General features: G+C 72.8%; 39 protein-coding genes. 19 read left to right on the top strand and 20 right to left on the bottom strand.

The window, feature by feature from the left end; translation table 11 throughout:
* Nucleotides 1-246 precede the first annotated feature (246 nt).
* Nucleotides 247-1,272, top strand: a complete 1,026-nt coding sequence (locus ACZ4VK_RS35610) for a LacI family DNA-binding transcriptional regulator (RefSeq protein WP_468361802.1) — start codon at nt 247-249, stop codon at nt 1,270-1,272.
* A gap of 72 nt (nt 1,273-1,344) precedes the next feature.
* On the opposite strand, the gene ACZ4VK_RS35605 is transcribed toward ACZ4VK_RS35610, so the two are convergent.
* Nucleotides 1,345-4,128, bottom strand: a complete 2,784-nt coding sequence (locus ACZ4VK_RS35605; RefSeq protein ID WP_468361799.1) for a glycosyl hydrolase — start codon at nt 4,126-4,128, stop codon at nt 1,345-1,347.
* A 285-nt stretch (nt 4,129-4,413) separates the two neighbouring features.
* Between ACZ4VK_RS35605 and ACZ4VK_RS35600 the strand changes: the two genes are divergently transcribed.
* From ACZ4VK_RS35600 to ACZ4VK_RS35585, 4 genes are all read left to right on the top strand, one after another.
* Nucleotides 4,414-5,718 carry an ABC transporter substrate-binding protein gene (locus tag ACZ4VK_RS35600; protein ID WP_468361796.1) on the top strand — a complete coding sequence of 435 codons (1,305 nt, stop codon included), beginning with the start codon at nt 4,414-4,416 and terminating at the stop codon, nt 5,716-5,718.
* Between the two features lie 83 nt (nt 5,719-5,801).
* Nucleotides 5,802-6,767 (top strand): carbohydrate ABC transporter permease, encoded by a 966-nt coding sequence (locus ACZ4VK_RS35595; RefSeq protein ID WP_468361793.1) that lies wholly within the window; start codon nt 5,802-5,804, stop codon nt 6,765-6,767.
* The gene (locus tag ACZ4VK_RS35590; protein ID WP_468361790.1) at nt 6,764-7,702 is read left to right on the top strand and encodes a carbohydrate ABC transporter permease; all 939 of its coding nucleotides are present in this window, start codon (nt 6,764-6,766) and stop codon (nt 7,700-7,702) included. The genes ACZ4VK_RS35595 and ACZ4VK_RS35590 overlap by 4 nt, the downstream gene beginning before the upstream one ends.
* A 58-nt stretch (nt 7,703-7,760) precedes the next feature.
* A complete protein-coding gene (locus tag ACZ4VK_RS35585) occupies nt 7,761-9,164 on the top strand; it encodes a GH1 family beta-glucosidase (protein ID WP_468361787.1) in 1,404 nt (467 codons plus the stop codon).
* Between the two features lie 47 nt (nt 9,165-9,211).
* Here ACZ4VK_RS35585 and ACZ4VK_RS35580 read toward each other — a convergent pair whose 3' ends face one another.
* The 3 genes from ACZ4VK_RS35580 to ACZ4VK_RS35570 all read right to left on the bottom strand — a co-directional run bounded on the left by ACZ4VK_RS35580 (nt 9,212) and on the right by ACZ4VK_RS35570 (nt 12,608).
* On the bottom strand, nt 9,212-9,946 hold the full coding sequence (locus ACZ4VK_RS35580; RefSeq protein WP_468361784.1) for a hypothetical protein: 735 nt from the start codon (nt 9,944-9,946) through the stop codon (nt 9,212-9,214).
* 141 nt (nt 9,947-10,087) lie between these two features.
* Nucleotides 10,088-11,458 carry a carbohydrate-binding protein gene (locus ACZ4VK_RS35575; protein ID WP_468361781.1) on the bottom strand — a complete coding sequence of 457 codons (1,371 nt, stop codon included), beginning with the start codon at nt 11,456-11,458 and terminating at the stop codon, nt 10,088-10,090.
* A gap of 205 nt (nt 11,459-11,663) precedes the next feature.
* The gene (locus ACZ4VK_RS35570; protein WP_468361778.1) at nt 11,664-12,608 is read right to left on the bottom strand and encodes a LysR family transcriptional regulator; all 945 of its coding nucleotides are present in this window, start codon (nt 12,606-12,608) and stop codon (nt 11,664-11,666) included.
* Between the two features lie 212 nt (nt 12,609-12,820).
* Here ACZ4VK_RS35570 and ACZ4VK_RS35565 point away from each other — a divergent pair, with 212 nt between their 5' ends.
* Both ACZ4VK_RS35565 and ACZ4VK_RS35560 read left to right on the top strand, forming a co-directional pair.
* Nucleotides 12,821-13,486, top strand: coding sequence for a GOLPH3/VPS74 family protein (locus ACZ4VK_RS35565; RefSeq protein WP_468361775.1), 666 nt, complete (start codon nt 12,821-12,823; stop codon nt 13,484-13,486).
* A gap of 379 nt (nt 13,487-13,865) precedes the next feature.
* Complete coding sequence (locus ACZ4VK_RS35560) at nt 13,866-15,203, top strand: hypothetical protein (protein WP_468361772.1); 1,338 nt, start codon at nt 13,866-13,868, stop codon at nt 15,201-15,203.
* 28 nt (nt 15,204-15,231) lie between these two features.
* Here ACZ4VK_RS35560 and ACZ4VK_RS35555 read toward each other — a convergent pair whose 3' ends face one another.
* Together ACZ4VK_RS35555 and ACZ4VK_RS35550 are read right to left on the bottom strand one after the other, a co-directional pair.
* Nucleotides 15,232-15,954: a TetR/AcrR family transcriptional regulator gene (locus ACZ4VK_RS35555; RefSeq protein WP_468361769.1), complete on the bottom strand. Its 723-nt coding sequence runs from the start codon at nt 15,952-15,954 to the stop codon at nt 15,232-15,234.
* A gap of 108 nt (nt 15,955-16,062) precedes the next feature.
* Complete coding sequence (locus tag ACZ4VK_RS35550) at nt 16,063-17,598, bottom strand: alpha/beta fold hydrolase (RefSeq protein WP_468361766.1); 1,536 nt, start codon at nt 17,596-17,598, stop codon at nt 16,063-16,065.
* Between the two features lie 117 nt (nt 17,599-17,715).
* Here ACZ4VK_RS35550 and ACZ4VK_RS35545 point away from each other — a divergent pair, with 117 nt between their 5' ends.
* Both ACZ4VK_RS35545 and ACZ4VK_RS35540 read left to right on the top strand, forming a co-directional pair.
* The gene (locus ACZ4VK_RS35545) at nt 17,716-18,678 is read left to right on the top strand and encodes a helix-turn-helix domain-containing protein (RefSeq protein WP_468361763.1); all 963 of its coding nucleotides are present in this window, start codon (nt 17,716-17,718) and stop codon (nt 18,676-18,678) included.
* 208 nt (nt 18,679-18,886) lie between these two features.
* The gene (locus tag ACZ4VK_RS35540; protein ID WP_468361760.1) at nt 18,887-19,717 is read left to right on the top strand and encodes a VOC family protein; all 831 of its coding nucleotides are present in this window, start codon (nt 18,887-18,889) and stop codon (nt 19,715-19,717) included.
* Between the two features lie 124 nt (nt 19,718-19,841).
* On the opposite strand, the gene ACZ4VK_RS35535 is transcribed toward ACZ4VK_RS35540, so the two are convergent.
* The gene (locus ACZ4VK_RS35535; RefSeq protein ID WP_468361757.1) at nt 19,842-21,308 is read right to left on the bottom strand and encodes an MFS transporter; all 1,467 of its coding nucleotides are present in this window, start codon (nt 21,306-21,308) and stop codon (nt 19,842-19,844) included.
* Nucleotides 21,309-21,440: 132 nt separating this feature from the next.
* On the opposite strand from ACZ4VK_RS35535, the gene ACZ4VK_RS35530 reads away from it, so the two are divergent.
* The 5 genes from ACZ4VK_RS35530 to ACZ4VK_RS35510 all read left to right on the top strand — a co-directional run bounded on the left by ACZ4VK_RS35530 (nt 21,441) and on the right by ACZ4VK_RS35510 (nt 29,984).
* Nucleotides 21,441-21,908, top strand: coding sequence for a MarR family winged helix-turn-helix transcriptional regulator (locus ACZ4VK_RS35530; RefSeq protein WP_468361754.1), 468 nt, complete (start codon nt 21,441-21,443; stop codon nt 21,906-21,908).
* Nucleotides 21,909-22,177: 269 nt separating this feature from the next.
* Complete coding sequence (locus tag ACZ4VK_RS35525; RefSeq protein ID WP_468361751.1) at nt 22,178-25,156, top strand: carbohydrate binding domain-containing protein; 2,979 nt, start codon at nt 22,178-22,180, stop codon at nt 25,154-25,156.
* A 257-nt stretch (nt 25,157-25,413) separates the two neighbouring features.
* Nucleotides 25,414-27,162, top strand: coding sequence for a S8 family serine peptidase (locus tag ACZ4VK_RS35520; RefSeq protein WP_468361808.1), 1,749 nt, complete (start codon nt 25,414-25,416; stop codon nt 27,160-27,162).
* Nucleotides 27,163-27,365: 203 nt separating this feature from the next.
* Nucleotides 27,366-28,292: an AurF N-oxygenase family protein gene (locus ACZ4VK_RS35515; RefSeq protein WP_468361748.1), complete on the top strand. Its 927-nt coding sequence runs from the start codon at nt 27,366-27,368 to the stop codon at nt 28,290-28,292.
* Between the two features lie 33 nt (nt 28,293-28,325).
* The gene (locus ACZ4VK_RS35510; RefSeq protein ID WP_468361745.1) at nt 28,326-29,984 is read left to right on the top strand and encodes an FAD-dependent oxidoreductase; all 1,659 of its coding nucleotides are present in this window, start codon (nt 28,326-28,328) and stop codon (nt 29,982-29,984) included.
* Between the two features lie 48 nt (nt 29,985-30,032).
* Here the strand turns inward: ACZ4VK_RS35510 and ACZ4VK_RS35505 are convergent, their stop codons facing one another.
* Together ACZ4VK_RS35505 and ACZ4VK_RS35500 are read right to left on the bottom strand one after the other, a co-directional pair.
* The gene (locus tag ACZ4VK_RS35505; RefSeq protein ID WP_468361742.1) at nt 30,033-30,617 is read right to left on the bottom strand and encodes a Type-2Aa cytolytic delta-endotoxin; all 585 of its coding nucleotides are present in this window, start codon (nt 30,615-30,617) and stop codon (nt 30,033-30,035) included.
* Nucleotides 30,618-30,716: 99 nt separating this feature from the next.
* Nucleotides 30,717-31,514, bottom strand: a complete 798-nt coding sequence (locus tag ACZ4VK_RS35500; protein WP_468361739.1) for a LysR family substrate-binding domain-containing protein — start codon at nt 31,512-31,514, stop codon at nt 30,717-30,719.
* A gap of 115 nt (nt 31,515-31,629) precedes the next feature.
* Here ACZ4VK_RS35500 and ACZ4VK_RS35495 point away from each other — a divergent pair, with 115 nt between their 5' ends.
* The 3 genes from ACZ4VK_RS35495 to ACZ4VK_RS35485 all read left to right on the top strand — a co-directional run bounded on the left by ACZ4VK_RS35495 (nt 31,630) and on the right by ACZ4VK_RS35485 (nt 33,620).
* Nucleotides 31,630-32,028: a DUF5997 family protein gene (locus ACZ4VK_RS35495; protein WP_468361736.1), complete on the top strand. Its 399-nt coding sequence runs from the start codon at nt 31,630-31,632 to the stop codon at nt 32,026-32,028.
* Between the two features lie 93 nt (nt 32,029-32,121).
* Nucleotides 32,122-33,078 (top strand): universal stress protein, encoded by a 957-nt coding sequence (locus ACZ4VK_RS35490; protein ID WP_468361733.1) that lies wholly within the window; start codon nt 32,122-32,124, stop codon nt 33,076-33,078.
* 41 nt (nt 33,079-33,119) lie between these two features.
* Nucleotides 33,120-33,620, top strand: coding sequence for an NUDIX domain-containing protein (locus ACZ4VK_RS35485; RefSeq protein ID WP_468361730.1), 501 nt, complete (start codon nt 33,120-33,122; stop codon nt 33,618-33,620).
* A gap of 12 nt (nt 33,621-33,632) precedes the next feature.
* Here ACZ4VK_RS35485 and ACZ4VK_RS35480 read toward each other — a convergent pair whose 3' ends face one another.
* The gene (locus ACZ4VK_RS35480; RefSeq protein ID WP_468361727.1) at nt 33,633-34,310 is read right to left on the bottom strand and encodes a formylglycine-generating enzyme family protein; all 678 of its coding nucleotides are present in this window, start codon (nt 34,308-34,310) and stop codon (nt 33,633-33,635) included.
* Nucleotides 34,311-34,428: 118 nt separating this feature from the next.
* Here ACZ4VK_RS35480 and ACZ4VK_RS35475 point away from each other — a divergent pair, with 118 nt between their 5' ends.
* Entirely contained in the window at nt 34,429-35,223 is a 795-nt protein-coding gene (locus ACZ4VK_RS35475) for a VOC family protein (RefSeq protein WP_468361724.1), read from the top strand.
* A 69-nt stretch (nt 35,224-35,292) separates the two neighbouring features.
* On the opposite strand, the gene ACZ4VK_RS35470 is transcribed toward ACZ4VK_RS35475, so the two are convergent.
* The 10 genes from ACZ4VK_RS35470 to ACZ4VK_RS35425 form a co-directional block, all read right to left on the bottom strand.
* Nucleotides 35,293-35,487 (bottom strand): hypothetical protein, encoded by a 195-nt coding sequence (locus ACZ4VK_RS35470; RefSeq protein ID WP_468361721.1) that lies wholly within the window; start codon nt 35,485-35,487, stop codon nt 35,293-35,295.
* 113 nt (nt 35,488-35,600) lie between these two features.
* A complete protein-coding gene (locus ACZ4VK_RS35465; RefSeq protein ID WP_468361718.1) occupies nt 35,601-36,266 on the bottom strand; it encodes an ABC transporter ATP-binding protein in 666 nt (221 codons plus the stop codon).
* Nucleotides 36,259-37,239 (bottom strand): ABC transporter ATP-binding protein, encoded by a 981-nt coding sequence (locus ACZ4VK_RS35460; protein WP_468361805.1) that lies wholly within the window; start codon nt 37,237-37,239, stop codon nt 36,259-36,261. The genes ACZ4VK_RS35465 and ACZ4VK_RS35460 overlap by 8 nt, the downstream gene beginning before the upstream one ends.
* A gap of 26 nt (nt 37,240-37,265) precedes the next feature.
* Nucleotides 37,266-38,102 carry an ABC transporter permease gene (locus ACZ4VK_RS35455; protein WP_468361715.1) on the bottom strand — a complete coding sequence of 279 codons (837 nt, stop codon included), beginning with the start codon at nt 38,100-38,102 and terminating at the stop codon, nt 37,266-37,268.
* Nucleotides 38,095-39,087, bottom strand: a complete 993-nt coding sequence (locus ACZ4VK_RS35450; protein ID WP_468361712.1) for an ABC transporter permease — start codon at nt 39,085-39,087, stop codon at nt 38,095-38,097. Before ACZ4VK_RS35450 ends, ACZ4VK_RS35455 begins: the two co-directional genes overlap by 8 nt.
* The gene (locus ACZ4VK_RS35445) at nt 39,084-40,700 is read right to left on the bottom strand and encodes an ABC transporter substrate-binding protein (protein ID WP_468361708.1); all 1,617 of its coding nucleotides are present in this window, start codon (nt 40,698-40,700) and stop codon (nt 39,084-39,086) included. Before ACZ4VK_RS35445 ends, ACZ4VK_RS35450 begins: the two co-directional genes overlap by 4 nt.
* An 86-nt stretch (nt 40,701-40,786) precedes the next feature.
* Nucleotides 40,787-41,899 (bottom strand): acyl-CoA dehydrogenase family protein, encoded by a 1,113-nt coding sequence (locus ACZ4VK_RS35440; protein ID WP_468361705.1) that lies wholly within the window; start codon nt 41,897-41,899, stop codon nt 40,787-40,789.
* The gene (locus ACZ4VK_RS35435) at nt 41,896-43,080 is read right to left on the bottom strand and encodes an acyl-CoA dehydrogenase family protein (RefSeq protein WP_468361702.1); all 1,185 of its coding nucleotides are present in this window, start codon (nt 43,078-43,080) and stop codon (nt 41,896-41,898) included. The genes ACZ4VK_RS35440 and ACZ4VK_RS35435 overlap by 4 nt, the downstream gene beginning before the upstream one ends.
* A complete protein-coding gene (locus ACZ4VK_RS35430; protein ID WP_468361699.1) occupies nt 43,077-44,045 on the bottom strand; it encodes an NADPH:quinone oxidoreductase family protein in 969 nt (322 codons plus the stop codon). Before ACZ4VK_RS35430 ends, ACZ4VK_RS35435 begins: the two co-directional genes overlap by 4 nt.
* A 68-nt stretch (nt 44,046-44,113) precedes the next feature.
* Entirely contained in the window at nt 44,114-44,701 is a 588-nt protein-coding gene (locus tag ACZ4VK_RS35425) for a helix-turn-helix domain-containing protein (RefSeq protein ID WP_468361696.1), read from the bottom strand.
* A gap of 67 nt (nt 44,702-44,768) precedes the next feature.
* Here ACZ4VK_RS35425 and ACZ4VK_RS35420 point away from each other — a divergent pair.
* Nucleotides 44,769-45,790 (top strand): NAD(P)/FAD-dependent oxidoreductase (locus ACZ4VK_RS35420; RefSeq protein WP_468361692.1); only part of this gene is annotated, 1,022 nt, incomplete at its 3' end.

The raw sequence follows: 45,790 nt of genomic DNA, 5'->3' as shown, positions 1-45,790 counted from the left end.
GACAACGCTCCGCGTTGCCTCCCTCCTCCGCCTTGCGAGGCACGGCACCAGACGCCGCTCCCTGATCCGGCCTGATCGACAAGACACCCCCTAGCACAGAAGGCGTGCGCGAGGCTGGGGCCACCCGCTCTGGGAGCGCTCTCAGAGCTCGCGCGGCTGCGGATATCCTGATCCACACAGCCCCACAGAACCGATCAGAGCCACCCGGACCGCAGAACGTCCCGCACCAGCCGAGGAGCGCCCGCCTTGCCCGAGCAGACCACGGGGCCCCGCCCCACGCTGGAAGCCGTCGCCGCTCGCGCCGGCGTGTCCCGCGCCACGGCCTCCCGGGTCGTCAACGGGGGTGCGGGCGTGCGTCCTCCGCTGGTCGAGAAGGTGCGCAGGGCCGTCGACGAGCTCGGTTACGTGCCCAACCACGCCGCTCGGACGCTGGTCACCCGGCGGAACGGCGCGGTGGCCGTGATCATCGCGGAGCCCGAGTTCCGGATCTTCTCCGACCCGTTCTTCGAGCAGCAGGTCCGGGGCATCAGCCGGGAGCTGACCGCGCACGACGCCCAGCTGGTGCTGCTGTGGGTGGAGGGACCGGGGGACCACGAGCGGATCGCCCGCTACCTCGGCGGGGGCCATGTCGACGGCGCGCTCGCGTTCTCGCTGCACAGCGACGACGCGCTGCCCGCTGTGATCGAGGGGGCGCGGATCCCGGTGGTGCTCGGCGGGCGGCCCGCACCCGGTATCGATCCGGCCGTGCCGTTCGTCGACTGCGACAACCGCGGGGGTGCCCGCGAGGCGGTGCGGCACCTGGTCGACCGGGGGTGCCGGAGCATCGCCCACATCTCCGGTCCTGCCGACCAGACGTCGGCGATCGACCGGCTGCACGGCTACCGGGACGTCCTCATCGACGCGGACCCGGCGCTGCTGTGCCCGGGCGACTTCACGGAGGGGAGCGGCGCGCGCGCCATGGCGGAGCTCCTCGACCGGCGGCCGGACGTCGACGGGGTGTTCGTCGCCAACGACCTGATGGCGTCGGGTGCCTTGCGGACCCTGCGGGAGCGGGGCGTACGGGTGCCCGAGGACGTGGCGGTCGTGGGCTTCGACGACATGGCCTCGGTGGTCGGCGGCACCTCCCCCGCGCTGACGACCGTGCACCAGGACATCGAGGGGATGGGCCGGCTCATGGTGAAGCTGCTCATGCGGCGGCTCGACGGGACCGGGCCCGAGATCCCGGGCTCCGTGATCACCCCGACCGCGCTGGTCCGCCGCGACTCGGCCTGACCACGGGACGCGGGACGGCGGGCCCGGTGAGGAGGAACCCGGGCCCGCCGCCGTGCCCCGAAGGGCCGGCCGTCAGTCGTACGGGATGACCACCACCGACCGGTCCGTGCCCGTCTGGAGCCGTGCGTCGCCGTTCCCGATGGCGCTCCAGACCTCCAGGCGGACCGTGCCGCCGTTCAGGTTGCCGAGCGTTCCGGTGGCGGACTTCAGGCCGCGGGACTGGGCGTACTCCTCCCAGCCGGTGACCGGGTCGGTCGCGAAGTAGTGGTACGTCTCCGTCCGTTCGAAGGTGCCGTCACCGGTGAGGTCGTAGCTGATCCGGGCCTGCTGACCGAGTCCGACGGCCGTGCCGGCGTCGACCTGGAGGCGGAAGGCGGTGGAGCCGCCCGCCCTGAGCGTGCCGTTGACGCCCTTGGCCACGTAGACGAGCGGACGGTTCGGCGCCCCGTCGTAGTTGCCGCCCTGGGCCGAGGCGATGGTGTCGCTGCCCGCCGTGGCGCCGGTCGCCGTGGTGAGCGCGCCGCCGGTGCGCAGCTGGAAGGTGTTGCCGGTGCCCGGCTCCGGGTCCGGGTCCGGGTCGGGCCCGGGTCCGCCGGTTCCGGTGCCGGTCGCGGTGGAACGCGCCGGTACGGAGAGGGACTTGCCGTCCGAGAAGGTGACCGTGCGGGCGGTCGTCCCGTGGTTGTGGGCCACGTACGTCCGGGTGGTGCCCTTGGCGAAGACGGCCGAGGTGGGGACGGATCCGGTGACCGTCGCGTCCGGCGCGCCGAGCGTGTCGAGCGCGGTGAGCCAGTGGTAGGTGTGGGCCTTGGACTCGCCCGCCTCGGGGGTGTATCCGGCGTGGCCCGCGTCCCACTTGGCCTTGGCAGCGGCGGGGTCGGCGAAGGACTGGAACTCCCAGAGGATGTCACGCCATTCGACGGCGGGTCCGCCGTTCTCGCGTTCCATCTCGGCGATGTTGCGGCGGACGGCGTCCTTGTGGCCGCCGAGGTGGAGTGAACCTCCGGTCACGGGGAGGACGTTGATGCCGTGGATCTCCTCGGGGTTGGCGGTCCACCAGGTGGCGTAGGCGGCGCCGCTGCCCCAGACCATGCCGGCGGTGTCGTGCTGGAAGGCGCCCGGGAAGACCTGCTGGTCGGCGTCGAACCAGTACTGGGCGATGGCCTCGCCCTCGGTGGTCAGCAGATACGTGCCGAGGTCGCGGAGCTGGGTGTTGCCGGTGGCCGAGCCCCAGAGGACGAGGGCGGCGCTGAGGTTGGTCGACTCGGAGGACGACTCCTGGTTGTTGCCGGCGGCGAAGCCCTGGTGGCCGCTGGCCCAGCTGTGTCCGGCGTAGACGTCGAAGCCACGGAGGAAGGGGTAGGCGGCGTCGGTGCGGCTGGGGTTGGCGGTGTCACGGACCAGGGTCTTGACCATGGCGCCCCAGGCGGAGTCGGCCGCCCAGGCCGGGTCGTACTGGGCGACGATCGCGGCGGCGTACACGTAGTAGCCGTAGTGGAAGTGGTGGTCGTTGAGTTCGGTGTCGCTGCCGTAGGAGGCCGGGTATCCGGTGAGGGTCTTCCAGGCCGCGTCGTAGGAGAACTCGCTCGCTCCCCCGGCCGTGAACCAGTCCTGGAGACGGCCCTTGATCTGGCCGAGGAGCTTGTCGCGGAGCGCGGTCTCACCGATCTGCTCGGCGAGGGGGACCAGCTGGGCGAGCTTGCCGAGCGCCTTGCCGGTCCAGTAGGTGTCGACGGCTCCGGAGAAGGGGTCGGCGGAGTTCGCGACCTCGTTCAGATAGCCGCGCAGCCGGGCGGTGTCCGCGCCGGTGCCGCCCGGCAGGCCGGGCAGGGTGGCGGCGGCCTTCTGGGTGGTGGTGAAGGTCGCGGCCTCGCGGACCTTCATCGTGCCGCGCGGCGAGACGTACGTGTACGGGGTGAGCGGGTCGGTGGTGTGCAGCCACTGGTGCCGGTAGAGCGCCTGGAGGGTGCCGCGCTCGGTTCCCTCCTTGGCCTCGGTGGTGAGGGTGTAGGAGGCGCGGACGGTGCCGGCGTCGTAGCTCCAGTTCACGGTGGAGCCGGTGACGAAGCTGTAGGCGTACTTCCGGTAGGTCGCGAGCGCGCCGGTGGAGGGGAGGACGGCGACGGAGAAGTAGTCCTTGCCGCCGAGGCCCGCGGTGATCGTGGAGCCGGAGACGTTCCAGTCGGTGCCGGTGGGCGCGAAGAGGGCGTAGTGGTGTCCTGCGACGGTGATGCCGAGGACGTTGCCCTGGTCGGCGAAGACGGTGGGCGCGGTGGCGGTGGTGACGCGGGCGTCGCCGCCGGTGCCCTTGGCGTACACGAAGGGCATGCCGTGGCCGATGGTGGTCCGCAGTGTGCGGGCTCCGTCGGACCAGTAGGGGGTCACGGTCCAGTCGGACCAGGCGTCGGCCTTGGTGTCGGGGGAGTTGAGACCGGTGAGGCCGAGGGTGAGGTCCCGCTTGTGGGCGAACTCGTACTGCCGTCCGTCGCCGACGATCGCGGGGCTGGTCGGGTAGCCGAGTTCGAGGCCGCCGGCGACGGCCTGGTAGGTGAGCGGGTGGCCGTACATGGGGGTGGAGTACGGGTTGTCGCCGTACCGCTGGAAGGCGAGGGAGGACCACCAGTCGTTGGTGGGGACCGGCTTGCCCTGGGCGGCTGGGGTGACCTTGGGGGTGACCGGTGCGCCGGTGTTGGTGGTGGGGCCGGAGGTTCCGGCGGGCCGGGTGTCGGAGTAGCTTCCGGCGCCCGTGGGGACGGGGGCGGCGGCCGCGGGGGCGGCGGCGGGGCCGAGTCCCAGGGCGGCGAGGGCGGAGACCAGGACCAGCGCGGCGGCCGGCCTGGTGCGGGGGGCTGGCATGAACGGCACCTCATGTCGTCGCGACGAGTGGGGGCACGGAGGACCGTGCGGGGAGGGACGACGAGCATCGGAGAAGCCTCAGAGAGCGCTCTCAGATCGCCGGAAACGTAAAACCGCCGAAACACATGTGTCAAGAGGTTGAACACAGCGAGGAGTTGTCGCCTCCACTCGTCCGTTACGCCTTCGAGCCTTGACGGATGGACTCCTCCCCAGGCACGCTCCCCCCGCACGCTTGAGAGCGCTCTCAGCCGCTCTCGCTCGTTCCGGAGCCAAGGGAGGCTTCCCATGCCCATCGCCCGAGCCGCCAAGAGAGCCGTCGCCCGTCTGGGTGCGGTCACGCTCGCCGGGGCCCTGCTCGCCGCCTGCGGCGGATCGACGGACGACTCGTCCTCGGACAGCGCGGGAGGGAAGGTCACGGTCACCGTCGACCTCTTCGGCTCGTTCGGATACAAGGAGGCCGGGCTGTACGCCGAGTACGAGAAGCTCCACCCCGGCGTCACCATCAAGCAGACGGACACGGAGGACGAGGCCGACTACTGGAAGTCGCTCCAGACCCGGCTTGCCGGCGGCGCGGGCCTCGCCGACGTCCAGGGCATCGAGGTCGGCCGGATCGCCTCCGTCACCCAGCAGCAGGCCGAGCGGTTCGAGGACCTGCGGAAGTACGGCGCCGAGGAGCTCAAGGACCAGTTCGCCCCCGCGAAGTGGGCGGCCGCCACCGGCAAGGGCGGCGAGGTCCTCGGACTCGGCACGGACGTCGGCCCGGAGGCGATGTGCTACCGCACCGACCTGTTCAAGCAGGCCGGACTGCCCACCGACCGCGAGGAGCTCGCGAAGAAGTGGGCCACCTGGGACGGCTACCTGGCGCTCGGGAAGCAGTACAAGGCGAAGGCCCCCGGCAGGAGCGCCTGGCTCGACAGCGTCGGCAGCCTGTACTCGATCATGATCGGGCAGGAGAAGGAGCGGTACTACGACGCGTCCGGGAAGCTGATCTGGGAGGACAACCCCGCCCTGCGCACGGCCTGGGAGCACTCCGTCAAGGCGGCCCAGGACGGCCTCAGCGCCAAGCTCGACCAGTGGTCCCCGCAGTGGAACCAGGCGTTCGCGGCCGGCTCCTTCGCCACCATCCCCTGCCCCGCGTGGATGCTCGGCTACATCAAGGGCCAGGCCGGTGAGGCCGGCAAGGGCAAGTGGGACGTCGCCGAGCTGCCCGGCGGCGCGGGCAACTGGGGCGGCTCCTACCTGGCGGTGCCGAAGGCAGCGAAGCACAAGAAGGAGGCGTACGAGCTCGTCAAGTGGCTGACCGCGCCCGAGCAGCAGACCAGGCTCTTCGAGAAGCAGGGCAACTTCCCCTCCGCCACCGGCGCGATCGCGAAGGTCGCCGACGCGAAGGACCCGTTCTTCTCGAACGCCCCGATCGGCAAGATCTTCGGTGAGGCGGCGAAGGCGGCCCCGGTCCAGGTGCTGGGCGTGCACGACCAGAACATCGCGCAGCAGATCACGAACGCGCTGAGCGAGGTCGAGCGGAAGGGCACCTCGCCCGAGAAGGCCTGGTCGAACGCCAAGAAGGGCGTGGAGAACACGATCGGCTGACCGGCGCCGGACACCCCCGACGGGCGCCCACCCCCGGGCGCCCCCTCGCCCCCTCCCCCCGTTCCCCTCCGAAGGGCCGCACCGTGACCCTCACCGCATCCGAGACCCCGGCGCCGCCGAAGCCGGTCCCGCCGCCCGCGCGGCGGGGGTCCGCCCGGCGGGCCTGGCAGACGTTCTCGCCGTACGCCTACCTCGCCCCGTTCTTCACCCTGTTCGCCGCCTTCGGTCTCTTCCCGCTGATCTACACGGCCTTCGTCTCGCTCTACCGGGTGGAGCTCCAGACGCCCGGCGACATGGAGTGGCGCGGACTCGGCAACTACACCGCGCTCTTCGGCGACGAGTACTTCTGGCTGTCGCTGCGCAACACCTTCACCATCGGTGTGCTCTCCACGGTGCCCCAGCTGGTCATGGCCCTCGGGCTCGCGCACCTCCTGAACTACCGGATGCGCGGCCGCACCTTCCTGCGGACCGCCGTCCTGCTGCCGTACGCGACCTCCGTGGCCGCCGCCACCCTCGTCTTCGCCCAGCTCTTCGGCCGCGACTTCGGCCTGATCAACTACGCGCTCGGGCTCGTCGGCATCGACCCCGTCGACTGGCAGAACGGCACGGTCGCCTCCCAGATCGCCGTGTCCACGGTCGTCGTCTGGCGCTGGACCGGATACAACGCGCTGATCTACCTGGCCGGCATGCAGTCCATCCCGAACGAGCTGTACGAGGCGGCCGCGATGGACGGCGCCTCGCGGTGGCGCCAGTTCTTCCACGTCACGCTGCCGGGCCTGCGGCCCACGATCCTGTTCACCGTCATCGTGTCGACGATCGGCGCGACCCAGCTGTTCGGCGAGCCGCTGCTGCTCGAAGGGTCCATCTCGGGCGGCATCTCGCACCAGTACCAGACGCTCGGCCTGTACATGTACGAGCAGGGCTGGGGCTTCTTCCACCTGGGCAGGGCCGCCGCCATCGCCTGGGTGATGTTCCTGCTCATCGTGGTGCTCGTCGGGGCCAACGCCCTGATCGCGCGCCGCCGTTCCCGCAAGGAGGCCGGCCGATGACCGCGCCGATCGCCCCGGCCCCGGTCCCCGCTCCGCGGGGCCCCGCCAAGCCGCCGACCGCTCCCCCGGCCGCCGTACGCGCGCGTGGGCCCCGGCGCGGGGCCTCCCGGGCGGGCCGGACCCTGCACGCCGGTCCGCTGGCCTACGCGATCCTGATCGTCGCCGTGCTCTTCTCCGCCTTCCCGTTCTACTGGACGATCGTCGCCGCGAGCCGCTCCAACGCCGATCTGGCGAAGGTCCCGCCGGCCCTGCTGCCCGGGCCGAACCTGATCCGCAACTTCGAGGCGGTCCTGGAGGAGGCGGACATCGGCAAGGCCCTCCTCAACTCCTTCATCGTCTCCGGCTCGATCACCCTCGGCACCGTGCTGTGCTGCACGCTCGCCGGGTTCGCCTTCGCCAAGCTCCGGTTCCGGGGCCGGGGCGCGCTCCTCGCGGTCACCGTCGGCACCATGATGATCCCGCCGCAGCTGGGCGTGATCCCGCTGTTCATGCTGATCGCCGAGCTGGGCTGGGTGAACCAGCTCCACGCGGTGATCCTGCCGGGCCTGGTGTCCGCCTTCGGGGTGTTCTTCATGCGCCAGTACCTGGTGCAGGCGCTGCCCGACGGGCTGATCGAGGCCGCCCGGGTCGACGGCGCCTCCACCGCCAGGATCTTCTGGTCGATCGTGGTGCCGATCGCGCGGCCCGGCATGGCCGTGCTCGGCCTGCTCACCTTCATGGCCGCGTGGAACGACTTCTTCTGGCCGGTCGTCGCCCTCACCTCGTCCGAGCCCACCGTCCAGGTCGCCCTGCGCCAGCTCGGCGGCGGCTACGTCCACGACCAGTCCGTGATCATGGCGGGCACGCTGCTCGGCACCCTGCCCGTCCTGCTGGTCTTCGGCCTCCTCGGCCGGCAGATCGTCGGCGGAATCATGCAGGGCGCCGTCAAGGGCTGACCGACGCGCCGCCGCCGTATCCCTCACGTCGTCTCTCACTCCAGGGAGTTCCCACCCCATGACCGCGCTCGACGCCCGCACCGACACGACGACCGACCTCCGCTTCCCCGAGGGTTTCCGCTGGGGCACCGCCACCGCCGCCTACCAGATCGAGGGCGCGGCAGCCGAGGACGGGCGCACCCCCTCCATCTGGGACACCTTCAGCCGTACGCCCGGCAAGGTGCGCAACGGCGACACCGGTGACATCGCCGCCGACCACTACCACCGGGTCGACGAGGACGTCGCGCTGATGAAGCGGCTCGGCGTCACCGACTACCGCTTCTCGGTCGCCTGGCCCCGGGTCCAGCCCACCGGGCGCGGCCCCGCCGTCCGCAAGGGCCTGGACTTCTACGGGCGTCTCGTCGACCGGCTCCTGGACGCCGGCATCCGGCCCGTGGCGACGCTCTACCACTGGGACCTGCCCCAGGAGCTCGAGGACGCGGGCGGCTGGCCGCACCGGGAGACCGCGTACCGCTTCGCCGAGTACGCGGGCATCATGGCGGACGCCCTCGGCGACCGGGTGGCGACCTGGACCACGCTCAACGAGCCCTGGTGCGCGGCCTTCCTCGGCTACGGCAACGGCGTCCACGCCCCGGGGCGCACCAGCGACCTCGCCGCGCTGCGCGCCGCCCACCACCTCAACCTGGCGCACGGGCTCGGGGCGCGGGCGCTGCGCGGGGCGCTGCCCGGCTCGGCGGAGGTGTCCCTGACCCTCAACCTCCACGCCGTACGGGCCCTCTCGGCGGCCCCCGAGGACGTGGACGCGGCCCGCCGGATCGACGCGGTCGGCAACCGGATCTTCCTCGACCCGGTCTTCCACGGCCGGCTCCCCGAGGACCTGGTCCGCGACACGGCCTCGGTGACGGACTGGTCGTTCGTGCGGGACGGCGACCTGGCGACGGCGGCGGCGCCGCTCGACTCGCTCGGCATCAACTACTACTCCCCGTCCGTCGTCGCGGCGGGCACCTCCGAGTCGCCGTCGCCGTGGGCGGGCGCGGAGCGGCACGTCCGGTTCGAGCCCGCGCCCGGTCCGCGCACCGCGATGGACTGGCCGGTGGACGCCACCGGTCTGCACGAACTCCTCGTCCGGCTGCGGGACGAACTTCCGGGCGTACCGCTGGTGATCACCGAGAACGGCGCGGCGTACGAGGACTACGCCGACCCCTCGGGCCAGGTGAAGGACCCCGAGCGGGTGGCGTACCTCCACGCGCATCTGACGGCGGTGCACCGGGCCCTCGCGGACGGCGCGGACGTCCGGGGGTACTTCCTGTGGTCACTCCTGGACAACTTCGAGTGGGCGTACGGCTACAGCAAGCGGTTCGGCATCGTGCACGTGGACTTCGCGACGCAGCGCAGGACACTCAAGGACAGCGCCCGCTGGTACGCGGAGGTCATCGCGCGGGGAGGGCTCGCGGAGGCCTGAGCGGCCGTACGGGGCGGTCGTGTGGGGCGGGCCGTGTGGGGCGGGTCCTACGTGCGCAGGGCGCTCGCGACGAAGTCCTGGGTCCAGGGGGCGGCCGACTCGAGGGGCACGTACTGGTCGCTCGCCGGGAAGAAGTCCACCACCCCGGCCGCCCCGTAGTTCGCCCAGAAGCACGTGGTCATGGGGAAGGTGTCGGTGACGTTCTGCCGGCACTTCACGATGAGGGTGCCGCTCGTGACGGTCAGGGGTTCGCCGGTGAAGTCGCGGCCGTAGCCCGTCGCGAGGTCCACCGACTCGTCGAAGATCCTGTTCAGCGCGGCGGTGGGGTCCGCCACCTTCTCGTACAGGTTGGTCCTCGCCGTGAAGGTGGGCGCCGAGGCCGAGATGGTGCCCTTGCGGAGGATGTTGCGCGGGCTGCCGAAGCAGGACACCTCGTCGGCGGCGTCCTCGTCGCCCTCGATCTCCTTGAGACCGTCGTCGCCGGTGACGCTCATGTCGAGGCCGCTGCCGTAGCGGAAGCCGCCGTCGCCCTCGTCGCAGACCTGTCCTTCGAGCGTCGGCACGGCGATGGTGGTGTAGCGGGTGCCGGGGTCGGGGGCGAGCCTGCCCGTGGCGGGCGGCGAAGTCCCCTCCTCCGCACCGGCCGACGGCTGTCCGGCCGACGCCTTCCCGGCCGGAGTCTTCGCGCCCGGCGGCTTCGTGTCCGCCGGCTCGCCGGATCCACAGCCCGCCACCGCGGACATCAGAACGACCGCTGCCACGACTGTCCTGAACCTGCTCATGTGCCGACTCCCCCGCGAATTCCCGATGATGATCATGCTCGCGGTGATCCTACGGGGAATCCGAAGGAGTGCCGCGACTCCCCCCACGGGTTCGCGGCACCCCCTTTCACCGACCGGCCCGGACCATCGGCCGGTCAGCGGTCACAGGCGCTGCCAGAGCGCCGGCACGTTGGACGGTTCCCAGCCGGTCTGGGCCTGGTGGCCCTGGAGGCAGCGGTAGCTCGCGCCGCCGTAGGTGACGACGTCACCGGCCGCGTAGACCTTGCCGGCCGCCCAGGTGCCGCCCGGCTCCGGTTCGCCGGGGCCGGGGCCCGGGTCGACGCCGGTGGTCCTCAGAGTCAGGCCGTAGTTCTGCAGCAGCGGGTTCAGCGGCTGGAAGTAGGTCGTGCCGCCGCTGGAGCAGTTGCCGGAACCGCCGGAGGTCACGCCCTGGGCCTGGCTGCCGGAGATGTACGAGCCTCCGGAGTCGCCGGGCTCGGCGCAGACCGTCGTACGGGTGACGCCGGAGATGGTGCCCTCGGGGTAGGTGACGCTGGTGTTGTGCTGCTGCACGGTGCCGCAGTGCCAGCCGGTGGTCGATCCCGAGCGGCAGACGGACGAGCCGACGGGCTGCAGGACCGAGCCGGTCACCTGGACGTTCGCGCCGCCCGCGCCCTTCACGTACGGGGTGGAGGTCCAGTTGGTGTTGGCGGCGACCCAGGCCATGTCCTTGCCGGGGAAGACGGAGCCCTGGAAGCTGCCCTGGGCCACCTGGTTGAACCCGCTGGTGGTGGTGCCGGCGCGGCCGCAGTGGCCGGCGGTGGCGAAGCCCTGGGTGGTGCCCCGCGTGACCGCGAAGCCGACCGAGCAGCGGCCGCCGCCTCCCATGTAGTACGCGTCGCCGCCCCTGATGTCGTACAGCGGGCGGGGCGCCTGTGCGGTCCGGACGACGCGGACCAGGTCACGGGGGACCCCGGCGGTCTCGACGAGCCGCTCGCCGGCCCCCGCCCTCGTCTCCTCGACGACCAGGACGTTGGCGCGCACGTCGACGTAGCGAACGGGCGCGTCGGTGCCGGCGGACCAGTCCAGGGTCTCCTTCGCCCGCTCCAGGGCGGTCAGACCGTGCGTCACGATCCTGGCCCGCGCGCCCGAGGCCCGTATCGCGGCCGCGTCGGCGGCGCGGGTGGTGGCCACGGTCAGGGTGCCGGCCTCGGCGCCGTCGACCCAGGCGCCGGCGAAGGCACGGCCCAGATCCTGGCGGAGCCGCGCGGCGGTGGCGCCGGCCTCGGCCTCGTTGGCGAGGCGGGTCAGGGCCTGGGAGTGGGTGAGTCCCAGGTCGCGCCGCATGGCGTCGAGCAGTTCGGGCCGGGCGGCATCGGCGCCGAGGGTCTGGGCGGCGGTCCTGACGGTCGCGGTGCGGTGCGTGCCCTGGTCGTCCGGGGCAGCGGCGGCGGAGCCGGCCTGGAGTCCGGTCAGCGCCATTCCGGCGGCGACGAGGGCGGTACACGCCGTACGGGCGTGTCGTCGGAGCATGGGGTGTCTCCTCGGTGATCGGTTCTCGGTGGGGGTCTGCTGGAACCGTAGGGAGACCGAGGAGCGTGCGGCAGTTGCCGGTCGGCCCCTGCCATCGTGTTATGCCGTGGGTGCTCCCCTTCCTGCCGTGGCGTCACGCAGCGGATGCCACCGTCCCTGCCGTCGCGTCAGGCCGGGTGTTTCCGACGGTCGGGAGCGGGTGCCGTCACCACGGGTCGCTCTCCCGCACCGGGGCGGGTGTCCGCCCGGCGCTCGCGGCCAGCGCCTCGGCGTGCGCGGCCCGGATGTGACCGAGCACGGTGGCCGCCCGCCCGGCCGCGCGCCCCTCGGGATGCCAGCCCAGCAGGTGCCGCCAGACGAGCGGAGTACCGGCGAGGGGGCGGGTGACGAGGCCCGGGGTGACGGGAAAGGTGGCCCGGCAGAGGCCGACGGCCCGGCCGACCCGCACCAGGTGCACACAGGAGGCGGTGTCCGTCTCGTACACGCAGGCCGGGGTGAACCCGGCCCGGACACAGGCGGCGGCGAAGCAGTCGCCGAAGCAGCCGTCGCCGGGTACGTCGGTCCAGGCCTCCGCCGCGAGTTCGGCCAGGTCGATCTCGGTGCGGGGCGCGAGCGGGTGGTCGGCGGCCAGCATCACGTACACCGGGTCGCGGGCCACCTCCGTCCACGCGAGGCGTCCGGCCTCGGGCGGACCGCTCTCCCCGCAGACCCCGACGAGGGCGAAGTCGAGCCGCCCGCCGGCGACCCCGCCGGCGATCTCACGCTCCGACCAGGAGGTGTACGTGGTGACCTGCGCTCCGGGGTCGGTGCGCGCGATCCGGTCGACGAGGCCTCCGAGCAGCGGTCCGTGGGTACCGCCGAGCCGGTAGCCCGCCGCGCCGTCGCGTGCGAAGCGCACTGCCTCCTCCTGCAGCTCGCAGACGGCGGGCAGGACCACGCGGGCGCGTTCGAGGACCAGGTCCCCGAGTGCCGTGGCCCGCACGCCCTCCCGTCCCCGCTCGAACAGGAGGCCTCCCAGGGCCCGTTCGATCCGCTTGAGCTGGGCGCTGAGCGCGGGCTGCGCGAGCCCGAGCGCGGTCGCGGCACGTGTGAGGCTCCCCGCGTCCGCGATGGCCCGGATCGTCTTGAGGTGCCGCAACTCCAAGTCCATACCGAGAGCTTGACGCCCCCGCCCCCAGCGGTCCAGACCAAAGCCGTCACGCATCGGCCGGAAGCCCCCGGCCGGGCGGGTCGGCGCAGGTCGCGGGGGTCGCCGGTCCGGCTTCGGGAACCAACGGCCCGCTTCGGCCGTCCTCTGGGGCAAGGGTGCCGGCGGATGCCGGGCGCCGAGGACGGGCACATGCGGAAGGTCGGGGGTATCGGGTGGCGGTCACGCTCGCGGAGGAGATCATGCTGCTGTCGCTGGACGACGAGTCCGGGGCGGCGAAGGAACGGCAGTCCGCCGCGTGGGCCGTCGCGGGCGGCATCCTGCTCGATCTCGTCCTGGCCGGACGCGTGTCGGTCGACGACGGCCGCGTGCGGGTGACGGACGCGACGCCCACCGAGGTCCCCCTCCTCGACGAGCGGCTGCGGCGGCTCACCGACTGGTGCGGGAGGAAGAGCAGGGCTCCGAAGGTCACCGAGTGGCTGACGAAGGACCACGGCAAGGCCGTGAAGGCCACCGTCGAGAGCCTGCGCGAGCGCGGTCTGGTGCGCGAGGAGCAGCACAGGGTCCTCGGGCTCTTCCCCGTCACCCGCTACCCGGAGGCGGACGGCGCCGTCGAGCGCGAACTGCGGGCCAGGCTCGGCGCGGTCCTCCTCGAAGGCACCAGCCACAGCGCCCGCACCACGGGCCTCCTCGCCCTGATCCACGGGGCGAAGCTGCACCGCCTCGCCTTCCCCGACGTACCGCGCAAGGAGATCGCGCCGCGCCTCGAGGAGCTCACGGCCGGCGAGTGGGCGGCGGAGGGTGTACGGCGGGCGATCCGCGACATGCAGGCGGCGATGGTCGCGGTCACGGCCGTCACGATCGTGACGGCCACCAGCTGAACGCGGGCGCTCCCGTTGTCGGCGGGTCCTCGGTCGGACCGTGCCGGACGGCCGTGGACTCGGGGCGGGCCCCCACGGCCCGCCCCGAGTCCGGTCTGTGCGACCGGTGTCGGCTGGTCGTCCGTCTGTAGCGGCGGGTACCAGCCGGTTCTCCCTGCGGACGGACACCACTGTCCCTCGCGTCACTCACGTCTCACTGACGTTCCGCTAACGCGGCGGGGCGTCAGGACCCCGGCACCGTTGGTCCGGCACCGCGCGGCCCATGCCAGGTGCGGTTCTCCGGGTTGTCCGGGTTCTCCGGCGCGTCCGTGGGCCTCGCGGTAGTGTGCTCGCCGTTCCGCACGCGTATCCGCATCTCTTCAGTGAAGCGAGCGAGGCGATGACCGAGCTGGGCCGCACGTACGTGGACGAGTGTCTGCGCGGGAACGGCGGGCTCGCCGGGGCGGTGGCGCGGGCCGCGCTTCCGCCGGCCTTCGCGGAGGCCTGGCGCCCGCACCTGTTGCCCCGGCCCTGGTTCGTACGGGCTTCGGAGACGGCCGCGTTCGCCCGGGACCTGGAGGGGCTGTTCGACCTCCTCGTCTCGCTCCCGCTGCGGCTCTTCGACGGTGACCGCGAGCGGTACGCGGCGGCCCTCGGGATCGGGCCCGCGCTCGCGGCGCTGCTGCGCCGGGGCGGGTCGGGCGTGCCCGCCAAGATGGGCCGCGCGGACGCGTACCACGACGGCACGTCGTTCAGGCTCCTGGAGTTCAACCTCGGCAGCGAGGTGGGCGGGGTCGACATGGCCGTGTTCAACGAATGTCTTCTGCGGGTGCCGGAGTTCGCCGCCTTCGCGCGCGAGCACCGGCTCGACCACGTGGACATCGCCGCGCGGACGGCCGCCGTCCTGCGGGACCGGGCCGAGCCGGCGCTGTCCGGGGACGCGGAGCCGGTGATCGGGCTCATCGAGGGGCGCGGCGGCGTCGCCCCGTACGGGAGGCTGATGCGGGCGACGGTGGAGGCGATGGCCGAGCAGGGGCTCGACCTGCGGATCGGCGAGATCGGCGAGGTCCGCACACGGCCGGACGGCAAACTCACCCTGCGGGGCACCCCGCTGGACCTGGTGCTGCGGAACTTCGGGGCGAGCCAGCTGCTCGACGATCCCGGAGGCCCGGACGTGGCGGAACCCTTCTTCCGTGCGCACGAGGCGGGCAGGACCGTGCTGTTCACCTCGCTGGAGAGCGGCCTCTACTCCCACAAGAGCGCCCTCGCGCTGCTCACCGACCCGCGCCACCACGCCTCCTTCGACGCCGGGGAGCGGGCCCTGATCGACCGGGTCCTGCCGTGGAGCCGTACGCTCCACGCCTCCCCTCCCGCCGCTGTCATCGACCTCTGCCGGGAGCGCAGGGAACGGCTGATCCTCAAACCGGGCGCCGGCTACGGCGGTCTTGACACCTTCGTCGGCTGGGAGCGCACCGACAGCGAGTGGGCCGAGGCGCTGGCCTTCGCCGCCGAGCGCGGGGGGTACGTGGCGCAGGAGCGCGTGGTGCCCCGGCCCGAGCCTGTGTACGACCCGGCGACCGGCACCGTGGACGACTGGATCGCGGCCCTGGGCATCTTCCTCACGGACGAGGGCTACGCGGGCGCGCACGCCCGTGCCAACCGCGCGGACGGAGGCGCGATCGTCGGCATGAGCAGCAACCCGGACACCCGGATGGTCGGGGTGTTCTCGCATCCCTAGCGGAGAGGTCTTGGGGGCGACGTGCCGATCAGGCCGGGCTCGTGTCGCCCGTCGTCGCCGGGTGTTGTGCCGTCAGCGCGGCGAGCAGGAGTTCCAGGGCGAAGGGGTAGCCGCTGCCGCTCATGTCGGCGGCGAGCAGCGGGAAGGTCGCGGCGATGTGCGGGTGGCTCTCCGGGGGCAGCCTGCCGTACACCGCGTGCCAGACCGCCTCGTCCGCCTCCCGGGCCGCCTGCGGCAGGGCGAGCGCGGCGGCGTCCTGGGCGGCGAAGGCGAGGGCCTGGTCGACGAAGGCGTGGTAGGCGCGCACCGCGAGCGGGTCGGGGAAGCCCGCCGTGCGGAGGATGCCGAGGATCCGCTCGACGGCGCGGGTCTCGTGGGGGCGGCCGGTGGTGCGGTACGCGGCGAGGACGGCGGCCTGCGGGTGCGACAGGTAGCAGGCGTGGATCCGCAGGCCCATGGAGCGGAGGTCCTCGCGCCAGTCCCCCGTCGCCGTCCAGCCCTCCTGCGCGCGGCCGACGAGTTCGTCCGCGAGGGCCAGGAGCAGGGCGTCGGTGTTGCGGAAGTAGCGGTACAGGGCGCTCGGGTCGGCGCCGAGCGCGGCGCCGAGGCGCCGTACCGAGAGCGCCTCCGCGCCGTGCCGGGCGACCAGACGGAGCGCCGTGTCGACGATCAGCTGCTCCGAGAGGACGGCTCCCTGCTTGGTGGGGCGGCGGCGCTGCCGGCTGCCTTCGGGGACCACGCGTGCGGACATGGCCGGGACCTTACGTCAACGCCTTTGACGTGTAAACGGCCCTCCCGCGCGAACGGTCTCGCCGCCTCTTCGACGCCGCCGGCTGTCCGGCACCCCGCCGCCGGCCCCTCAGCGGTCCCGGTCCTGCCTCTCCGTGCTCCCCAGGTGGGTGAGGACGGAGCGCATCGCCCGTTCCACGGCGGCGCGGGACTCGTCGGTGGGGTCGACCAGTTCGAAACTGTGGTGACCGTGCGGAACGTCGACGACCTCGACGGCGGCTCCCTTCTTCCCGGCGGCGGTCAGGAACTCCTCGACCGTCGCCGCGAAGGCGGGGTGCTCACGGCCCGCCCGGGTCAGCACGACCGGCGGTCCCTCGGCCGTGCCGACGGCGTCGACGGGACGGAAGCGGGGCTCCACGCCCGCCCAGCCGGGCAGCGGCGCCAGAGCGGGGTAGCCGGCGGCCAGGCACCGCAGCCAGGGCGGCGGCGCGGCGAGCCAGTCCGCCGTGAGCAGCCCGCCGGTGGAGAAGAACCAGAGCGCGATCCGCTCCGCGTCGACGCGTGGGTGGGCGCGGACGAGCGCGACGGCCTCGGCGAGGTCCTCGGCGGCCCGCGCATAGTCCGCGAGGCCGTGCAGCCGGTGGTCCAGGGTCACGCCGACCGCGCCCAGGGCCGCCGCGTAGCGGCCGTATCCGAGCAAGAACGGCGTGTCCCGCGGGGTGGGCAGCTGGTCGGGGGCGACGGGGCCGCCGTGGACGAACACGACGGCGGGCCTGGGCCGTTGGGCGTCCGGCAGATGGAGGTCGACCCGCCCGTGGCGCTCGCGCGGCACCTCGGGTACGTCGAGGAGGAACGGCAGGAGGTGCGTCGGCCGCTCGTGTCCCGGGGCGCGCTCCGGGGCGGTCACCCGGTGGCCCTCCCCCGTCGCCGCCGCGCGCAGCACCTCGGCCAGCTCCTCGGGTGCGGACAGCATCGGCCAGTGCCCGGTGCCGAGTTCGAAGAAGCGCATCCGTTCGTCGGCGAGCGCCCGGAACTGCGGTGGCCCGGATTCCACGAGCATCTGCACCAGGTCGATGGACGAGCCGTTGGCGGTGCACAGGACGCCGGTGGTCGGCAGGGCGGCGGCCGGTCCGGTCAGCCGGAACGGCTGGGTGAGGGTGCGCGCCGGCTGGGGCGCGGCGAGGCGCTCAAGCCGTTCAAGAGCCCCGGCGGGGACGCCTTCGATGCTGCCCCAGCGGGGCCAGCCGCCCGGCTCCGGGGGCGCGACCCATCCGTCGTCACCGGCTCGGTCCGCGAGTCGCGCCCGCACGTCGGGGTCGGGCAGGGACCGTTCGGCGGCCTCGCCGCCCTGCGGCAGACCCGTGTCGACGGAGACGATCCGGGCGACCCGTCCTGGGCGCCGGTCGGCGGCGGCGAGGACGGGGTGGAGCCCGTAGCCGTGCCCGACGAGGACGAGCCGGGGGTCCGCGATGGTGTCGATGAGCCGCAGCAGGTCCTCGACATGGATCTCGGGACCGGTGCCGGGCCCGGCCTCGTCCCGTCGCTCCCCCAGCCCGGTCAGGGTCACGGGATACGCCTCCGCTCCCGCCTCCCGCAGCCTGGCGGCCACCTGCTCCCACACCCAGCCACCGGTGAACGCGCCCGGCACCAGCACATACGCCGTCATGATCGTCTCCTCGCCACTCCTGGGAACGCCTCGCCGACACGCTAGGAACTCCCCTTGGAGGAGGTTCAAGTACGGGGACACGTCACCGGCGCACCCGGAGGGCGTGCGGGAGCGGCCGTGCTCCAGACTGGAGTCGACCAGGGGGAGGATCACGTCGTGGTGTCCGACGGGCTGTGGAGCATCGGGGAGCTCGCCGAGCGGGCGGGTGCCACCGTGAAGACGGTGCGCTACTACTCGGACCGGGGTCTGCTGCCCGAGGAGGGCCGCAGTTCCGGCGGGCATCGCCGGTACGGTCCGCAGGCCCTGGAGCGGCTCCGGTTGATCCGGTCCCTGCGCGCCCTCGACCTGCCCGTCGCGGAGGTGGAGCGGGCGCTGGAACGGGACGAGGCCCTGGAGGAGGTCGTCTCGGGGCAGCTGCGGGAGGTGGGTTCCCGACTGGCCGCGCTCCGCTGGCGGGAGGCCTCGCTGCGGCTCGTCCAGGACTGCCCGGCCGGTGAGCGCGCCGACCGGCTGCGGCTGATCGGTGCGGTGTCCGTGCCGCCCGACACGGCGGCGCTCGCCCGGTTCTGGCGCCGGATGCTGCCGGTACGGCTGCCGCGGCGGGTGGTGTCCCTTGTCCTCGACTCGGTCGTGCCGGGGGTCCCGGCGGAGCCGACCCCCGGGAAGGTCCTTGACTTCGCGCGGCTGCACGCGCTCGTGTCCGATCCCCGCCTCGACCGTCCGGAGTCGCGGCCCGCGCCGCCGCTGCCGGACGGGGAGTACCGTCCCGCGGTGCTGTACGAGGGGCTTGCGGAGGCGTACGGGCTGGCGTTCAGGGAGGTACGGGCCGGGCGCGCCCCGCAGGACGGCGGGGCCCTGGACTGTTTCGTCGCGGCCTACGCCGGGGCACTCGGGTCAGCGGACTCCCCGGACTTCCGGCGGGGGCTCGTCCCTGTGCTCGCGCGGGGCGAGGGGCCCGTGATCCAGCGTTACTGGAAGCTCGCCACCGGCCTGTTCGACCCCGGCGAGCCGGTCCTCGGCGCCCTCCACCACCACCTCTCCGTCGCCCTCCGCCAGGAGGTCGGGGAGCGGGCCGGCTGAGGTGTCCCGTACGGGAGGCGGCGCGGCGGCCACGGCGTCCGGCCCGGCAGGTGCGGTCGGGCGGCGTGCCTCCGCCGGGCCGTTCTCGGGGGCGGTCGGCGCACCCGGGCGTGTGGTCATCGGCGGCACGTGGGTGAACGCGCGCATGGAGGGCGGCGGGATGGGGAAGGGGCGCACGACGCACGCAGCGTGACAGGACGACGAGGAGGTGGTGCCGGTGTCGGGGCCGACAACCGGGGAGGAGGTGGGAGCACCGTGCTGGCTGAGTCTGAACGCGCACGATCTGGACGCGGCCGAGCGCTTCTACGGGGCCGTGCTGGGCTGGACGTTCCGGCGGGGCGGCGGAGAGCGGGAGTACGCGGTCGGTGAGCTGGACGGGGTGCCCGTCGCCGGGATCGCGGCCGTCGCGGCCGAGCTCTCCGTACCGGTGTCCTGGACGGCGTTCTTCGCCGTGGACGACGCCGACACGGCCGTGGCGCGGATCAGGGAGCGCGGCGGCACCGTCGGCGTGGGGCCGGTCGCCTATCCGCCCCGGGGACGCGCGGCGTTCGCGACCGACCGGGAGGGTGCGGCTTTCGGTGTGTGGGAGGGGCGGACGGAGACCCCCTGGCACATCGGCGAGCACTCGGCGCCCGCCTGGCTGGAGCTGCACACGCGGGACGCCTTCGAGGCGGCCGTGTTCTACGGCGAGGTGCTCCGCTGGGCCGACGAGGGTCCGGGCCGCTTCGAGGTGTCGTACGAGCAGGACAAGGTGGTGCTGCGGCGGGACGGCGAGGCCGTCGCCCGGCTGAACAGCGGTCCTGTCGAGTCCGGCTCGCCCCGGCCGCAGCTGCGGCCGCGCTGGCTGGTGCGGTTCCGGGTGCCCGATCCGGAGGCGGCGACGGCCGCGGTCCTCGCGCACGGCGGGTCGGAGGTGCCGGGCGACGACTGGGGTGGCGTACGCGGTCCGGACGAGGCCGAGGGGCGCAGGACGGTGGTGGTACGGGACCCGGACGGGGCGCTCTTCACGCTGGAGGCGGCGGAGGACGGCAAGGTCTGAGCGGTGGACCGGTGCGGGCCCGGACGTGTCTCCCCCGCGCCCGCACCGGCCGAGGACCGCAAGGCCTGGGCCGGTGCGGGGCCGGGCCTGTCTGCTCCCGGGCGCGCCCCGGTCCCCCGGACGGTCAGGCGCTGACCCCGGAAGGCGTGCGCGGGGCGGTCCCGCGGCCCGTGTCCGCCGGGTCGTCCGACGAGGCGGCGGCGGCCTTGGCGGGGATGAGGGCGGCGACCACCGCGGCCACCAGGCCGACCCCGCAGCCGATGAGCATGGCGACGCGGAAGCCGTCCTCGGACGGCAGGGCGTGGCCGCCCAGCGTCGTGGTCATCTGGGCGAGGACGACGCCGATCACGGCGGCCGAGACGGAGGTGCCGATGGAGCGCATCAGGGTGTTGAAGCTGTTGGCCGACGCGGTCTCCTCCTGCGGGACCGCGCCCATGATGAGCGCCGGCATGGCGCCGTAGGCAAGCCCGAAGCCGGTGTTGCAGATGAGCGTGACGACCAGCAGGCCGCCGGTGGAGCCCATCAGGGCGAGCGAGGAGCCGTAGCCGGCGGCGATGACGAGGGCGCCGACGGAAAGCGTGACCTTCGGGCCGCGCGCGGCGGAGAGCTTCGCGCCGAGCGGGGCGAGGACCATCATCATCAGTCCCGCGGGGGCCATCCACAGGCCCATGGCCATCATCGACTGGCCCAGTCCGTAGCCGGTGGCCTCGGGCAGCTGGAACAGCTGGGGGACGACGAGGGACTGCGCGTACATGGCGAATCCGACGAGGACCGACGCCGCGTTGGTCAGCAGGACGACCGGACGGGCGGTGACCCGCAGGTCGACGAGGGGCTCGGGGGTACGCAGCTCCCAGGCGCCCCAGCCGAGCAGGACGACGGCGGCGAGGGCGAAGAGGCCGAGGGTGGTGCCGCTGCCCCAGCCCCAGGTCGCGCCCTTGGAGACGGCGAGCAGCAGCGCGACGAGCCCGACGCCCAGGCCGAGCGCACCGGGGACGTCGAAGCGGCCGGCGGCCGGGGTGCGGCGGCCCGCGGGGACGACGCGCCAGATGAGGACGCCCACGAGGACGCTCATTCCGGCGGCGACCCAGAAGAGCACGCGCCAGCTGGCGTTCTCGGCGACGGCGGCGGAGAACGGCAGGCCGAGGGCGCCGCCGACGCCCATGGAGGCGCTCATCAGGGCGATGGACCCGCCGAGCCGCTCGGCCGGGAGGATGTCGCGGAGCAGGCTGATGCCGAGTGGTACGACCCCCATGCCGAGGCCCTGGAGGCCGCGCCCGACGATCATGGGGACGACCGAGGAGGCGAGCGCGCAGACCACCGAGCCGGCGATCAGCGGGATCACGGAGACCAGGAGGACCCGCCGCTTGCCGAGGGTGTCGCCGAGCCGGCCGGCCACCGGGGTGGCGACGGCGCCCGCGAGCAGAGTGGCGGTGATCACCCAGGAGGCGTTGGACGCGGTGGTGTCAAGGAGCTTCGGGAGGTCGCCGATGAGCGGCACCACCAGGGTCTGCATCAGTGCGGCCACGATGCCGGCGAGCGCGAGGACGCCGACGACGCCTCCGGGCCGGGCGTCGGGCTTGGAGCCGTCCACGAGTTCTCCCTCGGTCGTGCGTGGGGTGCGTCATGGTTCGCCATGCGCAGCTTTATGCATCATGCACATTGATTGCGGAATACACAACTTGTGCATGCTGCACAGCGATCGCCCACGGGGGAGAATGGAGCCATGGAGAAGCCCGTGGACAAGCCCACTCATCTGGTCGAGTTCGAGACCATGCTGCTCGGCCGGCACGCCCACCTGTACGCGCCCCGCTCCCGCGCCGCCGGCGGTCACCTCGACCGCAGCGCGTACGTCCTCCTGAGTCGGGTCAAGGTGCACGGGCCGATGTCCATCGGGCAGCTCAGCGAGGCCTTCGGCCTCGACGCCTCCACCCTCAACCGTCAGACGGCGGCCATGCTGCGCGCCGGGGTCGTGGAGCGCATCCCCGACCCCGAGGGCGGCATCGCCCGCAAGTTCCGCATCACCGAGGAGGGCGAGCGCCGCCTGGAGGCCGACCGGACTTCGAACATCGAGGGACTCGAGCGGGTCATGGAGCACTGGTCACCCGAGGACGTGGCCCGATTCGCCGCCTTCCTCGAACGCTTCAACCGTGACATCGAGCGCCTGGAGGGGCGCCCCTGGCCGCGCCCCTGAGGCCCGCCCGCACACCGTCCCACCGTTCCCCCGCCGCCCGGTCCCCGCGCCGAGCGGCGGTTCGGCATGCCCGCCGCCCGCCCCAGGACCGCGCCGAACGGCCCGCACACAGGCGCCACTTCGGACAGAACTCTTTACCTCCAGGCCGCACCGGCGGTAACTTCCCGCCGACGCAAGGCGTTTCTGAAACTTTCCGACTGCGTTTCCAACGGTGCCGATCCCCGCTCCCCGCCGGCCCGTACGGAACACGCTCCTGCCTGGAGAACCAGATGACTCGCACCCCCACGCGGCTGCCAGGACGCCCGGTGGCCGTCCTGGCCTTCGCCGCCGGCCTCGTCGGCCTGCTCGCCGCCCCACCCGACGCCCCCTCGCCCCGGACCGCCCCGGTCGCGGCCACCGCAGAGAACACGGCGACGGTCTTCTACTGGACCAGGACGAAGAACTGGGCCGCGTACAAGCTGCATTACGCCCCCGACGGCGGAGCCTGGACCACGGTCCCCGGCGTCGACATGGAGCCCGCCTGCACGGACTGGGTGAAGAAGACCGTCACCCTCGGCACGGCGACCGGGCTCCGGGCCACCTTCAACAACGGCACCGGCACCTGGGACAACAACGGCGGCAAGAACTACGCCCTCGGCACCGGCTCCGTCACCGTCAAGGACGGGGTCGTCGCCCACTCCGACCCGTGCTCGGGCACCACGCCCACCCCGGGCGCCAAGGCCACCGTCTACTACTCCACCGAGACGCTCGGCTGGTCCACCGTCAACCTGCACTATCAGCCGGCCGGTGGCGCCTGGACCGCCGCCCCCGGTCTCGGCATGCAGGCAGCCTGCGCCGGCTGGTGGAAGCGCGAGGTCGACCTCGGGACGGCCGCCTCCTTCAAGGCCGCGTTCAACAACGGCAACGGCACGTGGGACAACAACAGGGGCTCGGACTACACCCTCGGAACCGGCGTCAGCGCCGTACGGGACAACGTGGTGAAGGCGAACGCGACCGATCCGTGCGCCGCCGCGACCCCCGACACCCAGGCGCCCACCGTCCCCACCGGGGTGACGGCCAAGGCCGACGGCGTGTCGATCCTGCTCGCCTGGGAGCCGTCGACCGACAACAAGGCGGTGACGAAGTACCAGGTCACCCGCACCGGCGGCACCCGGGGCACCCAGATCACCGACGTCGGCTCCACCGTCCTGTCCGACGCCAACCTGGAGCCGCGGACGGCGTACACCTACACCGTCAAGGCCGTGGACGCGGCCGGGAACACCTCCGCAGCCTCCGTGGTGGCCCCGGCGACCACCGGTGACAAGCCGCCCGCGCCCACCGAGGGCAGCCCGCTGGGCACCGACCCGCGCAAGGACCCCATCTACTTCGTCCTCACCGCCCGCTTCAACGACGGCGACACGACGAACAACCGGGGCGGCAACCAGCACGTGAAGTCGGGCAACGCGGCCAACAACGACCCCATGTTCCGGGGCGACTTCAAGGGCCTGATCCAGAAGCTCGACTACATCAAGGGCCTGGGCATGTCCGCGATCTGGGTCACCCCGGTGGTCCTCAACCGCTCGGACTACGACTACCACGGTTACCACGGCTACGACTTCTACAAGGTCGATCCCCGCCTGGAGTCCGCCGGCGCGTCCTACCAGGACCTGATCAACGCCGCCCACGCCAAGGGCATGAAGATCTACCAGGACGTCGTCTACAACCACTCGTCCCGCTGGGGCGCCAAGGGCCTGTTCACCCCGACCGTCTACGGCGTCCGGGACACCCAGTGGAGCTGGTACTACGACGAGAAGGCAGAGGGCTTCGAGTACGACGGCCTGACCATCGACCCCAAGACCGGGAAGTCGTACTACAACGGCGACCTGTGGTCGACGGCCGAGCCCGCCGGCAACACCTGCGTCGACTGGGGCAAGCCCACCCAGTGGACCTCGCCCGAGGGCTACCGGATCTACAACTGCCAGTGGCCCAGCCCCACCTCCGGCATGTTCCCCAAGGCGCTCTACCACAACTGCTGGCTCGGGAACTGGGAAGGCGAGGACTCCCGGTCCTGCTGGCTCCACGACGACCTCGCCGACTTCAACACCGAGTCCGCGCCCGTCCAGAACTACCTGATCGGCGCCTACGACAAGTACATCGACATGGGCGTCGACGGCTTCCGCGTCGACACCGCCGTGCACATCCCGCGCACGACCTGGAACCGCCGCTTCCTGCCCGCGATCCAGCAGCGCGTCACCCAGAAGTTCGGCGCCGAGGCCGCGAAGAACTTCCTCGTCTTCGGCGAGGTCGGCGCCTTCGTCAACGACAAGTGGAACCGCGGCTCGGTCAACCACTCCGCGCAGTTCTTCACCTGGAAGGAGCGCAAGGAGTACGACGCCGACGACACCAAGGCCGCCCTGGAGATGTACACCTACGAGAACCAGGCCGGGACCGCCGCCCAGCCCACCTCCACCAACGCCTTCCTCAACGGCAACGCGTACCACGCCCCCGACCACAGCAAGTTCTCCGGCATGAACATCATCGACATGCGCATGCACATGAACTTCGGCGATGCCAACAACGCCTTCAACAACGGCAAGGACTCCGACGACGCGACCAACGACGCCACCTACAACGTCGTCTACGTCGACAGCCACGACTACGGACCCAACAAGTCCTCCGAGCGGTACGCGGGCGGCACCGACGCATGGGCCGAGAACATGTCCCTGATGTGGACCTTCCGCGGCATCCCGACGCTCTACTACGGCTCCGAGATCGAGTTCCAGGCCGGCAAGAAGATCGACTGCGGGCCGTCCTGCCCGCTGGCCACCACCGGCCGCGCCTACTACGGCGACCACGTCGCCGGCTCCGTCACCGCCTCCGACTTCTCCAAGGTCACCGCGGCGAGCGGCCAGGTCGCCACCACCCTCCAGCAGCCCCTGGTCAAGCACCTCCAGCGGCTCAACGAGATCCGTCGGGCCGTCCCCGCCCTGCAGATGGGCCAGTACTCCACCGAGGGCATCACCGGCGGCATGGCGTTCAAGCGCCGTTACACCAGCGGCGGTACGGACAGCTTCGCGCTGGTCACGATCTCGGGCGGCGCCACGTACTCGGGCATCCCGAACGGCACGTACACCGACGCCGTGACCGGAGACGTCAGGACCGTCACCAACGGCACCCTCTCGGTCGCCGCGCCCGGTAAGGGAAATCTGCGGGTGTACGTCCTGAACGGTCCCGGAAAGGTCGGATCCGCTGGTCCGTACCTGAAGTAGTCGTGACAAAGGGGGCAGGGGACCCGAAACCCTGCCCCTCCGGGCACTGTTCGGTCAACAGTGCGTAACACGAACACACTTCTCGGACAGAACTCTTCCCTCTGGGGCACGAGTCTGGGATCTTGCGTCCACCCCACACATCACAAAGCCCGGCAGGCGCCACCCGCGCCACCGGGTTATCGGAGGACGCATTGTTTTCCCTCATATCCAGCCGGTTGAGAACGTCGGCCATCGCCGTCGCGGCGCTCGGTACGACCATGGCGCTCGCCGCTCCCGGATTCGCCCAGGCAGCACCGTCGGACACCGCGCCCGTCGCGGCCCGTTCGGCGGGGGCGACGACGGCCACCACGACGGCGGCGACTTCGGCGGCCTGGGCCGCCGGCACCCGCGCGTACCTGGTGATCACGGCCCCCGGCGGCACGGCGGCCGTGAGCGGCGCCGTGGCGAGCAACGGCGGTTCGGTCTTCGCGACCTACGACGCCATCGGCGTGATCGTGGCGCACTCGACGTCCACGTCGTTCGCCTCGGCGATGCGCACGGTCGGCGGCGTCCAGCAGGTCGGGGCGACCCGTACCTCCGACGTCCCCGCCGACGCCTACAACCCGGCGCTCCCCGCGAACCCGTCGCAGTCCACCACGACCCTGACGGAGTCGAACCGCTGGGACATGACGCAGATCAAGGCCGACCAGGCCTGGGCGGTCACCACCGGCTCGGCTTCGGTCAAGGTCGGCGTCCTCGACACCGGCGTCGACGACCGGCACCAGGACATCGCGCCCAACTTCAACGCCGCCGACTCGGCCTCCTGCGCCTACGGCAAGGCGGACACGCGCGCGGGTGCCTGGCGTGACGTCGGCACCCACGGCACGCACGTCGCCGGCACGATCGCGGCCGCCAAGAACGGCAAGGGCGTCATCGGTGTCGCGCCGGGCGTGACGATCTCCTCCGTCCGCATCGCGGAGCCGACCAGCAGCCTGTTCTTCGCGGAGAACACGATCTGCGGCTTCATGTGGGCCGGTGACCACGGATTCAAGGTCACCAACAACAGCTACTACACGGACCCGTGGCAGTTCAACTGCCCGGACAACGTGGACCAGGCCGCCATCATCGAGGGCGTCCGCCGGGCCCAGGCGTACGCCGAGGGCAAGGGTTCGCTCCAGGTCGCCGCCGCGGGCAACTCCAACTACGACCTGGCGAACAAGACGACCGACTCCGAGAGCCCCAACGACTCGACGCCGGTCACCCGTACGATCACCAACGCCTGCATCGACATCCCGACGGAGCTTCCGGGCGTCGTGACGGTCGCCGCGCAGGGCAACGGCGGCGCCAAGGCCTCGTACTCGAACTTCGGCAACGGCGTCATCGACATCGCCGCCCCCGGCGGAGACGGCACCTCCGGTGTCTACTCGACGCTCCCGGGCGGCAAGTACGGCAACATGAACGGCACGTCGATGGCCTCTCCGCACGTGGCCGGCGTCGCGGCGCTGATCGCGAGCGTGAACCCGACGTTCACCCCGGCGCAGATCCGCGACCAGCTCGGCGTCCAGGCCACGGACCGCGCGTGCCCCTCGGACACCCGCTGCACGGGCACCACGACCAAGAACGGCTTCTTCGGTGAGGGCGCCGTCGACGCCCTGAAGGCCGTCGGGGGCACCACACCGCCGCCCGGCGCGTACTTCGAGAACCTCGCCGACGTCACCATCGCCGACAACGCGACGGTCGAGAGCCCGATCACGGTCAGCGGGGTGACGGGCAACGCGCCGGCCACGCTGAAGGTGGGCGTGGACATCAAGCACACCTACATCGGCGACCTGAAGGTCGACCTGGTGGCCCCGGACGGCACCGTCTACACGGTGCACAACCGGTCCGGCAGCGGCACGGACAACATCATCCAGACGTTCACGGTCAACGCCTCGACGGAGGTCGCGAACGGCGTCTGGAAGCTTCGCGTGAACGACAACGCGAACCAGGACACGGGCCGGATCGACGCCTGGAACCTGACCTTCTGACATCGCGCCACCCCTGGGACGGGGCCGGAGCCGCCATGGCTCCGGCCCCGTTCGCGTACCCGAGGTAAGGGCGGGGGAAGAAAGTGCGTACCGAGGGGTAGGCCCGGGCACACCCCTTGCTATACGTTCCGTCTAACAAGCTTGCTAGACACGGCGTCTAACAAGCTGCCCCGAGCCGATCGCGCGACCCAAGGAGCCGCACCATGGCAAGCAGCACCGCTCGCCCGGACCACCCGCACGTCACCGACTCGCACGTCACCGACTCGGACGTCGCCGAGCGGCTGCTCCGATCGGCCGCGAAGCTGTCGTACGACCCGGCCGTCGAGGTCGACTGGGACACCCCCCTCGACAAGGACTTCCACGGGCAGAGCCCCGAGTGGAACTCCCTCTACGGCACCGCCTACTGGAACGAGATGACCGAGGAGCAGCGCAAGGAGCTGACCCGGCAGGAGACCGCCTCGGTCGCCAGCACCGGCATCTGGTTCGAGATGATCCTCCAGCAGATGGTGCTCCGCGACATCTACCGCATGGACCACACCGACCCCCGGTTCCAGTGGGCCCTCACCGAGATCGCCGACGAGTGCCGGCACTCGATCATGTTCGCCCGGGGCTCCCAGAAGCTCGGCGCCCCCGCGTACCGCCCCAAGCGGGCCGTGCTCGAACTCGGGCGCCTCATGAAGACCGTCGGCTTCGGCGAAGCCGCGTACGCCGGCATCCTCGTCGCCGAGGAGGTCCTCGACGTCATGCAGCGCGACTGGATGCGCGACGAGCGGGTCGTCCCCTTCGTCCGCACCATCAGCAACATCCATGTCGTCGAGGAGTCCCGGCACATGAAGTTCGCCCGGGACGAGACGCGCCGCCACCTGGCCCGCGCGAGCAGGCCGCGCCGTCACTTCCAGGCCCTCGTGGTCGCCATCGCCGCGTACTACATCATCACCAGCCTGGTGAGCCCGGAGGTGTACGTGCGGGCCGGACTCGACCCCGAGCGGGCCCGCCGCGAGGCGGCCGCCAACGAGCACTACAAGGCACAGCTGCGCGCCAGTTGCTCCGGCCTCATGGAGTTCCTGGCCGACGTCGGGATGCTGACCCGGCCCGCGCTCTTCTTCTACCAGCGCGCCCACCTCGTCTGACCCCTCCGAGCCGAGCAGAGCAGAGCCGACGACATGACCTACGCGATCACCCAGACCTGCTGCAACGACGCCACCTGCGTCGCCGTCTGCCCGGTCAACTGCATCCACCCGACGCCCGACGAGCCCGACTTCGGGACCACGGACATGCTGTACATCGACCCCGAGGCCTGCATCGACTGCGGTGCCTGCGCCGACGCCTGCCCCGTCGACGCGATCTTCCCCGCCGACCGGCTCACCGGACGGCTGCGGGAGTACGAGGCGATCAACGCGGAGTACTACGCGGACCGGACGCCTGCCCCGGCCCTGGCCTCGCCCACCTTCCACACCTGGGGCGAACCCTCGTTCCCCCGCTCGCTGCCCGCCGACTTCGCGCCGCTGCGGATCGCGGTCGTCGGCACCGGGCCCGCAGGCATGTACGCCGCCGAGGACCTGCTCCTGCACACCAACGCCGAGGTGACCCTGATCGACCGGCTGCCGGTGGCCGGCGGACTCCTCCGGTACGGAGTGGCGCCGGACCATCCGGCGACCAGGGGCGCGGGCGAGACGCTCGGCCGCTTCCACTCCCACCCCCGGGTCCGGATGCGGCTCGGCGTGGAGATCGGCAAGGACGTCACCGTCGAGGAACTCGCCGCGCACCACGACGCGGTGATCTACGCCGTGGGCGCGCCCTCCGACCGGCGGCTCGGCATCCCGGGCGAGGATCTGCCCGGCAGCGTCCCGGCGAGCTCCGTCGTCTCCTGGTACAACGCGCATCCCGAGACCGGCGCGGACGCCGTCCGGCTCTCCGCCGGGCGGGTCGTCGTCGTCGGCAACGGCAACGTCGCCCTCGACGTCGCCCGCGTGCTCGTCATGGACCCGGCCGACCTCACCGGAACGGACATCGCGGAGCACGCCCTCGCGGCCCTGCGGGAGACGCGGGTCCGGGAGGTGGTGCTGCTCGGCCGCAGGGGACCCGAGCACGCGTCGTACACGGCGTCCGAACTGCTCGCCCTGAAGCACCTGCCCGGCGTGGACCTGGTCGTCGACGACCGGGACCCGCGTACCGGGGCCGCCGTCGACGCGGCGGCGGCCGGGGAGAAGGCGGCGCTGCTGCGGGGCGTGAGCCGGGAGGCGGTGGACTGGACGCGGGCGCCCGCGCGGGACCGGCGGCGGATCGTGCTCCGCTTCCACTCCGCCCCCGTCGAGGCGCTCGGCACCGACGGTGTGCGGGCGGTGCGGGTGACGGAGGAGGGATCACCGTCCGGTACGGAGATCGGGGCGGAGCTCCTCGTCCGGGCGATCGGCTACCGGGGTGTCCCGCTGGCGGGACTGCCCTTCGACGAGGCGACCGGCACGGTGCCGCACGAGGCCGGGCGGGTGGCGGGGCTCCCCGGCGCCTACGTCGTCGGCTGGGTCAAGCGCGGGCCCACCGGGGGCATCGGCGCCAACCGGGCCTGTGCGGAGGAGACGGTCGGGACCCTACTGGCGGACGCGGTCGCCGGTGCGCTGCCGGCGCCGAAGGGCACGGCCAAGGAGTTCCGCCGGCTTGCGAGGAGCCGCAGCCGGCACCTCGTCGACGCGCGCGGTCTCGCGGCCATCGACAGGACGGAGCGGGCGAGGGGCCGGGAGGCGGGGCGCCCCCTGGTGAAGCTGGCGACGGTGCCGGAGCTCGTCGCGGCGGCGCGTGGCGGACGGTGGCGCCGCCAGGGTTGACCGCCGGAATCGAGGCGTGTCCGGCCCGGGACGGCGGGCCGGTGCGGCTCAGACGGTGGCGTCCACGGCCGCCGTCTGGCGGACCACGATCGCGTTGAGCCGGACGGCGAAGGGGACGACGTCCGTCAGTTCCAGGGCGGTGACCTCCGCCTTCGGCAGCTCGACAGTGACGTCGACGCAGAACGCGAGGGCGTAGATGTCCTCTCCGGTCGCCTCGTCCTGGAGGGCGAAGAAGAGGTCGCGGTAGAAGCGGGTGCGGTGCTCGGACTCCTCGTAGAAGGAGAGTCCGGGCCGCCCCTCCTGCCCGGCGAGGCCGGTGAACGCCTCGACGAGCTCCCGCTCGACCGTCCCCCAGAACCCCGCCTCCGCGTACTCCGGGGGAAGGGCCTGCCGGACGGCCTCCTTCAGCGAGAGCACCATGACCAGGACGGGGGCGTGCTCCTGCAGGCCCCAGCCCCGGACCATCCGTACGACGGTGGTGTCGGGGACGGCCGCGGCGGCCGCCCGTATCGCCTCGAAGTCGAAGTTGACGGTCGCGGGCGCGATCGCCTCCTGGAACACCCGGTCGATGGACCGGGCCCGTTCGAGGTGGTCCGGTCCCACCTCGACGACGGTCCTGAAACTGGCGGCCAAAGCTCCTCCTGCGTGATCTCGATGATCAGGAGGGGTCAGTATGCCGACGGGTACCCGCCCCGTCGCGTGCCGTCCGCCGTACGGACAGCGCCTGAGGGCTCAGGACCGGCCGCGGGGCTTCCCGCCCTTGCCCCGGCCCGAGCCGCCGCCCTTGGCGCCGCCCTTGCGGGCCGCCGCGGGCCTGCCCCCGGTGCGCGCGCCACCGCCCGGCTTCCCGGACCTGGTGGGCTTCTGCTCCTTCTTCGGCTGCTTCTGGCCCTTCTGGGCCTCGGCGCGGCGGCCCCGCGTGCTGTTGACCGTGCGGCCGCGCACGATGCCGATGAACTCCTCCACCAGGTCCGGGGCCTCGTCGGCGGCCGCCCACGACAGGGCGACCCGCGACTGCGGGACGTCGGTCAGCGTCCGGTAGGTGAGGTCCTTGCGGTGGTGCAGCCGGGCGAGGGACTGCGGCACGGCGAGCACGCCGACGCCCGCCGCGACCAGCTCGATCGCGTCGGCGGTCGTCTCCGGGCGCTCGTTCGCCGCACGGCCCGGCGGCCGCTCCCAGCCCAGGGTGTCGTCGAGCGGGTGCAGGACGAGCTCCTCGGCGAGGTCCTCGGCCGACACCTCCTCGGCCGCCGCGAAGAGGTGGTCCTTGGGGACGACGACGACCGTCGTCTCCGTGTACAGCGGGATCGCGCTCAGGTCGTCCCGGTCCACGGGCAGCCGGACCAGACCGGCGTCGGCCGTCCCCTCCCGGAGCGCGCCGAAGGCCTCGGCGGGCGTCACGGCGAGGAGGGTCAGGGGGACATCGGGCAGGCGCTCCTTCCAGACCCCGACCCACTTCGACGGCGTCACTCCGGGCACGTACGCCAGCCGGAAGGCGGGGGTGCCGGAGGGGAGGTCAGAGGGGGACACCGTGGGGGAATCCGCCGTGGTGTCCGAGGGGGAAGCGTCCGAGCCTGTCACTCCGCCAGGTTACCGGTAGCTGCCGTGGTCGGAACTCGCCCGCACGCTCGATACCCTTGACACCATGACGTCGCACCAGAACACCCAGACGATGAAGCCCGCCACCGCGGCGAAGAAGCTGGGTGTGTACCTCGAGGCCACCCCCGCAGACTTCCAGGAGGGTGTCGTCTCGCGCACCGAGCTGAACGAGCTCCAGGCGAACCCGCCCGCCTGGCTCGAGGAGCTCAGGAAGAACGGCCCGCACCCCCGCCCGGTGGTCGCGCAGAAGCTCGGCATCTCCATCGCCGGTCTCGCGCGCGGTGGCATCACCGATCCGCTCACCACCGAGCAGATCGACGCGCTCAAGCAGGAGCTGCCCGAGTGGCTCCAGAAGGAGCGCGCCACCCAGGCGGAGGTCCGCAAGGAGACCGTCCGCATCAAGGAGCGCGACGCGGAGCGGGCGCGCCGCGACGAGAACGCCTGACCGTCCCGCCGTGCCGCGCCCCGACGGGTGTGGCGCGGCGCCGGGCGCGGGAGTCATTCCCTCATGAGCGCCTCCCACCCGAGTCCGTCCGACATGAGTGCTTCCCACCTCGGTGACCTGAGCACCGCGTCCGAGCCGCCGGTCGTCGTCGGCGTGGACGGATCCGCGCACAGTCTCCGGGCCCTGGAGTGGGCCCTCGGCGCCGCCGAGCTCCTGGAATCACCGCTGGTCGTGGCCCATGTGCGCTCCGACGCCCTCCAGCTCGGCGCCGCCCGGATCGCCTCCCTCGGACCCTCCCCCGAGCTTCCCGACACGGTCGTCGCGGCCGTACGGGCCGTGGTCGAGGAGCGCGGGCACACCCTTCCCGTGCGGTACGAGTCCCTCGACGGGTCCGTGACCGACGCGCTGCCGGCCGCCGCGCGGGGCGCGCGGCTCCTGGTCACCGGTTCCCGCGGGCACGGTGGCTTCGCGAGCCTGCTGCTCGGTTCGACGAGCCGGGCGCTCGCGGCGACGGCCCCCTGTCCGCTCGTCGTCGTCCCGCACGAGGCGCGCACCGCCGCCCTGCACAGCGGCACGGAGGCCGGCCGGGTCCTGCTCGGTCTGCACACGGAGGAGACGCCGGACGAGGTGGTGGACTTCGCCTTCGACGCGGCGCACCACCGGGGCGTGCCGCTGGAGGTCGTGACGGCGTTCCGGCTGCCTCCGCAGCCGGTCGCCCTGGTCGTCGCGCCGTCCCCGGCGCTCCAGGTGCCTCCCCCGCTGCCCCTCACGGACGACATGGAGGAGTCGCTGGTGCGGGAGGGCCGGCGGGAGCAGGAGGAGCGGCTGCGGCCCTTCGCCGCGCGCCGGCCGGAGGTCGATGTCGTTCCCGTGGTGACGCCGGGGGACGCGGCGGGACTGCTCGTGGAGGGTTCGCGGGACGCCGGTCTGCTGGTCGTGGGCCGTCACCACCGGCACCGCTTCGGGTCGCTGCTCGTCGGTTCGGTCGCGCACGCGGTGCTGCACCACGCGCACTGCCCGGTCGCCGTGGTTCCTCCCGCCGCCGGGTAGCGCTGTGGCGGCGCGGCGAGCGCTGCTGGTAGAAGGGGATCATGAACACCGCCGAGGCGGCCGCCGCCGCCCACCGCAATGTCCGGCCGCCGGTCGCCCAGGCCTCTCTCGGTGCGGGGGTGGTGGTGACCGACGGGGCCGGCCGTGTGCTTCTCGGGCTGCACCGCTCCGGGGTGTGGGAGCTCCCGGGCGGGATGGTCGAGCCGGGTGAGTCCGTCGAGGAGGCGGCGGCCCGCGAGCTGGCCGAGGAGACGACGCTCGTCGCGGACGCCGCCGACGTGGAGGTCATCGGGCTCGTCCTGGACTCCGTCACCTCCTCACGGCTGACCCGGATGACCGCGGCCACGGTGCTGCGGGTCTTCCGCGGGGTGCCGGCCGTGGCCGAGCCGGACAAGATCGAACGCTGGGAGTGGACGGCCCCGGACCGCCTGCCGGAGGCGCTGTTCGTGCCGTCGGCGCAGGTGCTGCGGATGTGGCGGCCCGAGCTTTCGCTGCCCGGCGGGCCGTTCCACCGCTACGCGATGGGCCGGCTGCCGGACTGACTCCCCGCCCGCTCAGCGCGTGAGCGTGCGGGCGAGGCGGAAGCCCACGTCGTCGATGCGGAGGGTGGGGTGGCTGCGGCGGCGGACCGAGGCGCGGCAGCTCCAGTGCTCGTCGAACCAGCCGCCGCCGCGCAGGACCCGGTAGCTGCCGTAGACCTCGGCGTCGTACACGTCCCAGCACCACTCCCAGACGTTGCCCAGCATGTCGTGGAGGCCCCAGGCGTTGGGGCGCAGGCCGGCCACCTCATGGGGGCGTTCGCCGGAGTTGCCGCGGTGCCAGGCGATGTCGTCGAGCGGGCCGTAGCGCGCCTCGGTGGTTCCCGCGCGGCAGGCGTGCTCCCATTCGGCCTCGGTGGGGAGCCGGTATCCGTCGGCGGTCCGGTCCCAGACGGGCTCGTCGGATTCGTCCGGGGGGAGGTGGTACGCGGGGCGGAGTCCCTCGCGGGCGGAGAGCGCGTTGCAGAAGTGGACGGCCTCGGTCCAGGACACTCCTTCCACCGGGAGTGCGTCGCCCTGGGCCGCGCTCGGTCCGGCGCCCGTGACCTGTGCGTACAGCTGCTGTGTGACCGGGACGGTGCCCAGTCCGTACGGGCCGACGTCGACGGTCCAGCTCCGCTCGGTGCGCCGGTCCGAGAGCGTGACGCGCCCCGCGGGTATCTCGATCATCGTGTGGTCCCCCTGTGTCCTCATGGACCGATGGTCGCAGCACGCGCGTCCGGTCACGCCGCGTCAGCGAGCGGGGCGGGGCGAGCGTGACTAGCGTGGCCCACAGGAACACGTCATCGAATCGGAAGTGGGAGTCACCGTCATGGCCGCACGACCTGAAGGCACGCCGGTCTGGACCGACGCGATGTTCACCGACGTCGAGGGCGCCAAGACGTTCTACGGCGACGTGCTCGGCTGGACCTTCGGCGAGTCCTCATCGGAATTCGGCAACTACACACAGGCGTACAAGAACGGCAAGGCGGTCGCGGCCGTGGTCCCGCCGATGCCGGGGCAGGACGGGGAGCCGCAGTCGGCCTGGTGTCTGTACTTCTCCTCGCCGGACGTCTCGGCCACGGCGGAGAAGATCCGCGGCGCGGGCGGCACCGTCCTGATGGAGCCGATGCAGGTCGGCGAGTTCGGCTCGATGTGCATCGCGCGGGAGCCGTCGGGCGCCGTGTTCGGTGTCTGGCAGCCGGGCACGCACGAGGGCTTCGAGCTGGAGGGCGAGAGCGGCTCGTACGTCTGGGCGGAGGTCTTCACCCGGGAGCCGGCGAAGGCGGACGAGTTCTTCAGCTCGGTCTTCGGCTACCGCTCGAAGACGATGCAGGACGGGGAGATGGACTACCGGGTCTTCGACCTCGGTGCCGATCCGCTGCTCGGCCGGATGGTGATGACGGAGGAGTTCCCGCCGGAGGTCCCCTCGTACATCCAGGTCTACTTCGCCGTGGACAACTGCGACAAGGCCGTCGAGGCGGCCGAACGTCTCAAGGGACGCAAGGTGTTCGGGCCGATGGACAGCCCCTTCGGCCGGTTCGCGGCGATCATGGACCCGCAGGGTGCCGCTTTCGCCGTGATCGACGTCAAGACGACCGTCGGCGAGGTGCCCGAGATGGTCTGACGCGTACGGGAAGCCGCCCGGGGCCCCGGGTCCCGGGGCGGCTTTCGCGCGTCCGGCGCCGTGCCGTGCTCACGGCTTGAGGCCGGAGACGACGTTGGCGGTGGCGGCGACGCCGTTGTGGATGGTGGGCGCCATGCTGGTGCCGGCGAGGAAGAAGCCCAGCAGGGCGCAGACGAGCGCGTGGGTGACCTTGAGCCCGCCGCTCCGCAGGAAGATCACGGTCAGGACCAGCAGCAGCACCACGACAGAAATGGAAACGGCCATCGCTCTCACGTCCTCCTTGCGCCGCATGGGAATTGCGGCGTTCGGCGGACAGTGTGGCGGAATGTGCGGTCCGTCCGGACGTATGGCGGGGCGGCCATACGGGTGAGATGTGGTCAGGGCGCGGCGGGCAGGCAGTCCTTCCACTCCACCGTACGGTCGCACCAGCGGTTCAGGAGGACTCGGTCGTGGCCGACGGCGAGGAGGCCGGCGCCGGTCTCGGCCCGGTAGCTCTCGACGGCGGCGACCAGGGCGGCCGTGGTGGAGGCGTCGAGCATCGCGGTCATCTCGTCGCAGATCAGCCAGCGCGGCCGCAGGGTCAACGCGCGGGCGAGGCAGGCGCGCTGGAGCTGCCCGTCGCTGACCTCGTGGGGCCGGCGGCCGAGCAGGTCGGCGGTGAGTCCGACGGCGGGGGCGAGTGCGGCGACCCGGTCGGCGGCCTCGGCGCGGCGGCCGGTGGCGCGCAGGGGTTCGGCGATCAGGTCGGTGAGGGTGAGCCGGGGGTCGGCGGCGGTGCGGGGCTGCTGGAAGACGACGCCGACGGCGGTGCGGAGTGCGCGCGGGGCGCGGTGGCGCCAGGCCAGGACCTCGGTGCCGTCGAGGACGAGACGGCCCGCGTCGGGGCGGTGGAGGAGGGCGGCGACCCGGGCGAGGGTGGATTTGCCGCAGCCGCTGGGGCCGAGGAGTCCGACGGACTCTCCGGGGGCGACGGTCAGCGAGGCGCCCCGGAAGACGGGGGTGCGGCGGTCGTATCCGGCGGTGACGGTGTCGAGCTCAAGCACGGGGGCGCTCCGGGTGGTGGCAGGCCACGCCGGCGGTGAACGCGGGGCGGGTGGCGCAGAGTTCGGTGGCGCGGGGGCAGCGCGGGGCGAAGGCGCAGCCCTCGGGCAGCGCGGAGAGTTCCGGCGGCATGCCGGGGATCGGGGTGAACGCCCGCTCGGGGAGCGCGTCGAGGAGTCCGCGGGCGTAGGGGTGGCGGGGGCCGGTGGGGCCGAAGAAGCGGTGTGCGGGGGCGATCTCGACGATGCGGCCCGCGTACATGACGGCGACGCGGTCGGCGATGCGTTCGGCGGCGGCCAGGTCATGGGTGATGAGGAGCAGGGCCCGGCCGTCGTCGGCGTGGCGGCGCAGTTCGTCGGCGGTGCGGTCGACGAGGTCGCGGTCGAGTCCGGTGGTCGGTTCGTCGGCGAGCAGCAGCCGGGCGTCGCCGATGAGGGCGAGGGCGGTGGCGGCGCGCTGGGCGAGGCCGCCGGAGAGTTCGTGCGGATACCGGTCGAGGTGTCCGGCGGGGAACGCGGCCCGTTCGGCGGCGTCCTCCGCGGCCTTCCGCCGGGCGCGGCGGGAGGTGCCGGTGAGGGCGCGGACGGTCTCCTCCAGCTGGGACCGTACGGTGCGGACGGGGGTGAGGTGGGCGGCGGGGCTCTGTGGTACGAGGCCGACGCGGCGGCCCCGTACGGTGCGGGCGAGGGTCTTCTCGTCGGCGGCGAGCAGGTCGATCCCGTCGGTCCACGCGGTGCCGGACGTCTCCGCGTTGCCGGGGAGGAGCCCCAGGAGGGCGGAGGCGAGGACGGACTTGCCGCAGCCGCTCTCGCCGACGAGGGCGAGGCACTCGCCCTCCGCGAGGTCGAAGTCGGCGCCGGTGACGGCGGCGACGGTCCGGCCGCCGCGCAGCCGGAAGCGGACGGTGAGGTCGCGGACGCTGAGGACGGCGTCCTCGGCCCGTTCGGCGGTGACGGCGTCGAGTGCGCGAAGCAGCCGGTGTCCAGGGGCGTTCGGGGCGCTCACAGCATCAGCTCCGATCGGCGGCGCGGGTTGAGGCGGTCCCGCCACACACCCGCGAGGCCCGCGATGGCGAGGGTCGGGACGATGAGGAGGAGGCCGGGGAAGAGGGTGGGCCACCAGTCCCCCGCGAGCAGCGAGGAGCGCGCGTTCTGCACGAGGTTGCCGAGGCTGGCCTGGTGGCTGGGGAGTCCGAGGCCGAGGAAGGACAGCGCGGACTCGTGCCACATGGCGTGCGGGACCATCAGGACGGCGGCGAGCCCCGCCTGCGGCAGGACGGCGGGCAGCAGGTGACGGACGGCGACCCGCCACCGGGAGGCGCCGCCGGAGACGGCGGCGTCGACGAAGGGCCGGGTGCGCAGGGAGAGGACCTCGGAGCGCACGATCCGGGCGGTGGAGAGCCAGTGGGTGACGGCGACGGAGACGATGACGGGCCAGACGCCGGGCCGGAAGAGGGCGACGACGAAGATGCCGAGCAGCAGGTGCGGTACGGAGGAGAAGGTGTCGACGAGCCGCATGAGGGCGCGGTCGGTCCAGCCCCCGAGCGCCCCGGCGGCGGCTCCGACGGCGGTGCCGACGACGGTGGCGACGAGCGCGGCGACGAGTCCGACGAGGAGCGAGATCCGCAGGCCGTAGACGCAGCGCAGGAGGAGGTCGCGGCCGAGGTCGTCGGTGCCGAAGGGGTGTGACCAGGAGGGTGGCAGAAGCTTGCGGGAGAGGTCGACGGCCTGTTCGTCGAGCTGGGCGAGCGGGGGCACGAGCAGGACGGCGAGGAGGACGGCGCCGACGATCAGGGCGGAGCTCCAGAGCCGCAGGCGGTGGGTGCGCGGGTCAGCCATCGAAGCCCACCCTCGGGTCGGCGAGTCCGTACAGCAGGTCCGAGAGGAGGTTGCCGAGGAGGACGGCGGCGGTGGCGAGGACGGTGAGTGCGGCGAGCAGCGGGAAGTCGACGGAGGTGGCGGCCTGGACGGTGGCGGCGGCGATGCCGGGCCAGCTGAAGACGGTCTCCACGAGCAGCGCGCCGGTGATGAGTTCGGGGACGCGGGACCCGATGAGGGTGAGCATGGGCAGCATTCCGGAGCGGAGGGCGTGGCCGGTGAGGACGGTGCGTTCGCCGAGGCCGCGGGCGCGGGCGCCGCGCACGGGGTCCTCGTCGAGGGCGTCGCCGACGCCCTGGCGGACGTACAGGAAGAACCAGGGCAGCTGGGAGACGCCGAGGACGAGCGCGGGCAGGACGAGGTGGCGGGCGACCTGGTCGGGGGTGACGGTGTCGCTCGCGGTGTCGGTGAGTCCGCCGGCCGGCAGGGCGCCGAGCTTCAGGGCGAAGAACCAGATGGCGAGGAGGCCGAGCCAGAAGGCGGGGACGGCTTCCAGGGTGTACGCGGCGGAGCTGACGGCCCGGTCGACGAGGCCGCCGCGGCGGCGCCCGGCGAGGACGCCGAGGAGGGTGCCGAGGGCGATGGCGACGAGGAAGGCGGTGACGGCGAGGAGGACGGACCAGCCGAGGCGTTCGCCGATGACCTCGGCGACCGGGCGGCGCATGACGGAGGAGTCGCCGAGGTCGCCGGTGAGGGCGGAGGTGAGCCACTCCCACCAGCGGGTGACGAGGGGGCGGTCGACGCCGAGGTTGGCGCGGAGCTGGTCGAGGTTCTCCTGCGAGGCGGTGAGGCCCGCGGTGCCCGCGTAGGCCTTGACGGGGTCGAAGGGGGAGGCTTCGGCGACGGCGAACACCGCGAAGGTGACGGCCAGGAGGACGGGGACGGCGGCCAGGGCGCGCCGTCCCGTCATCCGTGCCATGGCCCCCCAGGGGAGGCGTCGCTTCACTTCCGCGTCGCTCCGGTGCCCTTGGGCTTCCAGCTCTCGACGTTCCACCAGGGGCCGGAGGCGAGGCCGTGGTCGTGCGGCTCGACCTGGGTGCTGAGTCCGTCCCAGCTGTCGGCGACGACGTAGAGGTGGTCGATGTGGGTGAGGAAGGTGTAGCCGGGGTTCTTCACCAGTTCGCGCTGGACGGTGTCGTACGCGGTGCGGCGTGCGGCGGGGTCGTTCGTGCGGCGGCCGTCCTCCAGGGCGCGGTCGACGGTCTTGTTGTCGTACCAGGCCATGTTGTTGAAGCCGTCGCCGGCGAGGTCGGACTTGAGGAGCAGGTACTGGTCGAAGTCCGGGTCGCCGGGCGAGCCGCCGCCGGCGAGGACGGCGTCGGTCTTCATCCGGGGCTCGATGACCTCCCAGGTGCCGGCCTGGGCGGTGATGTCGATGCCGGCCTTCTTGGCGTCGGAGACGTAGGCGAGGGCGTGGTCCTGGCGGAGCTTGTCGCCGGAGAGGTACCAGAGCGGGAAGGCGGCGCGGACGCCGTTCCTGACGCGGACGCCGTCGGGGCCGGGCTTCCAGCCGGCCTCGTCGAGGATCTTCTGGGCGCCGGCGAGGTCGTGGCGGCGCTCGGTGCCCTTGGCGAACCAGGGGCTGTCGGTGGGCACGGGCCCGTAGGCGGGCTTTCCGGCTCCTTCGAGGATCTTGTCGACCATGGTCTGCCGGTCGACGGCGATGTCGAGGGCGCGGCGGACGGCGGTGTCCCCGGTGACGGGGTGGTGGGTGGGGAGGGTGACCGTGCGGTAGTCGTAGGTCCTGGCTGTCCAGGTCTTCTTCGCCTTGTCGCCCTTGAAGCCGGCGGCGAGGTTCGGCGGCAGGATGGCGCCGTCGAGGTCGCCGGCGCGCAGCCGGGTGGCGCGGACGTCGTCGTCCTTGATGATCGCCATGGTGAACTTCTTCACCGGGGGCGCGCCGTTCCAGTAGGACGTGTTGGCCTTGAAGGTGAGCTTCTCGCCCTTGGACCAGCCGGTGAGGACGTACGGGCCGGTGCCTATCGGCCTGGTGGTGAAGGCTCCGGTGTTGACGTCCTGCTTCGCGGCGACGTGTTCCGGGGCGATGGCCTGGACGGTGCGCTCGGCGAAGGGGGCGTACGGGTACTTGAGGCGGAAGACGACGGTGTCGTCGCCGACCGCCTCGACGCTCTTGAGGGCGTCGAGCTCGGTGCGGGAGGCGTTGTTCGTCTTCGGGTCGAGGATCGTCCGGTACGTGAAGACGACGTCCTTCGAGGTGAAGGGGACACCGTCGCTGAAGGTGACCCCTTCGCGGAGGGTGTACGTGTAGGTGAGGCCGCCGTCGCTGATGTGGGGCAGTTCGGCGGCGAGGGCCGGCCGCAGCTTCATGTCGGCGTCGAAGGCGAGGAGTCCGTCGAAGATCTTGGAGTTGCCGTCCTTGCCGTAGCCGAGGAGGGGGCTGAGGGTCTCGGGCTCGTAGGCGATGCCGACGACCGCGGAATCCTTGGGTCCGCCGGAGTCCCCGGCGGTGGAGCCGGGGTTCGTGCAGGCCGCCGCGGTGAGGGCCACGGCCCCCGCGAGTGTCGCGGCGGCCGTGCCGCGGAGGAATCGGGCGGTCATGTGTCCACACCTCTTCGAAGATCAACTGTTATTGCGAACAGCTTGCAATTAAACAGTATGTAAAGGGGTGTGGACACAGGGGCCCCTTACAACGGCGGCTCCAGGCCCACCAGGGCGGCGATCGTGTCCTGGTGCCGGCCGGTCGATCCGAGGGCGATCTGGTCGGACTTGGCCCGCTTCAGCGCCAGGTGCGCGGGGTGCTCCCACGTCATCCCGATCCCGCCGTGCAGCTGGACGCACTCCTCGGCGGCCCGGACGGCCGCCTTGGAGCAGTACGCCTGCGCGACGGCCACGAGCAGTGGGGCGTCCGGGCTGTCGGCGGCGAGGGCGTCGGCGGCGGCACGAGCCGCCGCCCTGGCCCCGACGAGATCCAGCCAGAGCTGGGCCATGCGGTGCTTGAGGGCCTGGAAGGAGCCGACCGGGCGGTTGAACTGGTGGCGCTCGCGGGTGTACCTGACGGTCTCCTCCAGGCACCACTCGGCGAGGCCGAGCTGCTCGGAGGCGAGGAGTCCGGCCCCCGCGAGGAGTCCGCGCCGGACCGCCGCGCGGGCCGCCTCGGGCCCCGCGAGCCGGGTGCCGCTGCCGGCCGGGGTGGTCACCCGGGCGAGCGGCCGGGTGAGGTCGAGCGGGGTCTGCGCCTCGACCGTCGCCTCTCCGGCCGGTACGGCGTACAGACCGTCGGCGCGCGGGACGAGGAACACATCGGCCGCGGCCGCGTCGGCGACCCCGGCCACCGAGGAGGCGGACGGAGGCTCCGCGTCGGGCGCGGTGGAGAGCGGGACGGCGAGGACCGCGACCGTAGCCCCGCCCGCGAGGTCGGCGAGAAGCCGGGCCGCCGGACCGCTCTCTCCCGCGAGGGCGAGCAGGGTCTCGGTGGCCACCACCGCACTGGTCAGGTACGGCAGCGGGGTCACCGCGCGGCCGAGCTCCTCCAGGACGACGGCGGCCTCGCGGTGGCTCGCGCCCTGCCCGCCGAGCCTCTCGGGCACGAGGAGACCGGCGGCGCCGATGTCGGTGGCGAGGGACTTCCACAGGCCGGGGACGTACGGGCTGTCCGTCTCGATCCGGCCGAGAAGCGTCTGGTGTCCCGCCCGGTCGGCGAGCAGGGCGCGGACGGCCGCCCGCAGGTCGCCCTCGGTCTCGGAGTAGAGCAGGTCGAGCTCGGTCGTCGGCTCCGCCGGTTCCGTCACGTCTGTCATCGGGCCAGGTCCTTCCAGGCGACGTCCTTGTCGTTGCGGGGCTCGGGCGGCAGGCCGAGGACCCGCTCGGCGACGATGTTGAGCAGCACCTCGCTGGTGCCGCCCTCGATCGAGTTGCCCTTGGACCGCAGATAGCGGTAGCCGGCGTCCCGGCCGGTGAAGTCCACGAGGTCGGGGCGGCGCATCTCCCACTCCCCGTACAACAGGCCCTCGTCGCCGAGGAGTTCCACCTCCAGGCCGCTGATGGCCTGGTTGAGGCGGGCGAAGGCCAGCTTCATGGCACTGCCCTCGGGTCCGGGGCGGCCCGCGACGAGCTGCTGACGGAGCCGTTCCCCGGCGAGCCTGGCCACCTCCGCGTCGACCCAGTGGTCGAGGAGGCGGCGGTGCAGGTCGTGCGTGCGGAGCTCGGGCCGCTCGCGCCAGGTCGTGGCGAGCTTCCCGATCATGCCGCCCTCGCGGGGGATACGGGCTCCGCCGATCGAGACCCGCTCGTTCATGAGGGTGGTCTGCGCGACCCGCCAGCCGTCGCCGACCTCGCCGAGGCGGTGGGCGTCGGGGATGCGGACGCCGGTGAGGAAGACCTCGTTGAACTCGGCCTCGCCGGTGATCTGACGCAGCGGCCTGACCTCCACGCCGGGGTCGGTCATGTCGCAGACGAAGTACGTGATGCCCCGGTGCTTGGGGGCGTCCGGGTCGGTGCGGGCGATGAGGATGGCCCAGCGGGCGGTGTGGGCGCTGGAGGTCCACACCTTCTGCCCGTCCACGATCCAGTCCCCCGCGTCGTCCCTGACGGCCCGGGTGGCGAGCGCGGCGAGGTCGGAGCCCGCCCCCGGCTCGCTGAAGAGCTGGCACCAGACCTCCTCGCCGACCCAGAGCGGCCGGAGGAAGCGCCGCTTGACCTCGTCCGAGCCGTGGGCGAGGACGGTGGGGGCGGCCATGCCGAGGCCGATGCCGATCTTGCGCGGATCGTTGTCGGGGGCGCCCGCGGCGGCGAGTTCGGCGTCGACGACCGCCTGGAGCGCGCGGGGGGCGTCGAGTCCGCCGAGACCGGCCGGGTAGTGCACCCAGGCGAGTCCCGCGTCGAAGCGGGCGCGCAGGAAGTCGGTGCGGTCGGTGGTGGCGGGCGGGTGCTCTGCCAGCAACTTCCTGGTGAGCGCGCGGAGTTCCTCGGCGCCGGTCATGCGCGGGCTCCTTCCGGGAGGACGACGAGCCGGCCGGTGGTGGTGCCGTCGGCGACCCGCTGGACGGCGTCCGCCGCCCCGGCGAAGGGAACGCGTTCGCCGATGAGCGGCTTGATCAGGCCCTTGGCCGCGTAGGCCGTGAGGGTCTCGTGGCAGCGGCCGATGGAGGCCGGGTCCTTCACCGCGTACAGACCCCAGTGGAGGCCGAGGACGGAGTAGTTCTTCACCAGGGCGTGGTTGAGGGCGGGGGCGGGGACGGTGCCGCTCGCGAAGCCGACGATCACGATCCGTCCCTCGAAGGCGACGCACTTCGCGGACTGCTGGTAGGCCTCGCCGCCGACCGGGTCGTAGATCACGTCCGCGCCGCGGCCGCCGGTCGCGGCCTTGACGGCGGCGACGACGTCCTCGGAGCGCCGGTCGATCACCACGTCACAGCCGAGCGAGCGGGCTACGGCGGCCTTCTCCGGTCCGCCGACGACGCCGATGACGGTGGCGCCGGCCGCCTTCCCGAGCTGGACGGCCGCGCTGCCGACGCCGCCGGCCGCGGCGTGGACGAGGAGGGTCTCGCCCTCCTGGAGGACGGCACGGCGGTGCAGGCCGAACCAGCCGGTCTGGTAGCCGATGTGCAGGGCGGCGGCCTCGGCGTCGTCGAGCGACTCGGGGGCGGGGAGCAGCCCGGCGGCGTCGGCGAGCACGTACTCCGCGAAGCCGCCGTGCGGGAGGGCCGCGGTGGTGAGGACCCTGCGGCCGTCCTCGGTCTCGGCGCAGACCTCCACGCCGGGGGTGAAGGGCAGCGGCGGCCGCACCTGGTAGTGGCCGCGGCAGAGCAGCGCGTCGGGGAAGTTGACGTTCGCGGCGCGGACCTTGAGCAGGACCTGGCCGTCGCCGGGCGTGGGCGGTGTCACCTCCTCGCGGCGCATCACCGCGCCCGGTTCCCCGTTCTCGTACACACGCCATGCCTGCATCCGGAAGCCTCCTCCGTACCGAGCGGTCGGTTGCATACTAAGCGGTCGCTTGTAGCCGGGGGAATGGGTCAGTCGGACTTCTTCGGGCGGGCCCGGACGTGCATCCGCTCCCCCTGCGGGCCGAAGAGACTCAGGAACTCCACGGGACCGTCGTCCGTCGGCCCGAACCAGTGCGGGACGCGGGTGTCGAACTCGGCCGCCTCCCCGGCCGTGAGGACCACGTCGTGCTCGCCGAGGACGAGCCGGAGCCGGCCCGAGAGCACGTACAGCCACTCGTAGCCCTCGTGGACGCGCGGCTCAGGACGCTCCGTCGGCTTCTCCTGGATCACCTTGTACGCCTGGAGGCCCCCCGGCTGCCGGGTCAGCGGGAACATCGTGCGGCCGTGGCGCACGATCGGCTTCGCCCGGACCCGGGGGTCGCCGGTCGCCGGCGCGCCGACCAGCTCGTCGAGCGGGACCTGATGGGCGCGGGCGAGCGGCAGGAGCAGTTCGAGGCTGGGCTTGCGCTGCCCGGACTCGAGGCGGGAGAGGGTGCTCACGGAGATGCCGGTGGCGGCGGAGAGCTCGGCCAGGGTCACCCCGCGGTCGCGGCGGACCCTGCGGAGCCGGGGGCCGACCTCGTTGAGGACGGCGTCGATGCGATCGTCTTCGGTCATGCGTCCAGTGTTGCAGAAACGGCAAGTCTGTTTGCCGGATCGACGGGATCCGGGCGACGCTCGGCCCATGAACGCACAGAGGAACAACGACACGTACGCGTACGAGGCCGTGGTGGTCGGCGGGGGCGCGGCCGGGCTCAGCGCCGCCCTGGTCCTGGGCCGGTCACGGCGCCGCACCCTGGTCGTCGACGCCGGCGAGCCGCGCAACGCCCCCGCCGCGCACATGCAGGGCGTCCTGAGCAGGGACGGCATGAGCCCGGCGGAGTACCTGGCGGCCGGACGGGCCGAGATCGCGGCCTACGGGGTCGAGGTGCGGGCCGGTGAGGTGACGGGCGCTGCCCCCGACGACCGGGGCGGTTTCACCCTCACCCTGGCGGACGGGGACACGGTCGGCGCACGGCGGCTGGTCGTCACCACCGGCCTCGTCGACGAGCTCCCCGCGATCGACGGACTCGCCGAGCGGTGGGGGCGGGACGTGCTGCACTGCCCGTACTGCCACGGCTGGGAGGTCCGCGACCAGGCGTTCGGGGTGATCGCCCATCCGGCGATGCCCGCGCACCAGGCGCTCATGGTCGCGCACTGGTCGAAGGACGTGACCCTGTTCCTCCACACCGCCGGGGAGCTGTCGGAGCACGAAGGGGCCCTCCTCGACGCGGCGGGCGTCCGGGTCGAGAGGGGCGAGGTGGCGGGGCTCCTGGTGGAGGAGGACCGGCTGACGGGGGTGCGGCTCGCCGACGGCCGGACCGTGGCCCGCTCGGTCCTCTTCGCCGGGGCCTCGCGGCTCGCGGCCCGCGACGGGGTGCTGCGGCAGCTCGGCGCGGAGCTGCGGGCCACTCCGTTCGGCGAGTTCGTGGTGGTGGACGAGACGGGCCGGACGAGCGTGCCCGGGGTGTGGGCGGCCGGGAACGTGACCGGGCCGCAGGAACAGGTGGTCAACGCGGTGAGCCGGGGCTACCGGGCCGGTGTCGCGATCAACGGCGAGCTGGTGTTCGCGGACCTAGGGGGTGTCTTGTCGGTCAGGCCGGATCAGGGAGCGGCGTCTGGTGCCGTGCCTCGCAAGGCGGAGGAGGGAGGCAACGCGGAGCGTTG

It is taken from the genome of Streptomyces sp. NPDC028711 (assembly GCF_055565415.1).
Note: the sequence above shows the minus strand (reverse complement) of the source record. Positions and strands in the feature narration are given on the sequence as shown.

Coding starts and splice junctions, on each gene's coding strand:
- ACZ4VK_RS35605 (WP_468361799.1), bottom strand. CDS start 4,128: ATGCCAGCCCCCCGCACCAGGCCGGCCGCCGCGCTGGTCCTGGTCTCC.
- ACZ4VK_RS35600 (WP_468361796.1), top strand. CDS start 4,414: ATGCCCATCGCCCGAGCCGCCAAGAGAGCCGTCGCCCGTCTGGGTGCG.
- ACZ4VK_RS35590 (WP_468361790.1), top strand. CDS start 6,764: ATGACCGCGCCGATCGCCCCGGCCCCGGTCCCCGCTCCGCGGGGCCCC.
- ACZ4VK_RS35585 (WP_468361787.1), top strand. CDS start 7,761: ATGACCGCGCTCGACGCCCGCACCGACACGACGACCGACCTCCGCTTC.
- ACZ4VK_RS35580 (WP_468361784.1), bottom strand. CDS start 9,946: ATGAGCAGGTTCAGGACAGTCGTGGCAGCGGTCGTTCTGATGTCCGCG.
- ACZ4VK_RS35575 (WP_468361781.1), bottom strand. CDS start 11,458: ATGCTCCGACGACACGCCCGTACGGCGTGTACCGCCCTCGTCGCCGCC.
- ACZ4VK_RS35570 (WP_468361778.1), bottom strand. CDS start 12,608: ATGGACTTGGAGTTGCGGCACCTCAAGACGATCCGGGCCATCGCGGAC.
- ACZ4VK_RS35560 (WP_468361772.1), top strand. CDS start 13,866: ATGACCGAGCTGGGCCGCACGTACGTGGACGAGTGTCTGCGCGGGAAC.
- ACZ4VK_RS35555 (WP_468361769.1), bottom strand. CDS start 15,954: ATGTCCGCACGCGTGGTCCCCGAAGGCAGCCGGCAGCGCCGCCGCCCC.
- ACZ4VK_RS35550 (WP_468361766.1), bottom strand. CDS start 17,598: ATGACGGCGTATGTGCTGGTGCCGGGCGCGTTCACCGGTGGCTGGGTG.
- ACZ4VK_RS35530 (WP_468361754.1), top strand. CDS start 21,441: ATGGAGAAGCCCGTGGACAAGCCCACTCATCTGGTCGAGTTCGAGACC.
- ACZ4VK_RS35525 (WP_468361751.1), top strand. CDS start 22,178: ATGACTCGCACCCCCACGCGGCTGCCAGGACGCCCGGTGGCCGTCCTG.
- ACZ4VK_RS35520 (WP_468361808.1), top strand. CDS start 25,414: ATGGCGCTCGCCGCTCCCGGATTCGCCCAGGCAGCACCGTCGGACACC.
- ACZ4VK_RS35515 (WP_468361748.1), top strand. CDS start 27,366: ATGGCAAGCAGCACCGCTCGCCCGGACCACCCGCACGTCACCGACTCG.
- ACZ4VK_RS35510 (WP_468361745.1), top strand. CDS start 28,326: ATGACCTACGCGATCACCCAGACCTGCTGCAACGACGCCACCTGCGTC.
- ACZ4VK_RS35495 (WP_468361736.1), top strand. CDS start 31,630: ATGACGTCGCACCAGAACACCCAGACGATGAAGCCCGCCACCGCGGCG.
- ACZ4VK_RS35490 (WP_468361733.1), top strand. CDS start 32,122: ATGAGTGCTTCCCACCTCGGTGACCTGAGCACCGCGTCCGAGCCGCCG.
- ACZ4VK_RS35485 (WP_468361730.1), top strand. CDS start 33,120: ATGAACACCGCCGAGGCGGCCGCCGCCGCCCACCGCAATGTCCGGCCG.
- ACZ4VK_RS35480 (WP_468361727.1), bottom strand. CDS start 34,310: ATGAGGACACAGGGGGACCACACGATGATCGAGATACCCGCGGGGCGC.
- ACZ4VK_RS35475 (WP_468361724.1), top strand. CDS start 34,429: ATGGCCGCACGACCTGAAGGCACGCCGGTCTGGACCGACGCGATGTTC.
- ACZ4VK_RS35470 (WP_468361721.1), bottom strand. CDS start 35,487: ATGGCCGTTTCCATTTCTGTCGTGGTGCTGCTGCTGGTCCTGACCGTG.
- ACZ4VK_RS35455 (WP_468361715.1), bottom strand. CDS start 38,102: ATGGCTGACCCGCGCACCCACCGCCTGCGGCTCTGGAGCTCCGCCCTG.
- ACZ4VK_RS35445 (WP_468361708.1), bottom strand. CDS start 40,700: ATGACCGCCCGATTCCTCCGCGGCACGGCCGCCGCGACACTCGCGGGG.
- ACZ4VK_RS35440 (WP_468361705.1), bottom strand. CDS start 41,899: ATGACAGACGTGACGGAACCGGCGGAGCCGACGACCGAGCTCGACCTG.
- ACZ4VK_RS35435 (WP_468361702.1), bottom strand. CDS start 43,080: ATGACCGGCGCCGAGGAACTCCGCGCGCTCACCAGGAAGTTGCTGGCA.
- ACZ4VK_RS35430 (WP_468361699.1), bottom strand. CDS start 44,045: ATGCAGGCATGGCGTGTGTACGAGAACGGGGAACCGGGCGCGGTGATG.
- ACZ4VK_RS35425 (WP_468361696.1), bottom strand. CDS start 44,701: ATGACCGAAGACGATCGCATCGACGCCGTCCTCAACGAGGTCGGCCCC.